This is a genomic window from Agromyces sp. Y575, from assembly GCF_059445445.1.
Genome location: NZ_JCAIUI010000002.1, coordinates 342,036 through 399,038, shown reverse-complemented (window position 1 = coordinate 399,038; position 57,003 = coordinate 342,036). Strand labels below are relative to the sequence as shown.

General features: G+C 69.0%; 51 protein-coding genes (2 of these 51 running past the window's edge). 33 read left to right on the top strand and 18 right to left on the bottom strand.

What is annotated here, in order from left to right; all coding sequences use genetic code 11:
- The 6 genes from AC1C2U_RS07975 to AC1C2U_RS07950 form a co-directional block, all read right to left on the bottom strand.
- On the bottom strand, nt 1–2,349 hold the 5' portion of the coding sequence (locus AC1C2U_RS07975) for an ATP-binding protein (RefSeq protein ID WP_495361208.1). Its footprint begins 144 nt before the window's first position; 2,349 of the gene's 2,493 nt are visible here — the first part of the coding sequence; the start codon lies at nt 2,347–2,349; its stop codon lies beyond the left edge, outside the window.
- Nucleotides 2,350–2,363: 14 nt separating this feature from the next.
- Nucleotides 2,364–2,969 (bottom strand): potassium-transporting ATPase subunit KdpC, encoded by a 606-nt coding sequence (gene kdpC / locus AC1C2U_RS07970; protein ID WP_495361207.1) that lies wholly within the window; start codon nt 2,967–2,969, stop codon nt 2,364–2,366.
- Nucleotides 2,970–3,095: 126 nt separating this feature from the next.
- Entirely contained in the window at nt 3,096–5,354 is a 2,259-nt protein-coding gene (gene kdpB, locus AC1C2U_RS07965; protein ID WP_495361206.1) for a potassium-transporting ATPase subunit KdpB, read from the bottom strand.
- Between the two features lies 1 nt (nt 5,355).
- On the bottom strand, nt 5,356–7,029 hold the full coding sequence (kdpA, locus tag AC1C2U_RS07960) for a potassium-transporting ATPase subunit KdpA (RefSeq protein ID WP_495361205.1): 1,674 nt from the start codon (nt 7,027–7,029) through the stop codon (nt 5,356–5,358).
- Nucleotides 7,029–7,118, bottom strand: a complete 90-nt coding sequence (locus AC1C2U_RS07955) for a potassium-transporting ATPase subunit F (RefSeq protein WP_022891167.1) — start codon at nt 7,116–7,118, stop codon at nt 7,029–7,031. Before AC1C2U_RS07955 ends, kdpA begins: the two co-directional genes overlap by 1 nt.
- A 442-nt stretch (nt 7,119–7,560) precedes the next feature.
- Entirely contained in the window at nt 7,561–7,842 is a 282-nt protein-coding gene (locus AC1C2U_RS07950; protein ID WP_495361204.1) for a GIY-YIG nuclease family protein, read from the bottom strand.
- A 453-nt stretch (nt 7,843–8,295) separates the two neighbouring features.
- Here AC1C2U_RS07950 and AC1C2U_RS07945 point away from each other — a divergent pair, with 453 nt between their 5' ends.
- Nucleotides 8,296–8,691 (top strand): hypothetical protein, encoded by a 396-nt coding sequence (locus AC1C2U_RS07945; protein ID WP_495361203.1) that lies wholly within the window; start codon nt 8,296–8,298, stop codon nt 8,689–8,691.
- A gap of 40 nt (nt 8,692–8,731) precedes the next feature.
- Here AC1C2U_RS07945 and AC1C2U_RS07940 read toward each other — a convergent pair whose 3' ends face one another.
- Together AC1C2U_RS07940 and AC1C2U_RS07935 are read right to left on the bottom strand one after the other, a co-directional pair.
- Nucleotides 8,732–9,400, bottom strand: coding sequence for a potassium channel family protein (locus AC1C2U_RS07940; protein WP_495361202.1), 669 nt, complete (start codon nt 9,398–9,400; stop codon nt 8,732–8,734).
- Entirely contained in the window at nt 9,393–10,835 is a 1,443-nt protein-coding gene (locus AC1C2U_RS07935) for a TrkH family potassium uptake protein (RefSeq protein ID WP_495361201.1), read from the bottom strand. The genes AC1C2U_RS07940 and AC1C2U_RS07935 overlap by 8 nt, the downstream gene beginning before the upstream one ends.
- 72 nt (nt 10,836–10,907) lie before the next feature.
- Between AC1C2U_RS07935 and AC1C2U_RS07930 the strand changes: the two genes are divergently transcribed.
- A complete protein-coding gene (locus AC1C2U_RS07930; protein ID WP_495361200.1) occupies nt 10,908–11,348 on the top strand; it encodes an ArsR/SmtB family transcription factor in 441 nt (146 codons plus the stop codon).
- Between the two features lie 39 nt (nt 11,349–11,387).
- On the top strand, nt 11,388–11,525 hold the full coding sequence (locus AC1C2U_RS07925) for a hypothetical protein (protein ID WP_495361199.1): 138 nt from the start codon (nt 11,388–11,390) through the stop codon (nt 11,523–11,525).
- Here AC1C2U_RS07925 and AC1C2U_RS07920 read toward each other — a convergent pair.
- Together AC1C2U_RS07920 and AC1C2U_RS07915 are read right to left on the bottom strand one after the other, a co-directional pair.
- Complete coding sequence (locus AC1C2U_RS07920; protein WP_495361198.1) at nt 11,509–11,994, bottom strand: anthrone oxygenase family protein; 486 nt, start codon at nt 11,992–11,994, stop codon at nt 11,509–11,511. The two genes, AC1C2U_RS07925 and AC1C2U_RS07920, sit on opposite strands and share 17 nt — an antisense overlap.
- 51 nt (nt 11,995–12,045) lie before the next feature.
- Nucleotides 12,046–12,555, bottom strand: a complete 510-nt coding sequence (locus AC1C2U_RS07915; protein ID WP_495361197.1) for a GNAT family N-acetyltransferase — start codon at nt 12,553–12,555, stop codon at nt 12,046–12,048.
- A 119-nt stretch (nt 12,556–12,674) separates the two neighbouring features.
- Between AC1C2U_RS07915 and AC1C2U_RS07910 the strand changes: the two genes are divergently transcribed.
- The 5 genes from AC1C2U_RS07910 (at nt 12,675) to AC1C2U_RS07890 (ending at nt 16,843) form a co-directional block, all read left to right on the top strand.
- Nucleotides 12,675–12,773 carry a 30S ribosomal protein bS22 gene (locus AC1C2U_RS07910; protein ID WP_003792170.1) on the top strand — a complete coding sequence of 33 codons (99 nt, stop codon included), beginning with the start codon at nt 12,675–12,677 and terminating at the stop codon, nt 12,771–12,773.
- A gap of 173 nt (nt 12,774–12,946) precedes the next feature.
- Entirely contained in the window at nt 12,947–13,216 is a 270-nt protein-coding gene (locus tag AC1C2U_RS07905; RefSeq protein WP_495361196.1) for a glutaredoxin family protein, read from the top strand.
- A gap of 72 nt (nt 13,217–13,288) precedes the next feature.
- Nucleotides 13,289–14,839, top strand: a complete 1,551-nt coding sequence (locus tag AC1C2U_RS07900; RefSeq protein ID WP_495361195.1) for an FAD-dependent oxidoreductase — start codon at nt 13,289–13,291, stop codon at nt 14,837–14,839.
- Nucleotides 14,840–15,011: 172 nt separating this feature from the next.
- Nucleotides 15,012–15,209 carry a hypothetical protein gene (locus AC1C2U_RS07895; RefSeq protein WP_495361194.1) on the top strand — a complete coding sequence of 66 codons (198 nt, stop codon included), beginning with the start codon at nt 15,012–15,014 and terminating at the stop codon, nt 15,207–15,209.
- On the top strand, nt 15,206–16,843 hold the full coding sequence (locus AC1C2U_RS07890; protein WP_495361193.1) for a SulP family inorganic anion transporter: 1,638 nt from the start codon (nt 15,206–15,208) through the stop codon (nt 16,841–16,843). Before AC1C2U_RS07895 ends, AC1C2U_RS07890 begins: the two co-directional genes overlap by 4 nt.
- Before the next feature lie 85 nt (nt 16,844–16,928).
- Here the strand turns inward: AC1C2U_RS07890 and AC1C2U_RS07885 are convergent, their stop codons facing one another.
- Together AC1C2U_RS07885 and aspS are read right to left on the bottom strand one after the other, a co-directional pair.
- A complete protein-coding gene (locus tag AC1C2U_RS07885) occupies nt 16,929–17,921 on the bottom strand; it encodes a formylglycine-generating enzyme family protein (protein WP_495361192.1) in 993 nt (330 codons plus the stop codon).
- 125 nt (nt 17,922–18,046) lie between these two features.
- On the bottom strand, nt 18,047–19,405 hold the full coding sequence (gene aspS, locus AC1C2U_RS07880; protein WP_495361191.1) for an aspartate--tRNA(Asn) ligase: 1,359 nt from the start codon (nt 19,403–19,405) through the stop codon (nt 18,047–18,049).
- 267 nt (nt 19,406–19,672) lie between these two features.
- On the opposite strand from aspS, the gene AC1C2U_RS07875 reads away from it, so the two are divergent.
- The 9 genes from AC1C2U_RS07875 (at nt 19,673) to AC1C2U_RS07835 (ending at nt 35,118) form a co-directional block, all read left to right on the top strand.
- Nucleotides 19,673–20,317 (top strand): histidine phosphatase family protein, encoded by a 645-nt coding sequence (locus tag AC1C2U_RS07875; RefSeq protein WP_495361190.1) that lies wholly within the window; start codon nt 19,673–19,675, stop codon nt 20,315–20,317.
- Nucleotides 20,317–20,910 carry a TlpA family protein disulfide reductase gene (locus AC1C2U_RS07870; protein WP_495361189.1) on the top strand — a complete coding sequence of 198 codons (594 nt, stop codon included), beginning with the start codon at nt 20,317–20,319 and terminating at the stop codon, nt 20,908–20,910. The genes AC1C2U_RS07875 and AC1C2U_RS07870 overlap by 1 nt, the downstream gene beginning before the upstream one ends.
- A gap of 3 nt (nt 20,911–20,913) precedes the next feature.
- Nucleotides 20,914–21,666: a cytochrome c biogenesis CcdA family protein gene (locus tag AC1C2U_RS07865; protein ID WP_495361188.1), complete on the top strand. Its 753-nt coding sequence runs from the start codon at nt 20,914–20,916 to the stop codon at nt 21,664–21,666.
- Complete coding sequence (gene resB, locus AC1C2U_RS07860; protein ID WP_495361187.1) at nt 21,650–23,590, top strand: cytochrome c biogenesis protein ResB; 1,941 nt, start codon at nt 21,650–21,652, stop codon at nt 23,588–23,590. The genes AC1C2U_RS07865 and resB overlap by 17 nt, the downstream gene beginning before the upstream one ends.
- A gap of 216 nt (nt 23,591–23,806) precedes the next feature.
- Nucleotides 23,807–24,754, top strand: a complete 948-nt coding sequence (ccsB, locus tag AC1C2U_RS07855) for a c-type cytochrome biogenesis protein CcsB (RefSeq protein ID WP_495361961.1) — start codon at nt 23,807–23,809, stop codon at nt 24,752–24,754.
- Between the two features lie 62 nt (nt 24,755–24,816).
- Nucleotides 24,817–27,399, top strand: a complete 2,583-nt coding sequence (locus AC1C2U_RS07850) for an ATP-binding protein (RefSeq protein WP_495361185.1) — start codon at nt 24,817–24,819, stop codon at nt 27,397–27,399.
- Nucleotides 27,400–27,516: 117 nt separating this feature from the next.
- Nucleotides 27,517–27,747 (top strand): hypothetical protein, encoded by a 231-nt coding sequence (locus tag AC1C2U_RS07845; protein WP_495361183.1) that lies wholly within the window; start codon nt 27,517–27,519, stop codon nt 27,745–27,747.
- A 242-nt stretch (nt 27,748–27,989) separates the two neighbouring features.
- Complete coding sequence (pulA, locus tag AC1C2U_RS07840) at nt 27,990–34,064, top strand: pullulanase-type alpha-1,6-glucosidase (RefSeq protein ID WP_495361181.1); 6,075 nt, start codon at nt 27,990–27,992, stop codon at nt 34,062–34,064.
- A gap of 196 nt (nt 34,065–34,260) precedes the next feature.
- Nucleotides 34,261–35,118 carry a CPBP family intramembrane glutamic endopeptidase gene (locus AC1C2U_RS07835; RefSeq protein WP_495361180.1) on the top strand — a complete coding sequence of 286 codons (858 nt, stop codon included), beginning with the start codon at nt 34,261–34,263 and terminating at the stop codon, nt 35,116–35,118.
- Nucleotides 35,119–35,128: 10 nt separating this feature from the next.
- Here AC1C2U_RS07835 and AC1C2U_RS07830 read toward each other — a convergent pair whose 3' ends face one another.
- On the bottom strand, nt 35,129–36,142 hold the full coding sequence (locus AC1C2U_RS07830; protein ID WP_495361179.1) for an o-succinylbenzoate synthase: 1,014 nt from the start codon (nt 36,140–36,142) through the stop codon (nt 35,129–35,131).
- 79 nt (nt 36,143–36,221) lie between these two features.
- Here AC1C2U_RS07830 and AC1C2U_RS07825 point away from each other — a divergent pair, with 79 nt between their 5' ends.
- The 4 genes from AC1C2U_RS07825 (at nt 36,222) to AC1C2U_RS07810 (ending at nt 39,006) form a co-directional block, all read left to right on the top strand.
- Nucleotides 36,222–36,404, top strand: coding sequence for a hypothetical protein (locus tag AC1C2U_RS07825; RefSeq protein ID WP_495361178.1), 183 nt, complete (start codon nt 36,222–36,224; stop codon nt 36,402–36,404).
- Nucleotides 36,405–36,440: 36 nt separating this feature from the next.
- Nucleotides 36,441–36,584 carry a hypothetical protein gene (locus AC1C2U_RS07820; RefSeq protein ID WP_495361177.1) on the top strand — a complete coding sequence of 48 codons (144 nt, stop codon included), beginning with the start codon at nt 36,441–36,443 and terminating at the stop codon, nt 36,582–36,584.
- Between the two features lie 9 nt (nt 36,585–36,593).
- Complete coding sequence (locus AC1C2U_RS07815) at nt 36,594–37,547, top strand: 1,4-dihydroxy-2-naphthoyl-CoA synthase (RefSeq protein WP_495361176.1); 954 nt, start codon at nt 36,594–36,596, stop codon at nt 37,545–37,547.
- A 166-nt stretch (nt 37,548–37,713) separates the two neighbouring features.
- Nucleotides 37,714–39,006, top strand: coding sequence for an AMP-binding protein (locus tag AC1C2U_RS07810; protein WP_495361175.1), 1,293 nt, complete (start codon nt 37,714–37,716; stop codon nt 39,004–39,006).
- Nucleotides 39,007–39,030: 24 nt separating this feature from the next.
- On the opposite strand, the gene qcrB is transcribed toward AC1C2U_RS07810, so the two are convergent.
- Nucleotides 39,031–40,683, bottom strand: a complete 1,653-nt coding sequence (gene qcrB / locus AC1C2U_RS07805) for a cytochrome bc1 complex cytochrome b subunit (protein WP_495361174.1) — start codon at nt 40,681–40,683, stop codon at nt 39,031–39,033.
- Between the two features lie 150 nt (nt 40,684–40,833).
- Between qcrB and AC1C2U_RS07800 the strand changes: the two genes are divergently transcribed.
- Nucleotides 40,834–41,850, top strand: coding sequence for a 1,4-dihydroxy-2-naphthoate polyprenyltransferase (locus tag AC1C2U_RS07800; protein ID WP_495361960.1), 1,017 nt, complete (start codon nt 40,834–40,836; stop codon nt 41,848–41,850).
- A gap of 102 nt (nt 41,851–41,952) precedes the next feature.
- Here AC1C2U_RS07800 and AC1C2U_RS07795 read toward each other — a convergent pair whose 3' ends face one another.
- On the bottom strand, nt 41,953–42,228 hold the full coding sequence (locus tag AC1C2U_RS07795; protein ID WP_495361173.1) for a DUF4229 domain-containing protein: 276 nt from the start codon (nt 42,226–42,228) through the stop codon (nt 41,953–41,955).
- Between the two features lie 73 nt (nt 42,229–42,301).
- On the opposite strand from AC1C2U_RS07795, the gene AC1C2U_RS07790 reads away from it, so the two are divergent.
- The 3 genes from AC1C2U_RS07790 to AC1C2U_RS07780 all read left to right on the top strand — a co-directional run bounded on the left by AC1C2U_RS07790 (nt 42,302) and on the right by AC1C2U_RS07780 (nt 45,710).
- Nucleotides 42,302–42,745 (top strand): PLD nuclease N-terminal domain-containing protein, encoded by a 444-nt coding sequence (locus AC1C2U_RS07790; protein WP_495361172.1) that lies wholly within the window; start codon nt 42,302–42,304, stop codon nt 42,743–42,745.
- Nucleotides 42,738–44,663: a 2-succinyl-5-enolpyruvyl-6-hydroxy-3-cyclohexene-1-carboxylic-acid synthase gene (gene menD, locus AC1C2U_RS07785; RefSeq protein ID WP_495361171.1), complete on the top strand. Its 1,926-nt coding sequence runs from the start codon at nt 42,738–42,740 to the stop codon at nt 44,661–44,663. Before AC1C2U_RS07790 ends, menD begins: the two co-directional genes overlap by 8 nt.
- A 192-nt stretch (nt 44,664–44,855) precedes the next feature.
- Nucleotides 44,856–45,710: a PPK2 family polyphosphate kinase gene (locus tag AC1C2U_RS07780; RefSeq protein ID WP_495361170.1), complete on the top strand. Its 855-nt coding sequence runs from the start codon at nt 44,856–44,858 to the stop codon at nt 45,708–45,710.
- 96 nt (nt 45,711–45,806) lie between these two features.
- Here AC1C2U_RS07780 and AC1C2U_RS07775 read toward each other — a convergent pair whose 3' ends face one another.
- Entirely contained in the window at nt 45,807–47,105 is a 1,299-nt protein-coding gene (locus tag AC1C2U_RS07775) for an isochorismate synthase (RefSeq protein ID WP_495361169.1), read from the bottom strand.
- A 466-nt stretch (nt 47,106–47,571) separates the two neighbouring features.
- On the opposite strand from AC1C2U_RS07775, the gene AC1C2U_RS07770 reads away from it, so the two are divergent.
- From AC1C2U_RS07770 to AC1C2U_RS07745, 6 genes are all read left to right on the top strand, one after another.
- Nucleotides 47,572–48,303 (top strand): class I SAM-dependent methyltransferase, encoded by a 732-nt coding sequence (locus AC1C2U_RS07770; protein ID WP_495361168.1) that lies wholly within the window; start codon nt 47,572–47,574, stop codon nt 48,301–48,303.
- A 99-nt stretch (nt 48,304–48,402) separates the two neighbouring features.
- Nucleotides 48,403–49,527, top strand: coding sequence for a polyprenyl synthetase family protein (locus AC1C2U_RS07765; RefSeq protein WP_495361167.1), 1,125 nt, complete (start codon nt 48,403–48,405; stop codon nt 49,525–49,527).
- Nucleotides 49,528–49,535: 8 nt separating this feature from the next.
- Nucleotides 49,536–50,954, top strand: a complete 1,419-nt coding sequence (locus tag AC1C2U_RS07760; RefSeq protein WP_495361166.1) for an FAD-dependent oxidoreductase — start codon at nt 49,536–49,538, stop codon at nt 50,952–50,954.
- A gap of 258 nt (nt 50,955–51,212) precedes the next feature.
- Complete coding sequence (locus AC1C2U_RS07755) at nt 51,213–51,869, top strand: prepilin peptidase (RefSeq protein ID WP_495361165.1); 657 nt, start codon at nt 51,213–51,215, stop codon at nt 51,867–51,869.
- 91 nt (nt 51,870–51,960) lie between these two features.
- Complete coding sequence (locus tag AC1C2U_RS07750) at nt 51,961–53,007, top strand: alpha/beta hydrolase (RefSeq protein ID WP_495361164.1); 1,047 nt, start codon at nt 51,961–51,963, stop codon at nt 53,005–53,007.
- 346 nt (nt 53,008–53,353) lie between these two features.
- Entirely contained in the window at nt 53,354–54,331 is a 978-nt protein-coding gene (locus AC1C2U_RS07745; RefSeq protein ID WP_495361163.1) for a type IV toxin-antitoxin system AbiEi family antitoxin domain-containing protein, read from the top strand.
- Nucleotides 54,332–54,424: 93 nt separating this feature from the next.
- Here the strand turns inward: AC1C2U_RS07745 and AC1C2U_RS07740 are convergent, their stop codons facing one another.
- Both AC1C2U_RS07740 and AC1C2U_RS07735 read right to left on the bottom strand, forming a co-directional pair.
- Nucleotides 54,425–54,913 (bottom strand): YajQ family cyclic di-GMP-binding protein, encoded by a 489-nt coding sequence (locus AC1C2U_RS07740; RefSeq protein WP_495361162.1) that lies wholly within the window; start codon nt 54,911–54,913, stop codon nt 54,425–54,427.
- Nucleotides 54,914–54,985: 72 nt separating this feature from the next.
- Nucleotides 54,986–56,005: a LacI family DNA-binding transcriptional regulator gene (locus tag AC1C2U_RS07735; RefSeq protein WP_495361161.1), complete on the bottom strand. Its 1,020-nt coding sequence runs from the start codon at nt 56,003–56,005 to the stop codon at nt 54,986–54,988.
- A gap of 257 nt (nt 56,006–56,262) precedes the next feature.
- Between AC1C2U_RS07735 and AC1C2U_RS07730 the strand changes: the two genes are divergently transcribed.
- On the top strand, nt 56,263–56,427 hold the full coding sequence (locus AC1C2U_RS07730; protein ID WP_022891221.1) for a hypothetical protein: 165 nt from the start codon (nt 56,263–56,265) through the stop codon (nt 56,425–56,427).
- 4 nt (nt 56,428–56,431) lie between these two features.
- Nucleotides 56,432–57,003, top strand: partial view of a PH domain-containing protein gene (locus tag AC1C2U_RS07725; protein ID WP_495361160.1) — the 5' portion only. 82 nt of this gene lie beyond the right edge of the window; 572 of the gene's 654 nt are visible here — the first part of the coding sequence; it begins with the start codon at nt 56,432–56,434; the stop codon falls past the right edge of the window.

The window sequence follows — 57,003 nt, the reverse complement described above, 5'->3', positions numbered from 1 at the left end:
GTCGTTGTCGGTGTCGCCGAGCCGTTGGAACGGCGTGAACACCTCGTCGCGGCGTTCGGTCGGGATGCCCGGTCCGCGGTCGACGACCCGCAGTTCGGTGCGGCCCTGGAACGAGCTCGCCGCGACGCGCACACGCTCGCCGGGCGGACTGTGCCGCACGGCGTTCGCGAGCAGGTTCACGACGACCCGCTGCAGCAGCACGCCGTCGGCGAGCACCGGTTCGAGCCCGTCGGCGAGATCGAGTTCAACCTCGCCGGGGCCGAGTGCGAGCTCATCGAGCGCCGGGAAGACGACATCGGCGACCTCGGTCGGGGCGAGCATGACGGCGAGCGCGCCGGCCTGCACGCGGCTCACGTCGAGCAGGTTCGTGACGAGTTCGGCGAGGGCGTCGAGGCTCTCGGACGCGGTCGCGAGCAGCTCGTCGCGCTCGGCGGCCGGCAGATCGACCTCCCTCGAGTGCAGGGCGCTCACCGCGGCCGACGCCGAGGTGAGCGGTCGCCGCAGGTCGTGGCCGACCGCGGCGAGGAGCGCCGAGCGCACCCTGTCGGTCTCGGCGAGCGCCGTCGCCGCCGACGCCGCGGTAGACAGCGCGCCGTGCTCGATCGCGGCGTCGATCTGCGAGGCGATGACCTGCAGCAGGCGGCGTTCGGATGCCTCGAGGTCCTGGCCATGCAGTTCGAGCACGCCGCGTGTGCCGACCGGCACGTTCGTGACCCGGTCGTCGCGGGCCGGCTCGCCATCGGCGACCCTCGTCTCACCGTCGACGAGCAGGCGCACTCCGGTGAGGCCGAACGCCTCGCGGGTGCGAGTGACCATGGCCTGCAGGGCGTCTTCACCGCGCAGCACGCTGCCGGCGATGGAGGCGAGCAGCTGCGACTCGGCGGCTGCTCGCCGGGCGATGCGCGTTCGTCTCGCAGCCTGGTCGACGACGTAGCTCACCAGCAGGGCGTTCGCGACGTAGAAGAGTAGGGCGAGCAACTGCCGCGGGTCGTGGATCGTCAGGGTGAACCGCGGCTCGACGAACAGCGCGTTCAGGGTGATTCCCGACAGCACCGCCGCGAACAGCCCCGGCCAGATGCCACCGATGAGGGCGACGACGATGACGAGCAGTTGGAAGGCGAGCACGTCGCTCGTGATGGACGTCTCGGTGTGGAAGGTCGCGAGCAGCCAGCTGAGCAGCGGGCCGGCGACGAGCGCCACGACGAAGCCGACGACGAGCCGCTTGCGGCTGAGCGCGCCGCCGAGCTTCGGCAGCGAGATGCCGGAGCCGGCAGCCGCGTGGGTGACGATGTGCACATCGATGTCACCCGACTCTCGGATGACCGTCGCACCGATGCCCGGACTCGAGAAGGCGGCGGCGAGCCGAGACCTGCGGCTGACGCCGATCACCAGCTGCGTGGCATCCGCTGATCTCGCGAACTCGACGAGCGCTTGCGGCACATCTTCGCCGACGACCTGATGGAAGGTGCCGCCGAGCTGTTCGACGAGCGTGCGCTGCGCATCGAGGGCGCCCGGATGCCGCGCCCGCATGCCGTCCGGATTCGTGACGTGCACGGCGATGAGCACCCCGCCCGATGAGCGCGAGGCGATGCGGGCACCGCGCCGCAGGAGCGTCTCACCCTCGGGGCCGCCGGTGAGGGCGACGACGACGCGCTCGCGCGCCTCCCACTTGCGGTCGATGCCATGCTCGGCGCGGTAGGCCTTCAGCGCGGAGTCGACCTCGTCGGCGAGCCAAAGCAGCGCGAGCTCCCGCAGCGCGGTCAGATTACCGAGCCGGAAGTAGTTGGAGAGTGCCGCATCGATGCGCTCGGCTGGGTAGACGAGGCCGCTCGAGAGGCGGTCGCGAAGCGCTTGCGGAGCGAGGTCGACGACTTCGATCTGGTCGGCGCCGCGCAGCACCTGGTCGGGGATCGTCTCGCGCTGCGGTACGCCGGTGATCTGCAGCACGACGTCGCCGAGCGATTCGATGTGCTGCGTGTTGACGGTCGAGATGACGTCGATGCCGGCGTCGAGCAGCTCATCGACGTCTTGCCAGCGTTTCGCGTGGCGCGAGCCGGGGGCGTTGGTGTGGGCGAACTCGTCGACGAGCGCGATCCCGGGCTTGCGCGCGAGCACGGCGTCGAGGTCCATCTCGGTGAGTGCCATGCCGCGGTGCGTCACGGTGTGGCGGGGGACGACCTCGAGTCCCTCGACCATCGAAGCCGTCGCGCGGCGCCCGTGGGTCTCCACGAACGCCACGACGACGTCGTTGCCCTCGGCGGCGAGACGCTTGCCCTCTTCGAGCATCGTGTACGTCTTGCCGACGCCGGGAGCGGCGCCGAGGAGCACTCGCAACCGCCCCCGTCTCATGCGTTCAGCCCTCCTCAGCCGAGCTCGGCTAGCGCGAGGTTCAGCTGCAGCACGTTCACGGTCGGTTCGCCCAGGTAACCGAGGTCCCGTGCCTGAATCCTAGACTCCACGAGCGCCTCGACGTCGGCTTCGGTGAGGTCGCGCGCCTCGGCCACGCGCGCCACCTGGAGGCGGGCGTACTCCGGGCTGATGTGCGGGTCGAGACCCGAGGCCGAGGCGGTCACCGCGTCGGCAGGGACATCCGCTTCGGAGACTCCGTTGAACGCGGCGATCTGGGCCTTTCGGTCGCCGATCGCGGCGATCAGGTCGGCGTTCTCGGGTCCCCAGTTGCTGCCGCTCGAGGCGCCACCGTCGTAGCCGTCACCGGCGGCCGACGGACGCGACTGGAACCATTCGGGCAGAGGCTCGCCGTCGGCATCCGCGAAGGACTGGCCGATCAGGCTCGAGCCGACGACTTCACCGTCGACTGTGACTTGCGAGCCGTTCGCCTGTGCCGGCAGTACGAGCTGGCCGATGCCCGTGACGACGAGCGTGTAGGCCACGCCGAGCACGGCGGTGAAGATGAGCATCGCGCGAACCGCCACCCAGTGGGTGCGGACCGTGGTGCGAGTGGAGCTCATGGTGTTGTCCTTTCGAAGTTCTCGCTGGTCGAGTGGGCCCGCCAGGGCCGTATCGAGACCGAGTGCCGGGCCTCGATACGCTCGCTGCGCTCGCTACTCGACCAGCGGATGGGTTGGAACCCGGGCCTAGAACCCGGGAATGAGGCTGACGACGAGATCGATCAGCTTGATGCCGATGAAGGGGGCGATGATGCCGCCGAGGCCGTAGACGAGCAAGTTGCGGCTCAGGATCGCGGAGGCTCCGCCCGGCTTGTACTTCACGCCGCGCAGCGCGAGTGGGATGAGCACGACGATCACGAGGGCGTTGAAGATGATCGCCGACAGGATGGCCGAGGCGGGGGAGTGCAGCTGCATGATGTTCAGCACCGCGAGCCCCGGGAAGATCCCGGCGAACATCGCCGGGATGATCGCGAAGTACTTCGCGAGGTCGTTGGCGATCGAGAACGTCGTGAGTGCGCCGCGGGTGATGAGCAATTGCTTGCCGATGCGCACGATCTCGATGAGCTTCGTCGGGTCGGAGTCGAGGTCGACCATGTTGCCGGCCTCTTTCGCGGCCGACGTGCCCGTGTTCATCGCCACACCGACGTCGGCCTGCGCGAGCGCAGGGGCGTCGTTCGTGCCGTCGCCGGTCATCGCGACGAGGTTGCCGCCCGCTTGCTCCCGCTTGATGAGCGCCATCTTGTCTTCGGGGGTGGCTTCTGCGAGGTAGTCGTCGACGCCGGCCTCGGCCGCGATGGCCTTCGCGGTGAGCGGGTTGTCACCCGTGATCATCACGGTGCGGATGCCCATCGCACGGAGCTCGGCGAACCGTTCGGTGAGCCCGTCCTTGACGATGTCCTTGAGGTGCACGACGCCCAGGATGCGCGCCTCGCCGTCTTCTCCGTTCGGTCCCTGAGCCTGTCGAAGGGCGACGACGAGCGGGGTACCGCCACTGTTCGAGATCGCCTCGACCCGCTGCTCCAGCTCATCGAGGGTTGTCAAGGGAATGCGACCGGATGCCTCGACCCAGGCGATCACCGCGGAGCCGGCACCTTTGCGGATGCTCGACCCGTCGGGCAGGTCGAGCCCCGACATGCGGGTCTGCGCCGTGAACGGCACGACCTCGCCTGCTGTGTTCCCTGCGCCTGTCGAAGGGTCGAAGCGGATGCCGCGCTCCGCCGCGAGCTCGACGATCGACGAACCCTCGGGGGTCGGGTCGGCGAGCGACGACAGCGCCGCCGAACGCTCCAGTTCGGAGATCGGCACGCCCGGCATCGGCACGAACTCGCTGGCACGACGGTTGCCGTACGTGATCGTGCCGGTCTTGTCGAGCAGGAGCGTCGTCACGTCGCCGGCCGCTTCGACGGCACGGCCCGACATCGCGAGCACGTTGCGCTGCACGAGCCGGTCCATGCCGGCGATGCCGATCGCCGAGAGCAGTGCGCCGATCGTCGTCGGGATCAGGCAGACGAGCAGGGCGACGAGCACCGGGATCGAGGCCGTGGTCGCCGCGTACGAGGCGATCGGGTTGAGCGTGAGCGTGACGACCACGAAGATGATCGACAGGCTCGCGAGCAGGATGTTCAGCGCGATCTCGTTCGGCGTCTTCTGGCGTGAGGCGCCCTCGACGAGCGCGATCATGCGGTCGACGAAGGTCTCGCCCGGCTTCGAGGTGATGCGCACGACGATGCGGTCTGAGAGCACCCGGGTGCCACCCGTGACGGCCGAGCGGTCCCCTCCTGATTCACGCACGACCGGCGCCGACTCACCCGTGATGGCGGACTCGTCGACGGAGGCGATGCCCCAGACGATGTCGCCGTCGCCCGGGATCAGCTCGCCCGCCGTCACGACGACCGTGTCGCCGAGCGTGAGGTCGGCCGAGGAGACGTCGCTGATCGAGGCGCGCTCTGCCGAGGCATCCGTCGCCGCGTCGTAGTTCGAGATGAGTCGCGCGGTCGTCGACGTGCGGGTCTGCCGCAGTGTGTCGGCCTGCGCCTTGCCGCGGCCCTCGGCGACCGACTCCGCGAGATTCGCGAAGAGCACGGTGAGCCAGAGCCAGACGGCGATGCCCCAGGTGAAGGTGAGCGGCACGGCGGTGCCGCCCGAAGATCCCGGCCCGCCGAGCAGCGGCTCGGCGATCGCGAGCACCGTGGTGAGGGCGGCGCCCACCTCGACGATGAACATGACGGGGTTCCGCCACATCTGACGAGGGTCCAGCTTGCGGAACGCGCCGGGCACGGCGGCGAGCAACTGGGCCGCACTGAACGCGCCCTTCGGCTTGTCGCTCGCTGAGCTCGTCACGTGTGCTGAGCTGGTATCGCTCGCTGAGCTTGCCGAAGCGGTTCCATCGACGGGCTCAGGCCCTTCGACGGGCTCAGGGAACGTCGGGGAGGTGATGGTGGACATGTCAGTTCAGCCCTTCCGCCAGGGGACCCAGCGTGAGAACGGGGAAGAAGGTGAGGGCGGTCACGATGACCGTCACACCGACCAGGAGGCCGACGAACTGCGGCCGGTGGGTGGGGAGGGTGCCGGCGGTCGCGGGCACCTTGTCCTGTGCCGCGAGGGATCCGGCGAGTGCGAGCACGAATACGATCGGGATGAACCGGCCGAGCAGCATCGCGACACCGAGCGCCGTGTTGAACCAGGGCGTGTTCGCCGTGAGTCCGGCGAAGGCCGAGCCGTTGTTGTTCGAGGCGCTCGTGAAGGCGTAGAGCACTTCGCTCATGCCGTGGATGCCCGGGTTCCAGATCGACGTCGCTTCGACGTCGGCCCGGATCGCGGGGATCGCGAACGAGAGTGCGGTGCCCACGAGCACGAGCGTCGGCGTGACGAGGATGTAGAGACTCGCGAGCTTGATCTCGCGCGGGCCGATCTTCTTGCCGAGATACTCGGGTGTGCGGCCGACGAGCAAGCCCGCGATGAACACGGTGATGACCGCGAGCATGAGCATGCCGTAGAGACCCGAACCGACGCCGCCGGGGGCGACCTCGCCGAGCATCATGTTGAGCATCGGCATCATGCCGCCGATCGCGGTGAACGAGTCGTGCATCGAGTTGACGGCGCCCGTCGAGGTGAGTGTCGAGGTCGAACCGAACAGCGTGGAACCGAAGATGCCGAAGCGTGCTTCCTTACCCTCGAGTGCGCCGCCGGCGAGTTCGGGGGCAGTGCCGTTACCGGCCGCCTCGAGCGCGCTGAGTGCGGTGAGCGAGACCACGAAGAGCGTCGCCATGACCGCGAGGATCGCGTAGCCCTGCTTGTTCGAGCCGACCATCCTGCCGAAGGTGCGCGGCAGCGCGAATGGGATCGCGAGCATGAGCACGTTCTGGAAGAGGCTCGTCCAGGCGGTCGGGTTCTCGAACGGGTGGGCGGAGTTCACGTTGAAGAAGCCGCCGCCGTTGGTGCCGAGCAGCTTGATGACCTCTTGCGAGGCGACCGGGCCACCGGGCAGGTTCTGCGGGTTGCCGGCGAGCGTCGTGATCTCGGTGAAGCCGTTGAAGTTCGCCGCGACGCCGCCGATGACGAGCACGATCGCGCCGACCACCGAGAGCGGTAGCAGCAAGCGGAACGAGCCACGGAACAGGTCGACCCAGAAGTTGCCGATCGTGCCCGAGCCGCGACGGGCGAAGCCCCGTACTAGGGCGATCGCCACGGCGATGCCGACGGCGGCCGAAACGAAGTTCTGCACCGCGAGGCCGGCGAGCTGCACGGTGTAGCCCATCGTGAGCTCGGGAGAGTACGACTGCCAGTTCGTGTTCGCGACGAACGACGCCGCGGTGTTGAACGACAGGCCCTCGGGAACGGCTGGCAGGCCGAGCGAGTACGGCAGCACGGCCTGGGCGCGCTGCAGCACGTAGACGAACAACAGTCCGATGACCGAGAACGCGAGCACGCCGCGGAGGTATGCGGGCCACGACTGCTCGGCGCGCGGATCGATGCCGATGAGGCGGTAGAGGCCTCGTTCGACCTTCCAGTCGCGGTCGCTCGAGTAGAGGCGCGCCATGTAGTCGCCGAGTGGGCGGTAGATGAGCGCGAGGATCAGGGCGAGGGTGGCCGCCTGCAGCACGGCGAACAGCACGGCCATCAGAACCGCTCAGGTTTCACGAGGGCGTACACGAGGTACACCACAGCGGCGACACCCAACGCGGCAGCGAGGAGTTCGAAGAAGATCACAGCTTCTCGACCCCCCTGGCGATGAGGCCGACGAGTACGAACACGGCGATGATGCCGAGAAGGTAGACGACGTCGAGCACGAAGACTCCAGGTTCGGGAGTTCCGCGTGCCGCGGGCGCGGCGTGCGGGCAGGTTTCGACCCGCTCAACCGGCAGAGACGATGCAACACCCGAGCGGATGCCGCGGGGCCGATCCTCATGGATCCCTAACGCCCGCCCGCGGCATCCCTACACTCCCCTCACGCCCGTCGTGCGGGTTGAGCCTGTCGAAACCCTCGTCGTGCGGGTTGAGCCTGTCGAAACCCATGTTCTGTGGGTTGAGCCTGTCGAAACCCATGTTCTGCGGGTTGAGCCTGTCGAAACCTGACGTTGTGTTCTGCGGGTTGAGCCTGTCGAAACCTGACGTTGTGTTCTGCGGGTTGAGCCTGTCGAAACCCAGACCCTCAGCCCTCTCGCCGACGACTCAACCCAGGCAGATCGTCCATCCGTCCGTCGATGAGCGCACGTCGCTTCGCCCGGCTCCACCCTTGCACCTGCTTCTCACGCGCATAGGCCTCGTGCATGTGCGCCCATTCTTCGACGTAGGCCAATCGCACGGGAAGGCGCGTGCTCGTGTACGACGGCACTACGCCGGCGGTGTGCTGCTCGAGCCGGTGCTCGAGACCACGAGTGCTGCCGACGTAGTAGCTGGCGTCGGCGCACTCGAGGATGTACATGAAAGGCATGCCCCGATGGTGTCATCCGAGGCGGGTCGATTCGATCGGCGAGTGCGCACCGGTGGGGGACGCGCCGTCGAATACTGGTGTTGAGGCGTGATGGGTTTCGGCAGGCTCAACCCGCAGACTGTGGTTTCGGCAGGCTCAACCCGCAGAGTGTGGTTTCGGCAGGCTCAACCCGCAGAGTGTGGTTTCGGCAGGCTCAACCCGCAGAGTGTGGTTTCGGCAGGCTCAACCCGCAGGCTGTGGTTTCGGCAGGCTCAACCCGCAGAGTGTGGTTTCGGCGGGCTCGACCCGCAGACTGTGGTTTCGGCAGGCTCAACCCGCAGACTGTGGTTTCGGCAGGCTCGACCCGCAGACTGTGGTTTCGGCAGGCTCGACCCGCAGACTGTGGTTTCGGCAGGCTCAACCCGCAGAACCGAGCTGCGGGATCAGCCTGCTCCGGAGCAGTAGCGTTGCCTCATGAGTGCTGCAGAAGTCGTCTCGCTCATCGTCGAGGTGATCGGATGGTTCGCGCTCGCCGCGGGGCTCGTCTTCTTGCTGCTCGCCCTGCTCATCCGCCTCGCCGATGGGCGCTGGCTGCGCACCGAGGCGGTCGTCGTCGACGGCGATGAGGGCAGTGTCGTACGGTGGTTCACCGACGACGGCTTCCAGTCGCGGACGCTCAGCGCCGAGGAGCGGGCGCACGTGACCCGCCCAGACGAGGAGCCGGCCTACTACAAGGAGCGGGAGCCGTATCGGCTGCGACTCCACGAGCCGCCGATGGGTCGCCGGGTGCTCCGCATCGTCGGCATCGTGCTCATCGGCATCGCCGCGCTCGCCGCGGTCATCGGCCTCGTGCTGATGTTCGTCGGCTGACGAGCGTCCCGAGGCGGGGCATCCCGGTCGTCGCCTCGAGCTATTCCAGCGCTGCGAACCGCTCGATGTCGCCTTCGGTACCCGACACGATGATGAGGTCGTGGTTGGAGACCACGGTGTTCTCGGTCGCGTACGTGAACGGCTTTCCGGGGCTCTTCACGCCGACGACCGTCACCCGGTGCTTCGAACGCACACCAGACTCGGTGAGGTTCTTGCCGCGGATCGGTTTCGGCGGGTACATCTTCACGAGCGCGAAGTCGTCGTCGAACTCGATGAAGTCGAGCATGCGCCCGCTCACGAGATGCGCCGTGCGTTCGCCCGCTTCGCGCTCGGGATAGATCACATGATTCGCGCCGATGCGCTGCAGGATCTTGCCGTGCGAGGCCGAGATCGCCTTCGCCCAGATCTGCGGGATCTTCAGGTCGACGAGGTTCGCCGTGATGAGCACGGATGCCTCGATCGACGACCCGACCGCGCACACCGCGATCGAGAAGTCCTGCGCGCCGATCTGCTTCAGCGCATCGATCGACCTCGCATCGGCGACGACGGCGTGCGTCACCCGCTCCGACCACTTCTGCACGAGCGCTTCGCTCTCGTCGACGGCGAGCACCTCGCGGCCGAGCCGGTCGAGCTGGCCCGCGGTGGCGGCTCCGAACCGGCCGAGGCCGATCACGAGCACTGGGGCGTCGTGCCTGATTCGATCAACCAACGATGGGCCTCTCTTCCGGACGCTTGAACAACTGCCGGCGCTGGCTCGCCGCCAGGGCTGCGGCGAGTGTCACTGTACCAACCCGCCCCATGAACATCGTGGCCGCCATGACGTAAACGCCCTCTGGCGGCAGCTCGGCCGTGAGCCCGGTCGACAGGCCGCACGTGGCGAACGCCGAGATGACGTCGAACAGCACGTAGTCGAACGGCTGCTTCGTGATCTGCAGGATCGCGATCGAGGAGACGGCCACGATCGTCGCACCCCAGAGCACGACGCTGACCGACAATCGCAGCATGTCGCGCGGGATGCGCCGGCCGAACGCCTCCATCGAGGGCGCGCCCCTCGCCTCGGCGAATGCGGCGAGGAAGAGCACGGCGAGCGTCGTGACCTTGATGCCGCCGGCGGTCGATGCCGATCCGCCACCGATGAACATGAGCATGTCGGAGACGAGCAGGCTCGACCCGTTGAGGTCGTGCATGTTGATCGTCGAGAATCCGCCCGATCTCGTCATCATCGACATGAAGAACGATTGGAAGACCGTCGGTCCGGCGTCGAGCTGCCCGTAGGTCTTGGGATTGCCGTATTCGAGCAGTAGGAACATCGCTGCGCCCAGCACGAAGAGGATCGTGGTCGTCGTGAGCGTGAGCTTGACGTGCACGCTCCAGCGATGCGGATGCCGCCAGGCCCGGGCCAGCGCGAAGATCACGGGGAACCCGAGGCTGCCGAGGAAGACGCCCAGCATCAGGAGCGATTGGAACCAGTAGTCGCCGATGAGCGGATCGAGACCGCCGGGGTTCGGGTTGAACCCCGTGTTCGTGAACGCCATGGCCGAGTAGTAGAGGCTGTACCAGAACGAGTGCCAGGCGTCGTATCCCGCAGCGAGCATGCTCGGGATCATGCCGATTGCGATCATCACTTCGATGACGAAGGCGCTGATGGCGACCGTCGCGAGCAGCCCGCCGACCTCGCCGAGGCGCACGGCCTGCCGTTCGGAGACCGGGCCGACGTGGATGCGCGACGGGTTCGAGTCGCTCGCGGCGATGAGCTTGGCCCGGAGGCCCAGCCGCCGAGAGATGACGAGGCCAAGGATCGACGCGAGGGTCAGCACGCCGACGCCGCCGATGTTGACGCCGATGAACACGAGTGCGTTGCCGAACGGCGACCAGTGCGTGGCCATGTCGACGGTCGTGAGGCCCGTGACGCAGATGACCGACACCGCGGTGAACACGGCATCGTGCAACGGCGTGATCTGGCGGTCGGCGCTCGCGATCGGGAGCGAGAACAACACGGTGAACACGACGATGAGGGCCGCGAAGATGAGAATCGCGAATCGCGACGGGGAGTGCTTCATGAGCCCGTCGACCGCGTCGCGTACCTTGCCGAGAGCAGACCGGCGGTCGACACGACCAAGACGGCCTATCGGCTGTGCGCGCATCAAGCCCCCTCTGTGCCGTCACCGAACGCGTGAGTCATGGTACTCCCCGCCGTGAGTGACTAGCCTTGGGGCATGGCGGACATCTTCGACGTGGTGGCGGACTCGACGCGGCGCGACATCCTCGCCGTTCTCCTCGAGCGCGAAGGCGCGGTGCCATCTTCGGGCGGCGAGATCAGTGTGTCCGAGATCGTGACCGCGCTCGGCGCGAGTCAGCCGACGGTTTCCAAGCACCTGAAGGTGCTGCGCGAGTCGGGTCTCGTGGCGGTGCGCGAAGAGGGCCAGCACCGGTACTACAAGCTCGACCGCACGCCGCTGGAGGCACTCGAAGACTGGCTGATTCCATTCGTGTCGACGGATGCCGCGGCTGACGCTGCCACACTCGCGGGCGTCGGGGCGCACGACGACGAGCCGCTGAACACCGAGCAGTTCGCGTTCGCGGCCGCCATCGGCAAGGCGTTCGCCGAGACCGCTCATCAGGTCACCGCGGTCGTCGGCCCGAAGAAGCGCCGCTGAGGCGCACGCGGGTTGAGCTCGTCGAAACCCGCCTGCTGAGTGGGTTTCGACAAGCTCAACCCGCAGAAGCTCAACCCGCAGAAGCTCGACCCGCAGAAGCTCGACCCGCAGAAGCTCGACCCGCAGAAGCTCAACCCGCAGAAGCTCGACCCGCAGAAGCTCATCCTGCGGGGGTGAGGGCCAGCACGAACGCGAGGCATGCGGCAGTCGCGGTGAACGTGCGCACGTGATTCCACGCGAGCCACCCGGGGCGGAACGCCTGCCATGCCGCCGCGAGCGCCGCGGCATCCGACTCGGATGGCGCAGCAAGCCGGTTGTTGCGCGGCACGTTCGCGCCGCCCGTGACGCCCACGACGCCGACGAGGTAGAGGGCAGCGCCGGCGATCGACCACCACGCGGTGCCCTCGGGCTCGCTGAGGAAGGCGAGCACGGCGAGCACCGCCGCGACGAGGGCTGTGCCGAAGATCGCGAGCATGAGCGGGGCCCGCACCGCGGTCACGTTGATCTCGCGCATGGCCCTCGCGGCATCTGCAGCTGGCAGGCGGTCGATGCCCTGCGTGACGAAACCCGAGAACGCGAAGAAGACGCCGGCGACGAGGCCGGTGCCGACGATCGCGATGATGAGCAAGATGTCGACGAATTCCATGTCGTCAGTCTGGCGTAGTGGGTTTCGGCAGGCTCAACCTGCAGGCGGGCGTCATCGCAGCGGCTTGATCATCTCGAGCTCGAGACCGCCGGGCTCCAGATCGTATTCGCGGCTGCGGCCGGTACGAGTGAACCCGAGCTTCTCGTAGAACCGGATCGCCCTGGGGTTGTCTTCGTGCACCTCGAGCCGAAGGGTGTCGCTGAAGCCGCGCGCCCAGTCCTCGACCGCGTCGAGGAGCTGGCGTGAGACGCCCGCGGCGTCGCCCCGGTGGTCGGGAGCGACGTACACGCCGACGAGCAACGGACCCGATGTGGCATCCGGAATGTAGCCGCCCATGTGCCCGATCCAGCGCTCGCCGTCGATCGCGACGATCGAAGTCTGGCCCGCCGTCGTGCCTCGGGCAGCGCGAAGCCGCCAGACCGACTCCTCGACGTCGAGGGCCGACGCGAGCGTCTCGCCGTAGGCCAACGGGTAGTCGCGCAGCATCTCGAGACGCAGCGCTCGCACGGCCTGCCAGTCGGATTCCCGGGTGGTGCGAATGACGATGTCGTGGTGCGGCATCCCTCGACGCTAACTCATCGGGCGAGGGCGGCCGCGCGGATCCGGTAGACTACCCCCGAGGCTTTCTGGCCACCGGCCGCGGCACGCGCGACCGAATTGATCTTTTCTGTGAGGTTCTGATGGGTTCCGTCATCAAGAAGCGCCGCAAGCGCATGGCGAAGAAGAAGCACCGCAAACTGCTTCGCAAGACGCGTCACCAGCGTCGCAACAAGAAGTAGTCCTTCGCAATACAGGCTGAGCGTCAGGCCCGAGGCCTGGCGCTTTTCGCTGTACCCGGAGGGAGCTCGCTGAGCTTGTCGTTCGCTGAGCTTGTCGTTCGCTGAGCTTGTCGAAGCGCACGCTCCCTTCGACAAGCTCAGGGAACAGAGTCGGGTGGCCATACGATCGAAGCATGGCTCGCGACATCCAACTCACGCTCATCGGCAAGCCCGGCTGCCACCTGTGCGACGACGCACGAGTGGTCGTGCAGGGCGTGATGGCCGAGATCGAGCCAATGGATGCCGCGTCCCGCATCAACCTCGATGAGCTTTCCATTCTCGACGACGAGGGGTTGCGGGCCCGGTACGCCGAGGACATCCCGGTGCTGCTCATCGACGGCGTCGTGCACAACTACTGGCACATCGACCCGGTGCGACTGAAGACGGCGCTGCTCGCGGACTGAACAGCCCCTACCGTCATTCGGGGATCAGTCAAGCCCGTTGCGGGGCCACCCCACCGGGACTTGACTGGCAGCATGACCTCCTACTGGAAGGCCGCGGCGCACGCAGGCGCAGACGCCGAGCCGACGGCGCTCACATCCGGCCGGTCGATTCCAGCCGGGACCGTCGACGTGGCGGTCGTCGGCGCCGGCATCACGGGCCTCTCGACCGCGCTCATGCTCCAGCGCACCGGCCGAACCGTGGTGGTCGTCGAGGCGACGGAGGTCGCGGCGCTCGCGTCGGGTGCCAACACGGGCAAGGCCAGCGTGCTGCAGGGCGCGAGGCTGCAGCGCATCCGCCGTTCGCACTCGGCGATGGTCACGCGGGCGTACGTCCAGGCGAACCTCGATGGGCAGGCTTGGATCGCCGAATTCGTCGGAGAACGTGACCTGCCGTTCGCCACCGAACCGGCTTACAGCTATGCGCAGTCGGAGCGTGGTCTGAAGACGGTGCTCGCCGAGTTCGATGCGGCGCGCGAAGCCGGGCTGCCGGTCGAGATGATCGAACGGATGCCGGTGCAGTTCCCGTTCGCCGGGGCGGTCGCCCTCGAGGGGCAGCTCGCCTTGGACCCGTACCGGCTCGTGCTCGAGCTGGCTCGCGCGTTCGTCGAGGCCGGAGGCGTGCTCATGACCGGTGTGCGGGTGCGTGACGTGCACGCGTCGGATCCCGTCGTACTCGAGACCGACGACGGCGCGCTGCGGGCTCGCGACGTCGTCGTCGCCACCGCGACGCCCATCCTCGACCGAGGACTCTACTTCGCGAAGACGCGGCACTCGCGCTCGTACATCGCCTCGTTCCGCGTCGGGGATCCGCCGCCGCCCGGGCTGTTCCTCTCCGTCGATGCGCCGACACGCTCGGTGCGAACAGCGCCGACGCATCCGGAGTCCGGCGCCGCGGGGCTGCAGCTCATCGTCAGCGGCAACGAGCACCCGGTCGGGCGCGTCGAGTCGGCGGCCGCACGCGTCGACGATCTGGTGCAGTGGACGCAGCGCCACTTTCCCGGTGCCGAGCTCACCCACCGCTGGTCGGCGCAGGACTACGAATCGCTGAATCTCATTCCCTTCGCCGGGTGGATGCCTCGCGGTCGCGGTCGCGTCTGGCTCGCGACGGGCTACGCGAAGTGGGGGCTGACGAACGGAGTGGCGGCTGCGCTGCGCATCTCCGCCGAGATCCTCGGCGAGCCGTGGCACGAGCATCGGCCGTGGATTCGCACGCTCGGCAGCCGGCCGACCATGCCCGCCGATCTCGGACGGGGGATCTCGGAGAACGCGAAGGTCGCGCGCGAACTCGCCGCCGGATGGGCGCATGCGGAGGCGCACGCGTCACCGGTGCGGCGGCCGCCCGAAGGCGCGGGGGTCGTGGCCTCGCGCGGCGGAGTGCCCGTCGGGGTGTCGACGGTCGATGGGCAGACGTGCGCGGTGCGGGCCATCTGCACGCACCTCGGCGGCGTCGTGCGGTGGAACGACGCCGAGCACACGTGGGACTGCCCCTTGCACGGCTCGCGCTTCGAAGCATCCGGCCGGCTCATCGAGGGTCCAGCCACTCGGGACCTGCGTTCGACCGTGCGGCCCGACGGCCAGCTCTGACCGTCGTGTCATCCACGTGGCGCCGATGGTTCACTGTCTCGCCATTGTCTTGTAGCGCCCGCTGTGACACGGTGGAGGCGAAGCCGCCGGGGGGCGACGGCTTCTGAGCGGGAAGGGTGATCGAGGGGGCATCCGCTGCTCGCCGTCGCCCGACCAGACGGAGGGGCTGTCTGTGAGCAAGAAGTCCGATGTGCAGCGTTCGTCACTGCCGACTCCCGACCTGGCCTACGACGGCCCGGTCGAGCCCGTGCGCATCTGGACCCGCATCGGGCGACGTCCGATGCTCGCCGCGGCATCCGATCATGGCTTCACGGTCGTGAGCGTGAAGCGCGACTGGTCGAGGGTCTTCCCCGAGCCGGCCGGCGGATGACCCGCGCGACCGCGACCGCGGCCCGTCGGCGATGGTGGTTCCCCACGCTGCAGGGCTATCAGCGAGGATGGCTCGGGGCCGACGTTCTCGCGGGGCTCTCCGCCGGAGCCGTCGTCATCCCGCAGGCGATGGCGTACGCGACGATCGCGAACCTGCCCGTGCAGGTCGGGCTCTACTCATGCATGGTGCCACTGTTCGTCTACGCGATGCTCGGCGGTTCACGGGCGATGAGCGTGTCGACGACGTCGACGATTGCGACGCTGTCGGCCACGACGCTCGTCTCGGCCGGCGTGGCCGCGGGCTCCAGCGACCCCGTGCCTGACCTCATGGCGCTGACGCTGCTCGTCGGCGTCATCCTCCTGATCGCTCGGCTCTTCAAGCTCGGCTCCCTCGTCGAGAACATCTCGAAGGCGACGATCGTCGGCATCCAGATCGGCGTCGGGGCGACCGTCGCCGCAGGGCAATTGCCGAAACTGCTCGGTGAGACGACGGATGTCTCGGCGCACGGGTTCATCCCATCGCTCATCGCCGTCGGCGAATCGGTCGGCGCGGCCAACGGGCCGACGATCGCATTGTCGCTCGGGTCGATCGCGACCCTGCTGCTGTTGAAGCGTTTCGCACCGCGGGTGCCGGGGCCGCTGATTGTGGTTGCGGCGGGCATCCTCCTCATGGCGTTCACCGGTCTTCACGACGCCGGGGTCGAACGCATCGCGACGGTCCCACAGGGGTTTCCGGCACCAGAGTTGCCATCGTTCGCGAACCTCGGTGCGCTGCTGCCGGGTGCATTGGGCATCGCCGTCATGGCGTTCCTCGAGTCCGCGGCGGTCGCCCGAACCATCCGCAAGCCCGGCGAAGCGCAGGTCGACAGCAACCAGGAGCTCTTCGCAACCGGCGCGGCCAACGCCATCGGTTCCTTCTTCCAGGTGCTGCCCGCCGCCGGCGGCTTCTCGCAGAGCGCGGTCAACCAGGGCGCGGGGGCGAAGAGCCAGCTCTCCTCGATCGTGACGGTGCTGCTCGCGCTGCTCGTCGCCCTGTTCCTTGCACCCGTGTTGAGCCTCTTACCGCAGGCGACGCTCGCGGCGATCGTGTTCGTCGCCGTGGCCGGGCTCATCGACATCCGCTCGCTCGTGCGCTTCTGGCGCATCAGTCGATCCGACTTCTGGATCGCAGTGTCGACCGCCGTCGTCGGGATCACCGCCGGGCTGCTCATCGCGGTCGCGGTCGGCGTCGTCGCGACCCTCACGGTGGTGCTGCGCGAACTCAACAGGCTGCGCGTCGACGTCGAGGAGCCGGTCGATGGGGTGCTGCCCGTGCGACTCATGGGCCCTCTGTACACGGCGAACGTGCTCGCGAACGAGAACGCGGTGCTCGCCGCGGTGGCCGATCGCGAAGGGATCCGCGTCGTCGCCCTCGAACTCGCACGGCTCGTGATCGTCTCGATCACGGTGCTCGACACCCTCGCCGACCTCGAACGTGAGCTCGCCGACCAAGGGGTGGAGCTCAGGGTCGCGGCCGTGCCTGAGGCCGCGGCCGACCTCGCGCGGCGCGGGGATTGGTTCGCGAACCTCGAGCGCGAGGGCCGCGCCTACCCGACGCTCGACGACGCAGTCGCCGGGAGGCACCAGATCGGTTGAGCGCAGGGACCGCGCGCGCCTGTTCGTCCAATCCGTGCGCGCCCGTTCGCTGGTGCGATCCGGCGCGGTCGCGGTGCAAGTCGGCTCAGACCGCGTCGCGCGCGCAGCGGAACCCGATGTGGGTCGTCGCCGTGTCGTCTGCCTGCGGCGACCGCGCCGACGGGCGATAGCGCAGGCAGTAGTCGGGCGAGCACAGGTGCGAGCCGCCCTTCAGCACCCGGCGCGGGATGCGCGAGCCCGGTTCGACGGATGCCGCGGCGAGCAGGTTCGGCCGCCGTTCGGCGTCGACCGCCTCGACGCCGGGCGGGTTGTGGCGGGCGGTGTAGAAATCGGTGGTCCACTCCCACACGTTGCCGGTCACGTCGAAGAGGCCGTACCCGTTCGCCGGGAACGTCATCACGGGAGAGGTGCCCACCCAGCCCTCGGCGCCGGTGTTGCGGTAGGGGAAGGAGCCCTGCCAGCGGTTGACCATGAGCTTGCCGTCGGGGAACTCCTCGTCGCCCCACGCGAAGCGCGCACCCTCGAGCCCGCCGCGGGCGGCGAACTCGAACTCGGCCTCGGTGGGCAGTCGCTTGCCGGCCCATTCCGCGTACGCCGAGGCATCCGCGAAACTCACCTGCACGACCGGGTGGGTGGGCCGGTCGTTGACGGCGTTGTTCTGAGCTTGTCGAAGGGGGTTGTTCTGAGCTTGTCGAAGGGGGTTGTTCTGAGCTTGTCGAAGGGATGACTCGGGGCCGAACGGATGCCGCCAGCTCACGCCCTCACCCCACCGCCACCACTGCCGCCATTCGCGCAGGTCGACCGGCCCCTCGGTCGGCGTGAATACGAGCCCGCCGGGCACGAGGTCGGCGGGGTCGGCACCCGGGAAGTCGGCCGGGTCGAGCGGCCGCTCGGCGACGGTGACGTAGCCCGTCGCCTCGACGAACGCGGCGAACTGCTCGTTCGTGACAGGGTGCAACTCGATCTCGAACGACTCGACCGCGCGCTCGTGCACGGGCGTCTCGTCGGCGTAGAACTCATCGGAGCCCATGCGGAACGTGCCGCCCTCGATGCGGATCATGGCTGTCGTCTCGGTCACCCTCCGAGCCTACGACTCGCGATTGCGGGCGAGTGCTCGCCCGGTGTTTCCGTTTGCGCTCGATGTTCCCGCTCGAGTGGAAACACGACGCCCCAACGGAAACATCCGCGGGCGCACGGCGCGGGTCAGGGGAGCAGGCGCGTCGGGCCGCGGAAGAGGTACGTCGTCTCGCGGATCGACTGCTCGCCGAGCATGAGCATCAGCACGCGCGCGAGGCCCATGCCGAACCCGCCGTGCGGTGGTACGCCGTAGCGGAAGAAGTCGAGGTAGAACTCGAGCTCTTCAGGGTCCATGCCCTTGTCGACGGCCTGGGCGGTGAGCACGTCGATGCGGTGCTCGCGCTGGGCACCCGTCGAGATCTCGACGCCGTTGTAGATGAGGTCGTACGAGTTGGTGAGGCTCGGTTCGCCAACGCGCCGCATGTGGTAGAACGGCCGGATGCTCGACGCGTAGTCGGTGAGGAAGACGAAGTCGTGCCCGAACGTCTCTTTCACGTAGGCCGAGATCTGGCGTTCGCCCTCGGGGTCCATGTCGTCGTCGGCGCGGGGGATCACGTAGCCGCGGTCGGCCACGATCTGCTTCGCCTCTGCGAGCGGGATGCGCGGGAACGGACGTGACGGCACCTGCAGCTCGATGCCGAAGAGCTCGGCGATCTCGGCGCCGTGCTTGGCGACGACGGCCTCGAAGCCCGCGACCATGAGCTCCTCATGCAGCGCCATGACGTCTTCGTGCGAGTCGATCCAGCTGATCTCGGTGTCGATCGAGGTGAACTCGGTCGCGTGCCGCGAGGTGAACGACGGGTCGGCGCGGAACGCGGGCCCGACCTCGAAGACGCCGCCGAAGCCGGCCGCCTGCGCCATCTGCTTGAAGAACTGGGGGCTCTGCGCGAGGTACGCCTTGGTCTCGAAGTACTCGACCTCGAAGAGCTCTGCACGTGACTCCGACGCCGAGGCCATGAGCTTCGGCGTGTGGATCTCGATGAGACCCTTCTCGACCCAGACGCCGCGAAGCGCGTGCAGGAACGTCGTCTGGATGCGGAAGATGAGCGCCTGCTTCGGGTGACGCAGGTCGAGGAAGCGCCAGTCCATGCGCTTGTCGAGGCTCGAATCGGGCGCGATCGGCGTCTCGGGGTTGGCTTCGGTGATGACCTCGAGCGCGGCGATCTTCACCTCGAGGCCGCCGAGCTTGACGCGCTCGTCGTGCTTCAGCTCGCCCGTCACGCTGATGAACGAGCCGTGTGAGAGCGCCGAGATGGCCTCGGTCGTCGCGAGGCGAGCGGATGCCGCGGACACTTCGACAGGCTCAGTGAGCGAGGGGTCGAGCTCCCGCGTCGCGGGGTTCACGAGCTGCACCGCACCCGATTCGTCGCGAAGGATGACGAACTGCACCTTCTTCTGATCTCGCACGGTCTCGACCCATCCGGACACGGTGACAGGGCCGTCGGGGAGGGCGGCGAGATTCTTGACGAGGGTGCGGGTGTTCACGATCGACCATCCTACCTGTGGGCTTCTGCGGGTTGAGCTTGTCGAAACCTGCTTCGGGGGTTGGGTTTCGGCAGGCTCAACCCGCAGGGTGCCCGGCTTGTCTTCGGGGGTTGGGTTCGGCAGGCTCAACCCGCAGGGTGCCCGGCTTGTCGAAACCTGCTTCGGGGGTTTGGGTTTCGGCAGGCTCAACCCGCGGGGTGCCCGGCTTGTCGATACCTGCAGGACGCTCGGCGGATTCAAAGGGAACGCCTCTCTAGACTGGAAGCCGTGCCGGCCGAGCAGATCCATCTCGTGCGCCATGGCGAGGTGTTCAACCCGCAGGGCGTGCTCTACGGTCGACTTCCCGGCTACGGACTCTCCGATCTCGGTCGCCGCATGGCGCAGGCCGCCGCCGACGACCTCCTCGCACGCGATCGCCCGGTCAGCACCCTCGTCTCCTCGCCGCTGCAGCGTACGCAGCAGTCGGCCGAACCCGTCGCCGCAGCGTTCGGCCTCGAACCGACGCTCGACGAGCGGGTGATCGAACCCGAGAACCGCTTCGAGGGCAAGCGCATGCGCGGCCCAGACGGCGCGCTCCGCGACATCCGCAACTGGCCGCTGCTCGTGAACCCATGGGAGCCCAGCTGGGGCGAGCCGTTCCGTTCGATCGCCGACCGCATGCTCGCCGCGATCGGCGACGCCTGGCAGGCCGCCGACGGCGGAGACGTCGTGATCGTCAGCCACCAGCTGCCGATCTGGATGGTGCACCGACGGCTCGCCGGACTCTCGCTCTCGCACGACCCCCGTCGCCGACGCTGTGCGCTCTCGAGCATCACGACGCTCGAACGCCGCGGCGACCGGTTCGTCGAGGTCGGATACGCAGACCCCGCGGCGGGGCTCTCCGCCGAGGCCACGGATGTAGGAGCAGTGTGATGCGCAAGCGTTGGTCGATGACGGCGGTGGTCGTGGCATCCGCCCTGCTGCTGACGGGGTGCACGAGCGACCCGCTCGCCGACCAGTTCCGCGAGGGCAGCGGCAAGAACTACATCGCGGGCGACGGCACGATCACCGTGTACGACGCCGACGGTCGCGGCGAGCCCATCGAGTTCACCGGCGAGACCGTCGAGGGCGAGAGCTTCGACTCGGCGGATGCCGCGGGCAAGGTGCAGGTCGTCAACTTCTGGTACGCGGGCTGTGCGCCGTGCCGCGTCGAGGCGCCGATCCTGCAGGAGGTCTACGAGAGCATCGACGCCGATGCCGTGAGCTTCGCCGGCGTGAACGTGCGCGACCAGGCCGCGAACGCGACAGCGTTCGAGAAGGACTACGGCATCACCTACCCGTCGGTGCTCGACGTTGAGAGCGGCGAGGCACAGCTCGCCTTCGCCGGCCGCGTGCCCCCGGCCGCAGTGCCAACCACGATCGTGCTCGACCAAGACGGCAAGGTCGCCGCGCGCGTGCTCGGCCAGCTGAAAGACGCGTCGATCCTCGAGACGATCATCGACGACCTCCTCGCCGAGCAGGCCTAGCGCATGGGCGCGGGCGAGATCGTGCTGAACGGGCAGTTGCTCGCAGCCATGCCGATCGCACTCGCCGCGGGTCTCGTCTCGTTCCTCTCGCCGTGCGTTCTGCCGCTCGTGCCGGGATACCTCGGCTATCTGGGCGGGTTCACGGATGCCTCGGCGGACGCCGCCACCGAGCGCAAGAACCGTCGCCGCCTGCTGCTCGGGGTGCTGCTCTTCATCGCGGGCTTCACCGTGGTCTTCGTGTCGTTCAACCTCGTGGCCGGTGTCGCAGGCGCGTGGCTGTTGCAGTATTCCGACGTGATCGTGCGCATCGCAGGCGTGCTGCTCATCGTCATGGGCCTCGTCTTCATCGGCCAGTTCACGTTCTTGCAGCGCACAATCAAACCGTCGTGGCGCCCGGCGACCGGGCTCGCGGGAGCACCTTTGCTCGGCATCGTCTTCGGCCTCGGCTGGACGCCCTGCATCGGCCCGACCCTCGCCGTCGTGCTCGCGCTCAGCGCCGACTCCGCGTCGGCCGGCCGCGGCGTGCTGCTCGGCCTCGCGTATTGCGTCGGCCTCGGCATCCCGTTCCTGCTCGTCGCCGCGGGCTTCGGGTGGGTCACGGGTTCGCTCACCTTCCTCCGCCGCCACATCCGCACGATCAACATCGCGGGCGGTGCGCTGCTGATCCTCATCGGCGTGCTCATGGTGTCGGGAATCTGGTCCATCTGGATGTACGAACTGCAGGCGGTGATCACGGGTTTTGTCCCCGCAATCTGACCCCGGCGCGCCCTCGCGGCCCGCCGACCACATCGACTCGGTCGAGCAGGATGCCGCCGACGCATCCCTTCGACAGGCTCAGGACGGCGCCGTCACCCAGCCGAAGCTCGGCTTCGTCGGCTGGATGCGCTTCGCGTGGCGGCAGCTCACGAGCATGCGCACCGCGCTCCTGCTCCTGCTGCTGCTCGCAATCGCCGCGGTGCCCGGCTCGCTCGTGCCGCAGCGCTCGAGCGACCCGAACGGCGTCACCCAGTACTTCAGCGACAACCCGAGGCTCGCGCCGATCCTCGACAGCGTGCAGATGTTCGACGTGTACACCTCGGCGTGGTTCTCCGCGATCTACCTGCTGCTGTTCGTCTCCCTCATCGGGTGCGTCATCCCGCGCACGAAGCATCACCTCGAGGCGCTGCGGGCGCGACCGCCGCGCACGCCCGTGCGGTTGTCGCGGCTCGCGGGGTACACCGAGCGCGAGCTGCGGGTTGAGCCTGCCGAAACCTCGGCGAGCTCGGTTTCGACGAACTCAACCAGCAGGGAGGCGATCGACGCCGCCTTGCTGCGGGTTGAGCCTGCCGAAACCTCGACAGACCCGGTTTCGGCGAGCTCGGTTTCGACGAGCTCAACCAGCAGGGAGGCGTTCGACGCCGCCTTGCTGCGGGTTGAGCCTGCCGAAACCTCGGCGAGCTCGGTTTCGACGAGCTCAACCAACGAGGCAGCGGATGCCGCGATCGACGCCGCCGCGAAGCAACTGCGCCAAGCCGGGTACCGCGTCGAGCGCTACGAGCTGCGCGGCGAGCCCTCGGTCTCGGCCGAGCGCGGGTACCTGCGCGAGACCGGCAACCTCATCTTCCACACGGCCCTGCTCGGCGTGCTCGTCGCCGTCGGGTTCGGCGGCGGGTTCGGCTTCTCGGGCCAGCGCGTGATCGTCGAAGGGCAGACCTTCGTCAACACCCTCGCGGCGTTCGACTCGTTCAACCCTGGACGCTTCTTCAACGACACCCGGCTCACGCCCTACCGGCTCTCGCTCGACGATCTCGATGCCGTGTACGAGACGCAGAACCAGAATGCGATCGGCCAGCCCATCGACTTCACCGCGAACGTCACCGTGCAGGGGCAGGGCGGCGAGGCCGAGGAACGGATCGTCAAGGTCAACGAGCCGCTCTACACGCACGGCACCGACGTGTACCTGCTCGGCAACGGCTACGCCCCGACGATCACGGTGAAGAACGCCGACGGCGAGGTCGTCTTCACCGACTCCGTGCCGTTCCTGCCGCAAGATGCGAACCTCACCTCGATCGGCGTCGTCAAGGTGCCCGACGGCATGCCCGAGCAGCTCGGCATGGTCGGCTTCTTCTACCCGACGCAGGAGCGGCTCGACTCGGGCGCCTACACGTCGAACTACCCCGACCTGATCCTGCCGGTGCTCACGCTCAACGTGTACGAGGGCGACCTCGGCATCGACGGCGGCACGCCGACCTCGGTGTACACGCTCGACCCATCGACCATGGAGCAGCTGACCGGCGGCAAGACCGGCGTCGACTCCATCGAACTGAAGCCGGGCGAGACCGCTGAGCTGCCGAACGGCCTCGGCACGGTCACCTTCGAGGACTCGTCGCCCGATGCCGAGACTGCGGATGGCGCGGAAGGCGACTATTCGCAGAGCGTGCCGCGCTTCGCGAGCTTCGACATCCACCACGACCCGACGCAGATCTGGGTGCTCATCTTCGCGTCGCTCATCCTCGGCGGACTCCTCGTCTCGCTGTTCGTGCCGAGGCGCCGCATGTGGGTCAAGGCCGTTACGAAGCCCGACGGCCGGGTCGTGCTCGAGTACGCCGCCCTCGCCCGCGGTGAGGATCCGGGTCTCGAGGAGGCCGTCACGGCCTTCGCCGACAAGCACGCTGGGCCGCGACCATCGCCGGTCGAGTAGGCCCGCCAGGGCCGTCTCGAAACCCCCTCGCGCCAGTGGGTTTCGAGACGGTCGCTTCGCTCCCTCCTCAACCCACGCAACACACTTCGACGTAAGCCGGTGGGTTTCGAGACGGTCGCTTCGCTCCCTCCTCAACCCACGCAACACACTTCGACGTAAGGTAGAACAGTGCAGTTGACGTTCGACGAGATCTCCATCCTCTGCGTGTACTCGGCCATGGTCGTGTACGCGATCGCGTTCATCGCGTTCTCGATCGACCTCGCCAAGCGCTCTGCCGCCGCCACGGCTGCGACGGATGCCTCGGCTCGAGTCGAGCTGAAGGAGACCGTCGCCGTCGGTGCGCCGGGGCGTGCGGGCGCTTCGACAAACTCAGCGAGCTCGAGCCGAGTCGCCTATGGCCGCTCGCCCGCGCTTCGCGTCGGCGTGGCGATGACCGTGCTCGCCTGGCTGCTGCACCTCACGGCCGATGTGCTGCGCGGCCTCGCCGCGGGCCGCGTGCCGTGGGCCAACATGTACGAGTTCGCGCTCACCGGCACACTCATCATCACCACCGTCTTCCTCGTCGTGCTCGTGATCTCCAAGCACGACCTGCGGTTCCTCGGCACCTTCGTCACCGGGCTGGTGCTCGTGCTGCTCGGCGTCGCGGCGCTGAACTTCTACGTGAGCCCGATTCCGCTGCCGCCGGCGCTGCAGTCGGTGTGGCTCGTCATCCACGTGTTCGTGGCGAGTGCGTCGGTCGGCCTCTTCGCGCTCGGCTTCGCGCTCTCGGTCGTGCAGCTCATGCAGTCGCGTCGCGAGTCGCTCCTCGCGACGGCGAAGGCCGCGAAACTCACGTTCCTCGCGACGCTGCCCGATTCCGTCACCCTCGAGAATCTCGCGTACCGCATCAACATCATCGGCTTCATCCTCTGGACGTTCACCCTCATGGCCGGTTCGATCTGGGCCGAGAAGGCCTGGGGCCGGTACTGGGGCTGGGACACCAAGGAGGTGTGGACCTTCATCATCTGGGTGGTCTACGCCGGCTACATCCACGCGCGCGCGACGCGCGGGTGGCGCGGCTCCCGCTCGGCGTGGCTCGCGATCATCGGCTTCTCGACGGTGCTGTTCAACTTCACTATCGTGAACCTCTTCTTCAAAGGACTGCACGCCTACTCCGGGCTCTGATCGGCCGCTGACTCAGGGTCCGCCCGGTTGCGGCGCGGACTCGCCGCGGGCACCATCGGTCTATGAGCAGGGCCCTGCTCGAGCGCGATTCCGAACTCGACGAGCTCCACGCCGCGGTGCGGGAGGCATCGGGCGGTCGCGGTCGCGTCGTGCTGCTCCACGGCGAGGCGGGCATCGGCAAGACGAGCCTCGTGAACGCCCTGCGGGCGGAACCGCCCGGCGGCGTACGGGTGCTCGTCGGATCGTGCGATGCCATGTCGACGCCGCGGCCGCTCGGGCCGTTGCGCGACCTCGCGGCGGCGGTCGAGCCGCGGCTCGGTGAGGCCCTGCGCGCGGGCGACCGCGAGGAGGTGTTCGCTGCGCTCAGAGATGAGCTCTCGGATGCCTCGGGAACGGTGCTCATCATCGAGGATGTGCACTGGGCCGACGAGGCCACACTCGATGCGTTGCGGTTCCTCGTGCGCCGTATCGATGAGCTCCCTGCCCTGCTCATCCTCACCTACCGCGACGAACTCGATCGCGACCATCCGCTGAGCCGCCTGCTCGGGGACCTCGGTCACGGCGATCGGGTCGATCGCATCGCGCCGCATCGACTCTCGTCGGCGGCGGTCGGTGCGCTGGCCGCCGCGAGCGGTCTCGACGCCGGCCGCGTCTATGCGACGACCGACGGGAATCCCTACTTCGTCAGCGAGCTCATCGCCTCGGCGGACGACGCCGGGGTTCCTCCGACGGTCGTCGACGCGGTGACCGGTCGACTGCGGCGCCTCGACGAAGCGACGCAGGTTCACGTCGAACAGCTCGCCGTCGTGCCGTCGGCGGTCGACGCCGCCCTGCTCGCGAGGTTGGTTCCGGGGGCAGCCGGCGCGTTGCGCGCAGCGGAGGAGGCGGGACTGCTGGAGGTCGGCCCCGAGGGCGTGCGGTTCCGTCACGAACTGACGCGCCGGGCGATCGTTGACGCGCTGCCCGCCTCCCGCCGCATCGAGCTCGAGCGCCGTGTGCTCGCCGAGTTGCTCGCATCGGGCGCCGTCGACCCGTCGACGCTCGTGCACCACGCGCTTGCCGCCGGTGACATCGACGCGGTCGTCGCGTGGGCCCCGCGTGCTGCCCGTGACGCCGCGGCATCCGGTGCCCATCGACAGTCGGCGGCGCATTTCCGGGCGGCGCTCGCCCACATGGACCGGTACGAGGCGGCGGAGCGCGCCGAGCTGCTCGAGGGGTACGCGATCGAGGCGTACACGGTCGGGCAGGGGCCCGAGTCGGTCGAGGCCCAGACGGAGGTCGTGCGGCTGCGTCGTGAGCAACCCCACATCACCGCGCTCGGTGCGAGCCTGCGCTGGCTCTCGCGCTTCCAGTGGCTCGCAGGGAACCGATCCGCCGCCGAGACGGCGGCCCGCGAGGCATCCGCAGTGCTCGCCGAATCGGATGACCGCGGACTCCTCGCGCTCGCGCTGAGCAATGAGGCGCAGCTCGCGATGCTCGCCCACGAACTGCCGCGGACGATCGATCTCGCGACACGCGCCGCCGCGCTCGCACGGGAGGTGGGCGAACCGAGGGCGCTCTCCCACGCGCTCAACAACCTCGGCACCGCGCACTTGCTGCAGAACCGCGACGAGGGCATCGCAGAGCTCCTCGAGGCGGCGGACATCGCGGTCGCCGCCAACCTCATGGACGACGCGGCCCGCGCCCACGTGAACCTGGTCTGGAGCCTGCTCGACCAGTACCGTCTCGACCTTGCCGAGCGCTACCTCGAGCCGGCGCTCGAACTCTCCGAGCGCACCGAGGTCGTCGGGCTCTGGTCCTACCAGCAGGCCGAACGCGGGCGCCTGCACCTCGCGCGAGCGCAGTGGGACGAGGCCGTGGCGGCAGCCGGACATCAGAGCGAATCGTTGCCGCAGCTGTATTGCGTCGCACTCATCGTCATCGGCCTGGCCGGAATCCGCCGCGGCGATCCCGGCGGCGAGTCGACGCTCGAGAAGGCCGGCCGCATGGCCGAACGCCTCGGCGAGCTGCAGCGTACGGGACCGGTCGCCGCGGCGCGTGCCGAGGCAGCACTCCTCCGCGGTGACCGCGACGAGGCTCGCGTGATCGCCCGGCCCATGTACGACGAAGCAGTGCGACGGCAGGACACGAACCTTCAGGCCGAGCTCGCGTCGCTGCTCCGCCGGGCCGGAGAGCGGGTCGAGGCACCCGCGGGCGATCACCCGTTCGCCGTGCAGGCGCGCGGTGATTGGAAGCGTGCTGCTGAGCTCTGGCGGGCGATCGGATGCCCCTACCACGAGGCATCCGCACTCGCCGAGAGCCCGAACACGGCCGACCTGCTCGCGGCGCTCGCGATCCTCGATCGCATCGGCGCGGTACCGCTCGCCCGGCAAGTCAGGGTTGGCCTCCGGGGCCGCGGCGTGCGGAGCATTCCGCGCGGGCCGTCGAGCCCGACCCGGCACAACCCCGAGGGCCTGACCGACCGGCAGGTCCATGTGCTGCGGCTCCTGGCGGAGGACCTGACGAACGCCGAGATCGCCGAGCGGCTCGTGGTGTCGGTGCGCACGGTCGACAGTCACGTCGCCGCGGTGCTCGCCAAGCTCGGGGTGGCGTCGCGACGGGAAGCGGTGCGTGCAGCCGGCGAACTCGGCCTGCTCTCGTCGTGATCTCGGTAGCTGCGGCCGGTGATCTCGGTAGTCGTCGCCGATGACCCGGAGCCCGCCCAGCGATGGGATGGATCCACAGCCCGCGATCGGCGGGTCTTGTGATCGACAGGGGTAATCATGAACACCGCATTCACTGCAGCGGGAGGCGTGACGGTTCGTCATCACCGGGATTCGACCTTCATCGAGCGGATGGCCCGCCGTGCCGGTGCGGCGCTCGTCGCGTGGAGCCGCGGCGCCCCGCAGCGCCACAGCCGCGAGGAGCTCGCCGAATTGCACGAGCGGCGTCTGGAAGCCGAGCGGCTCCGCGAGGAGCGCTTTCGCGAGGTGACGCTGGGCCGGTTGATGTGATGCGGCGCGCGTTGCCATCCAGGCGCGCTTCCGCTGCGCCGAGCCCTGACGAACGAGGGCCGGCGCGTGAGAACGCTTCCATCACGTCGGGCTCTCGTGAACGCCGTGAACGTGCGGCATTCGTTGTGTGACATCGATGAGGGGCCGCATGTCTGCAAGCGCTTGCATTTATGCGCCGCCCGCTGCTACGGTCACCAGCAGTGTTGGTGGCACGGAGTCGTGCCGGAAATCGGGAGTCAAGGATGACGCAACGCGCTCGCGCACGCAGCTGGTTCGCCCTCGTGGTTGCGGGGGGCCTCGCGGCATCCGCTCTCTCGGTGATTCCGGGCCTCGCCGCCGCGGCTGCAGACGAGCCGCGCACCTTCGCGCTCGTCGGCTCTCTGCAAGACGAGCTCGGATGTCCCGCCGACTGGGCCCCCGAGTGCGCCGAGACCGAGCTCACCGCGACCGGCACGCCCGGCGTCTTCGCGGCAGAGTTCACGATCCCCGCCGGCACCTGGGAGTACAAGGTCGCCGTCAACGACACGTGGGACGAGGCGTACGGCCTGAACGGCGGCGGCGACAACATTCCGCTCACGGTCGCCGGCGACACCCCAGTGCGCATGGTGTTCGACGACACCCTGAAGCGCGTGGGCCTCGAGGCGACAGAGGCCACGCTGCGCGGCGCCTACGACGAGACATCCGATGCCGACCTCGTCGCCGACCCCGTGCGCCAGCCGGGCAGCGACGAGACCTTCTACTTCGTCATGACCGACCGCTTCGAGAACGGCGACACCTCGAACGACGAGGGCGGGCTCACGGGCGACGCGCTCACGACCGGTTACGACCCGACCCACAAGGGCTTCTACAACGGCGGCGACCTCGCGGGCCTGCGCGACCAGCTCGACTACATCGATGGGCTCGGTACGACGGCGATCTGGCTCACTCCGAGCTTCAAGAACCGCGCAGTGCAGGGCGAGGGCGCTGATGCGAGCGCCGGCTACCACGGCTACTGGATCACCGACTTCACCCAGATCGACCCGCACCTCGGCACCAACGCCGAGCTCGAGGCGCTCATCGGCGAGGCGCACGCCAAGGGCATCAAGGTCTACTTCGACATCATCACCAACCACACGGCCGACGTCATCGACTACGCCGAGGGCGAGCACGCCTACATCGACCAGGCGACTGCGCCGTACCTCGACGCAGGCGGCACCGCTTTCGACCCGGCCGACTTCGCCGATGCCGACACGGGCGCCGACTTCCCGGTCCTCGACGCGGCGACGAGCTTCCCCTACACACCGACCCTCACGCCCGAAGATGCAGAGCTCAAGGTGCCCGCCTGGCTCAACGATTCGACGCTGTACCACAACCGCGGCGACTCGACGTGGGAGGGCGAGTCGGTCAACTTCGGCGATTTCGTCGGCCTCGACGACCTCATGACCGAGCACCCCACTGTCGTCAACGGCTTCGTCGACGTCTACGAGGACTGGATCGACCTCGGCATCGACGGCTTCCGAATCGATACCGCCAAGCACGTGAACTTCGAGTTCTGGGAGCAGTGGTCGACGCAGGTGCTCGACTACGCGCACGCCGCCGGCAAGCCCGACTTCTTCATGTTCGGCGAGGTCTACGACGCCGACCCCGTGAAGCTCTCGCCCTACGTGCGCAAGACCGACATGAACTCGGTGCTCGACTTCACGTTCCAGTCGCAGGCCGTGGCATTCTCGGCCGGCAATTCGGCGAAGAACCTGCAGGCCCTCTTCGCGGGCGACGACTACTACACGACGCCCGACTCGTCGGCCACTGCGTTGCCGACCTTCCTCGGCAACCACGACATGGGTCGCGTCGGCTACTTCCTGCAGTCGACGGAGGCTCCGCTCGAGCGTGACGAGCTCGCCCACGAGCTGCTGTTCCTCACCCGAGGCCAGCCCGTCGTCTACTACGGCGACGAGCAGGGCTTCGCGGGCACGGGCGGTGACCAGAGCGCCCGGCAGACCCTGTTCCCGAGCCAGGTGGCCGAGTTCCAGAACCAACCGCTCGTCACGGGCGAGACGTTCGGCACCGGTGAGCACTTCGGCACGGATGCCCCGCTCTACGAGCACATCGCCGCGCTCTCGGCGCTGCGCGCTGGGCACCCCGCCCTTTCGACCGGCGCCCAGATCGAGCGCTACGTCGACAACGGCGCCGGCGTCTACGCATTCTCACGCGTCGATCGGGCGGAGAAGACCGAGTACCTCGTTGCCGCGAACAACTCGAACGCGCCGAAGACCGTCGAAGTGCCCACGCTCACGAAGGACGGCGTGTTCTCGCCGCTCTACGGCACCGACGGCGCGCCGATCGTGGCGAACGCCGAAGGCGTGGCATCCGTCACCGTGCCGGCGCTCGGCACCGTAGTGCTCCAGGCTGACCGTGCGGTGAGCGCGCCCGACGCGGCATCCGCCATCAGCGTCTCGACGCCCGCCGCGGGCGCCGGCGTCACCGGAATCACCCCGGTCGCGGCCGACGTCGACGACGCCACCTGGCAGGAGACGAGCTTCGCCTGGCGGGTTGCCGGCGCGACGGGCGACGATGCCTGGCACGAGCTCGGCACTGCCGAAGACACGAGCCCGCGGGTCTTCCACGACACGGCCGGCCTCGCCGGTGGCACGCTCCTCGAGTACCGCGCGGTGTCGACGGATGCCGCTGGGCACCGCTCGGCGGCGAGCACCTACGCGAGCGTCGGCAACGCCGTGAACCTCGTCGAGGAGGAGGAGCCAGAGCAGCCGATCGACCTCGTCACAGTGCCCGGCTCGCACAACGCCGCGATGGGTTGCGCCGGCGACTGGGCGCCCGGCTGCGAGGCCGCGAAGCTCACGCTGCGCGCCGACGGCATCTACGCCGGTACCTTCGATGTGCCAGCTGGCGACTACGAGTACAAGGTCGCGATCAACGGCAGCTGGGACGTCAACTACGGCGCCAACGGCGAGCTGAACGGCGGCAACGTCACCTACTCGCACGCGGGCGGGCCGATCACGTTCTTCTGGAACCCGAACACGAAGGTCGTCTCCTCGACCGCGGAGGGCCCCGTCGTGACGTTGCCCGGCAGCTTCCAGTCGGAGGTGGGATGCCCCGGCGACTGGCAGCCCGAATGCCTCGCCTCGCTCATGCAGGACGGCGACAAGGACGGCGTCTACACGTGGTCGACCTCGTCCATCCCCGAGGGTGCACACGAGACGAAGGTCGCGCACGGGCAAGGCTGGGACGAGAACTACGGCGTCGGTGGGGCGCCGGGCGGTGCGAACTACACGTTCACCGCGACCACGGGCAAGCTCGTCGAGTTCCGCTACACGCTCGCGACCCACGTGCTCGAGATCATCGTGACCGACCCGCCGCTCGCGGGCACTGGCGAGTCGCGCGCGCACTGGGTGAGCGAAGACACGCTCGCCTGGCCGGCCGAACTGCTCGGCGGCGCAGAGGCGACGGATGCCGCGTGGACGCTCGAGCACTCGCCCGACGCGTCGCTCGCGGTGGCCGACGGCGGCGTCACGGGCGGCGGCGACCCGGTCGCGCTCGAGCTCGACCCGGCCGGCCTCTCGGACGAGCAGCTCGCTGCGTTCCCGGCGCTCGAGGGCTACCTCGCCCTGCGTCCGGTCGGGCTCGACCGCGACGATGTGCAAGGGCTCCTCACCGAGCAGCTCGCGGTCGCGCAGCGCGTTTCGACAGGCTCAACGAACGAACAGGAGCTGAGCGCCTTCACCGGCGTGCAGCTGCCCGGCGTGCTCGACGAGCTCTACGGCGACGCCGTGGCATCCGTGCCGCTCGGTGCCAGCTGGCAGGCAGGCCAGGCGACGCTCTCCCTCTGGGCGCCGACCGCGCGATCGGTCTCGCTCGAGCGGTGGGATGCCGGGGCATCCGGTGATGCCGAGGTGATCGCCGCCGAATTCGACGACGCCGACGGCACGTGGGCGGTCTCGGGCGACGTCGCGTCGGGCGACGAGTACCGCTGGTCGGTCGAGGTGTACGCCCCGACGACGGGCGCGATCGAGACGAACTCGGTCACCGACCCGTACTCCGTGGCCCTCACGACGAACTCGGTGCGCTCGGTCGTCGTCGACCTCGACGACGAGTCGCTTCGCCCGTCGCAGTGGGAGCAGACGGCCGCTCCCGTCGTCGAGCGCCCGGTCGACCGTGCCATCTACGAGTTGCACGTGCGCGACTTCTCGATCGGCGACGAGACGGTCCCGGCCGAAGAGCGCGGCACGTACCGCGCCTTCACTCGCGACTCGGCCGGCACAGCACAGCTGAAGCAGCTCGCCGAGGCGGGCATCAACACCGTGCACCTGCTGCCGACATTCGACATCGCCACGATCGAGGAGAACCGCGCCGCACAGGCGACTCCCGCGTGCGACCTGACGAGCTTCGGCCCGGCATCCGCCGAGCAGCAGGCGTGCCTCGAGTCGATCCGCGACCTCGACGGCTTCAACTGGGGGTACGACCCGTTCCACTTCCAGGCGCCAGAGGGCTCCTACGCGGTCGACCCCGACGGCGGCGCACGCGTGAGCGAGTTCCGCGAGATGGTCGGCGCGCTGCACGCGACGGGCCTGCAGGTCGTGCTCGACGAGGTGTACAACCACACCGCGGCATCCGGACAGGGGGAGAAGTCGGTGCTCGATCGGATCGTGCCCGGCTATTACCAGCGTCTGAACGCCGTCGGCAACGTCGAGACCTCGACGTGCTGCCAGAACATCGCCACCGAGCACGACGTCGCCCAGAAGCTCATGGTCGACTCAGTGGTGCTGTGGGCCGAGGAGTACAAGGTCGACGGCTTCCGCTTCGACCTCATGGGTCACCACTCGAAGGCGAACATGCTGGCGGTGCGCGCGGCACTCGACGAGCTCACCCTGGAGGAGGACGGCGTCGACGGCTCGGCGGTGTACCTCTACGGCGAGGGCTGGAACTTCGGCGAGGTCGCGAACAACGCCCTCTTCGAGCAGGCCACGCAGGGCCAGCTCGGCGGCACGGGCATCGGAACGTTCAACGACCGGCTGCGTGACGGCGTGCACGGCGGCAGCCCGGTCGACGGGGCGTCGACGTTCGAGCAGGGCTTCGGCACCGGCCTCGGCACCGACCCGAACGGATCGGCCGTCGACCCGGCGGACCGCACCCTCGGGCAGCAGACCGACCTCGTCAAGCTCGGACTCGCGGGCAACCTGCGCGAATTCGAGTTCACCGGGTCCGACGGCGTCGTGAAGCGCGGCGACCAGTTCGACTACAACGGGTCGCCGGCCGGCTACGCCGACCAGCCCGACGAGGTCATCAACTACGTCGACGCTCACGACAACGAGACGCTCTACGACCTCTCGGTGTTCAAGCTCCCGGCCGGCACCGCGATGGCCGACCGCGTGCGCATGAACACGCTGTCGCTCGCGACCGTGACCCTCTCGCAGTCGCCCTCGTTCTGGCACGCCGGTACGGAGCTGCTGCGGTCGAAGTCGCTCGACCGGAACAGCTACAACTCGGGCGACTGGTTCAACCGCATCGACTGGACCGGCCAGGAGTCGACGTTCGGCTCCGGCCTGCCGCCCGCGGCCGACAACGAGGACAAGTGGCCGATCATGGCGCCGCTGCTCGCGGACCCCGCGCTGAAGCCTGCTGCGGCGGACATCGCGGTGGCCGAGGCATCCGCCCTCGACCTGCTGCGGGTGCGGGGTCAGGTCGACCTGCTGCAGCTCGGCTCGGCCGAGCTCATCGATGAGAAGGTGTCGTTCCCGAACAGTGGACCGGATGCCACGCCCGGCGTCATCGCGATGCAGATCGACGACCTCGTGGGCGACGACGCCGACCCAGAGCTCGACGGGGCGCTCGTCATCTTCAATGCGTCAACCGAGCCGGTCACGGAGACGATCGGCGGACTCGCCGGGCGCGACTTCGCGCTCGCCGAGGCGCAGGCGAACGGTGCCGACGCCGTCGTGAAGACGACCACCTGGGATGCAGCGACCGGCGCGGTCACCGTGCCGGCCCGCAGCGTCGCCGTGCTCGTCGACGAGCAGGCGCCGCCCGCCGTCGCGACGTTCACCATCGCGGCACCGAACAAGCTGCTCGCGAAGGCCGGCTCGGCCGTGAAGCTGCAGGGCAAGGTGTTCGCCCTCGACGGCAGTGCTGCGGTCGGCACCGTACGGGTGCTCGACGGCGGCAGGGTCATCGCCGAGGTCGAGCTCACGGTCGCCGATCGAGGCCGCATCGACGTCAAGCTGCCGAAGCTGACGCGCGGCCTGCACCTGGTGCGGGCCGAGTTCGACGGCGGCGAAGGGTTCGCCGACTCGCGCTCGTTCCCGGTGCCGCTGATCCTCTGGTGACCCTGTTGATCGAGTAGCCGACGAAGGAGGCGTATCGAGATCCCGCACCGGGTCTCGATACGCGTCCTCCTTCGTCGGGCGCTACTCGACCGGCGGGGTTGTCGTTGATCGAGTAGGGAGCGAAGCGAGCGTATCGAGATCCGGTGCGGGGGTTAGCCCGATGGCGGCGATGCGAACCGTTTGGCAGGGTGAACGCGTGACCACCACAACGACGCCGCACACCCGGGTTCGCACCGACCTGCTCCTGTTCGCCCTCATCACCGTGCTCATCAGCGGGTCGCTGTGGCTTCTCCTGGCCTGGCAGGGCGGGAATGTGCGCGAGGGCGGCGCGCTCTGGATCTTCGGCATCGCGACGTCGGGTCCGTCGCTCGCGGCGCTGATCCTCTACCTGACCCGCACCCGCCGCGCGCCGGATCGCGGCGGCAGCTCTCGGGTCGCGCCCCCGTGGCTGTGGCTGCCTGCCGCACTGGTACTCGGCGCCGCCCCGACCGTGATCGCGAACCTGTTGCTCGCACCGCAGGAGTTCAGTGCGCGCCTCGCGGAAGCACCCGCCGTCGTTGCCGACTTCGGAGGCCCGCTGCTCTTCATCCTGCTGTTCATGATCACGGGCCCCATCGCCGAGGAGTTCGGGTGGCGCGGCTACGCCCAGCCGCGCCTCCGCCGCTCGCTCGGCCTCATCGCCACTTCCGTCGTGCTCGGACTCGCGTGGGCGATCTGGCACATCCCCCTGTTCTTCCTGCCGGGAACCGGGCAGGCCGCCATGGGCCTCTTCACCGTCGACGGGCTGCTCTTCGGCCTCTCCTTCATCCCGCTCTCGCTGATCTACCTGTTCGTCAGCGAACGTCTCGGCGGCCGGGTGTGGGCGGCGATCCTGATCCATTTCTCGGGCAATGCGATCGGCAGCTTCTTCCCCGATGCATCCGTGCCGGTCGCCGTGGTGCAGCTGCTGATCACGTGCCTGTTGGCTGCGGGTCTCTACTTCGCTTGGCGGCCTGACGCGCGACGTCCGCTCGGCGTGACGGTTCGCGAACCCGTGCGGTCGGTCGGCGGCTGAGCCCGCCGGCTCAGGCGGTGGACGGTGTGCCGGCCCCGGCCCCGGCGTCGGCGAGCACCGCGTGACACCGGACGATGCGCTCGAGCCACCACTCCGTGCGCTCGGGCGACGCGGAGTATCGCTCGAGCAACGCCGGGTCGGGCAGCACGCGGCCCACCGGGATCGACCCGTTCTCGGGAATCAACGGCGCCCGCGTGACATCCGCCGCCAGCAATGAGGCGGTGCCGAGTCCGCAGTCGAAGTCGAGCACGGGCACGGATGCTGCGAGCTGCGCGCCCATCGCAAGGCCCACGCTCGTGTCGAGGGCGCTCGAGACGACGATGGGCAGGCCCGTGCGCCCGATGAGCTCGAGTGCGCGGTGGATGCCGCCGAGCGGTTGCGCCTTGATGACGAGCAGGTCTGCGGCGCCCGCCTCGGCGACGGCGAGCGGGTCGTCGGCCCGTCTCACGCTCTCGTCGGCCGCGATCGGCACCCCCATGTACTTCGTGCGGCGGCGGATCTCGACAAGCTCCTCGACGCTCTCGCACGGCTGCTCGACGTACTCGAGGTCGAACGGTGCGAGGGCGTGGATCGCGTGCTCGGCCTCGTCGACGTTCCAGCCGCCGTTGGCATCGACGCGGATGCGGCCTTCGGGGCCGAGCGCCTCGCGAACGGCGCGAACCCGTGCGACATCCTGTTCGAGCGTCTGGTCGGTGCCTGCGACCTTGACCTTCGCCGTACGGCATCCGGGGAATCGTGCGAGCACCGCGGCGACGCTGTCGGGATCGACGGCCGGCACCGTCGCATTGACGGCGATGCGGTCGCGCAGAGTAGGTGGCGGCGCGTTCCAGCCGTAGTCGACGGCAGCGGCCAGCCATGCGGATGCCTCGTGGTCGTCGTACTCGACGAACGGGGAGAACTCGGTCCACCCCTCCGGCCCCTCGAAGAGCACGGCCTCCCGCACGTCGATGCCGCGGAACCGCGTCACGAGGGGGAGGGCCACGACTCTTGCGGTGGGGAGCAGTTCATTCGGCTCGGGCAGCATGTGCCCAGTCTCGCATCCCGGGTCGCGCTGCGCCCTGTGTCGCGCCAGCCTGTAGTGTGAGCGCCCACAGGGGGAGCAGATGAACGGATTGCAGCAGCTCGGTGTCGAGGCGACCGACGACCCGGTGGCGCGCAACGTGCTGATCGGCGTCGGCGGTGTCGCACTCGTCATCGCCGTCTTCATCCCCATCGCCGCCGCGGTCGTCACCTTCGTGGTGGTCGTCACCACGTATGGCGGCTTCCTGCTCGGCGTCACCCGCTGACCGAGGCGGCCTCCGAGAGGCGCTAGCGTCGATCGGATGACCTCACACGCGAGTGGAATCTACGTCGGCCATCTGATCGGCGCATCCTTCGGAGTGGTGTTCGTGATGCGCAACGGCAGCCTGCTCGGCGAGCCGGTGCAGCTGATCGCCGCCTCGGAGCGCGCGCTCAACGCGGAATAGGCTGGGGGCATGAGCGCCATGGTGTCCGAACTGTTCGATGCGAGCGAGTGGGTCGACGCGGCATCCGCGGTCAGTGGGACTTCGGGCCTCACTGACATCACCTATCACCACTCGCTCGACGGCCGCATCGCGCGTGTCGCGTTCGACCGGCCCGAAGTGCGCAACGCCTTCCGCCCGCACACCGTCGACGAGCTGTACCGGGCGCTCGAAGACGCGCGCACGAACCCGCGCATCGGCGTGGTACTCCTCACCGGCAACGGGCCGAGCGCGAAAGACGGCGGCTGGGCGTTCTGCTCGGGCGGCGACCAGCGCATCCGCGGACGCGACGGCTACAAGTACTCGGATGCCGAGACGGCCATCGTCGATGGTGCGGGCGGCGACGCCGACGCACCGGGAAGTCATGCCGCCGTCGGGCGCTTGCACATACTCGAGGTGCAGCGGCTCATCCGCTTCATGCCGAAGGTCGTCGTCGCCGTCGTGCCCGGTTGGGCGGCCGGTGGCGGGCACTCGCTGCACGTCGTCTGCGACCTCACGATCGCGAGCCGCGAGCACGGTCGCTTCAAGCAGACCGACGCCGATGTGGGCAGCTTCGACGCGGGCTACGGCAGCGCGTACTTCGCTCGTCAGATCGGGCAGAAGTTCGCCCGCGAGGTGTTCTTCCTCGCCGAGGAGTACTCGGCCGACCGCGCCTACGAGATGGGTGCGGTCAACCGCGTCGTGCCGCACGCCGAGCTCGAGCGCGAAGCCATCGCGATGGCCCGCACCATTCTCACGAAATCGCCCACGGCGATCCGCATGCTGAAGTTCGCGTTCAACGCGGTCGACGACGGCATGGTCGGCCAGCAGGTCTTCGCGGGCGAGGCGACACGCCTCGCCTACGGCACCGACGAGGCCGTCGAGGGGCGCGATGCCTTCCTCGAGAAGCGCGAGCCCGACTGGGGCCCATACCCGTGGCACTACTGACGCGATGGCGTTCGCGGGGCGGAGTGCCGGCCGCCTTTGTAGGACGATCGCCGAAATGTAGGACACTCACGGCCCAGCCCGTCCTACACAACGCCGAACGTCCTACGAAGCGAACGAAGCGAACGAAGCGAACGGTGCGAACGGTGCGAACGGTGCGAGCGGTGCGATGCGGATGAAACCCCTCGTACAGGTTTCGGCGACGGATGTCCCGGCGCTGACCGAGGCGCTGCGCGACGCGCTCGCCGGCGGCCCTGCCGTGTGGCCGATTCCGGACGGTCGAGCGGCGACCGTCCCTTCGACAGGCTCAGGAACCGGAGGACGCGGAACGAGACCAGCTGACGGGCGAGTGGGTCTCGATACGCTGGCTGGCGCTCGCGACTCGACCGACCCGGTCGCCGTCCCCGATGACATCGCACTCGTTGTCGAGACGAGCGGATCGACGGATGCCCCGAAGCGCGTGATGCTCTCGGCTGAGGCCCTCATCGCGAGTGCCGACGCGACGGCCGACCGGCTCGGCGGGCCGGGTCGCTGGCTGCTCGCGCTGCCGGGGCACTACATCGCGGGCGCGCAGGTGCTCGTGCGATCGATCGTGGCGGGCACGACGCCGGTGGTGCTGGGCGAGGGGCCGTTCACAGCCGAGGGGTTCGCCGAGGCATCCGCTCGTCTCGCCACGGATGCGCCGCGCTACACCTCGCTCGTGCCGGTGCAGCTCGCCCGCATCATCGAGCGGGCGCAGCGCGACGCATTCGTGGCGGCGGCGCTCACCGGATACGACGCGGTGCTCGTCGGCGGGCAGGCGCTCGCGCCCGCGGTGGCAGAGCGGGCGGCGGAGCTCGGCGCCAACATCGTGCGCACCTATGGCTCGAGCGAGACCGCGGGCGGATGCGTCTACGACGGCATGCCGCTCGAGGGCGTCGGCGTGCGGGTGGTCGACCCTTCGACAGGCTCAGGGCAGCGCCCTTCGACGGGCTCAGGGCGGCGCGGCCTGGTCGAGCTCACCGGTCCCATGCTCGCGCACGGATACCTCGACGATCCGACCCGCACTGCCGCCGCGTTCACGGTCGATGCCCGCGGCACCCGCTGGTATCGCACCGGCGACCTCGGCGAACTCGACCGCGACGGCCGGCTCCGCATTCGCGGCCGCGCCGACGACGTCATCATCTCGGGCGGGGTGAAGGTCGCACTCGGCGAGATCGAGCGGGCGGTGCGCGGCGTCCCCGGATTCGGCGAGGCCGTGGTGCTCGCCGTCGTAGACGCAGAGTGGGGCCAGCGGGCCGTGGTGGTCGCACCGCAAACGGATGCCGCGGCATCCGCTGCCCTCTCGACCCTCGCCGCGGCGACCGACGAAGCCGGGCTCGCACCCGCTGCCCGGCCCGTGAGCCTCGTGGTCGTCGAGCACCTGCCGATGCTCGCCTCGGGCAAGCCCGATCGACGAGCGATCGCTGCGCTCCTCGCCTGACGATCGACCCCCACCCGCAGTGAATCACGTGTGCCGGTCTCGCGTGCCGCTCCCGACGAGCTCCGCCTGTTCCGCCTGACCCTGCGGCGGCGACTCCCGTTCAGGCAGCACGATGCGCTCCTCGAGGAACCAACGAGCGATTGCAGCACGGGTCCGGCGGCGGAGGGTCGGAGGCCCGCCTGCGAAAGGTGAAGGGATTGCCTGCGCGGTCGAGTGGTGGGCGACCAATCGCCACCGGTCGTAGACGTCGACCTGCTCATGCACTTCGACGTACTCGCCCGACGGCAATCGAACGATGCGGCCCGTCTCGTACCCGTGGAGCGCGATCTCCAAGTCCTTCTTCTGGAGGGCGATGCAGACGCGTCGGGTGATGGAGAAGGCGATGATGGGCGCGGCGAGGAGGGCGATCTGCAGGGTCAGGATGATGCCTTCGATGCTGAGTGAGAAGTGGGTGGCCACCAGATCCGCGCTCGCCGCACCCCAGAGGACGCCGTAGAACGTGACCCCTGCGACTCCGATCGAGGTGCGAGTCGCGGCATTTCGCGGCCGGTCGAGGATGTGGTGCTCGCGCCGGTCGCCGGTGATCCACGACTCGAGGAACGGGAAGAGCGCCGCCGTGCCGAGGAACACGCCGATGACGGCAAGCGGAACCAGGACGGCGAGGGTCCAGGTGCGATCGAGCCAGACGATCTCCCAGCCCCGCGGGACGAGACGGAGCGCGCCATCGAGGAAGCCCGTGTACCAGTCGGGCTGACTGCCCGCCGACGCATCACCGGGCGACGCCGGACCGAACAGCCAGATGGGATTGATCGTGACCGTGGCGGCGATGAGCACGAGGATTCCGCTGACGATGAAGAACAGTCCAGCAGCGCGGGCTGCCGCGTTCGGCAGCATCGGGATGCCCACCACATTGTCCGGGGTTCGTCCAGGGCCGGCGAACTGCGGCGGTTTGTGCACGTACGACGAGCGGACCCGCGCGGCGATGAGCACGACCATGAGTACCGGCACCACCGCAACGTGGATCGGGTACAGGTTCTCGATGATCCGGCCGGGAAACTCCCCGCCGAAGATCAGCATCGCCAGCTGGCTTCCGACGAACGGAATGCCGAGGACGATGCCCTCGACGATGCGAAGGCCCGTGCCCGAAAGCATGTCGTCCGGGAGCGCGTAGCCGCTCCAGCCGCCGAGCAGCGCGACGATGAACAGCAGGAACAGCATCACCCAGCTCGCCTGCCGTGGCCTCCGGAACGCGCCCGTGAAGAACATCGCCAGGAGCTGCACCGACAGGGACACCGGCAGCAGGAGAGCCGCCCAGTGGTGAGCCTGCCGCAGGAGCAGCCCGCCTCGTACTTCGAGTGAGACGTGCATCGTCGATGCGAACGCCTTCGACACCTCCGCACCGTGCAGCGGGATGAACGCGCCGTCGTACCGCACCAGCTCACTCGATGGCGTGTAGAAGAACATCAGCACGAGTCCCGTCAGGAAGAGCACGGCCGCGCTCGCAAGCGAGACCACCCCGAACAGGCTGGTCCAGTGGAGCGGAACCGCTCGACCGCGCAACTCGACGGTCATCGTCGAGAGTCGACGGCCGAGCGCTGTACGCGTCCGAAGATGGAGCGAGAGGCGGTCGGTGATCGGCGACCGACGCGGCCGGCCGGCGGTCAGGGTCTGGTGCATGCGAACCTCCAATGGGCTTTCAATAACAGGACCCCGTCGCGGCCCAGTTTGTGACATCCCATGCCTGTGAATCGGATGTGCGCTCCCGGATCGAGCCGGCGGGCCCGGCGAACTAGCATTGACTCCGTGGCGCGCCCGAAACCCCAGAAGATGAACCCCGGCGACGAGATCGCGAAGCGGGAGGCCGCGCGCGATCGACGCCGTGGCGACGCCGAATCGAACGGCAACGCCAAATCGAACGGCAACGCCCAGTCGAAGGGTGCGGCGAAGTCGAAGCGCGCTCCTGAGCGCGCGTCGGCCGCCGACTGGGTATCGGGTGCACGGCTCCGCACCCTGCCGCTCGCCATCGCGCCAGTCGCCCTCGGCACCGGCGCCGGTATCGTCGCGATCCCCGACGGGCCGTGGCACGTCGCCAGGGCGTTGCTCGCCCTCGTCGTCGCCCTCGCCCTGCAGATCGGAGTGAACTACGCCAACGACTACTCCGACGGTGTGCGCGGAACCGACGAGCACCGGGTGGGCCCGGCGCGACTCACGGGCTCGGGGGTTGCGAAGCCCAAGCAGGTGCTCGCCGTCGCCGTGAGCTTCTTCGCGCTCGCCGCGATTGCCGGGCTCGCCCTCACGGTCGTGACCGGGCAGTGGTGGATGCTCGCCGTCGGCGCGGTCGCGATCGTCGCCGCCTGGTTCTACACCGGGGGCAAGCACCCCTACGGCTACTACGGGCTCGGCGAGCTCTTCGTGTTCGTCTTCTTCGGCATCGTCGCCACAGCAGGGTCCGCCTACGTGCAGGCGCTCATGGTGAACTTCGAGGCGTGGCTCGGCGGCGTCGGCGTCGGACTCCTCGCCTGCGCCGTGCTCATGGCCAACAACCTGCGCGACGTCACGCAAGACAAGATCGCCGGCAAGCGCACCCTCGCGGTGCTCGTCGGGCCGCTCGCCGGGCGCATCCTGTTCGTGGTCTTCATGCTCGTGCCGTTCGCCATCGTCGCGTTCTTCGCGTTGCTCTACCCGACGGCGTGGCTCGTGATGTTCGCCCTGCTCGCGGCGCTGCCTGCATGTGCGATCGTGCTCACGGCGAAGACACCGCGCGAACTCATCATCGCGCTGCAGCTCACAAGCCTCACAGCCCTCGTGTACGGAGTCGGGCTCGGGCTGGCGGTCGCGCTCTGAAGCTTCCGTTGGTCGAGTAGCAAGCGTCAGCGAGCGTATCGAGACCTGGTGCCGGGTCTTGATACGGCACTGGCGGGCCTACTCTCCCAGCGGATGGCGGGGCTATTCGGCGGGCGGGCGCCGCTCGACGCCTGCGTCTTCGGCTTCGTCGTCTTCGTTCACGAGCGGCGTTTCGCGATGGCGCGCGGCGTAGAGATCGCTCGACATCGACTCACGCGGCCGGCGCAGGAAGAGCAGCGACGCGCTGAGACCGAAGACCGCGGCGATCGCAGCCGAGATCCACGGTTCGACCTCGGCAATGAGCAGCACCGCGAGCGGAACGGCGAACAACAGCACCCGCAGCACGGTGTACCAGATCCAGACGGGCACGGACTTCACCCTCACAGTGTAGGTCGCCGCGGCTGGGCGCACTCACAGCCGCGGCGCGCGCTGGCGCGCCTAGACTGAGGTCATGGCCCGGCTGCTCTTCGGACTCGGCGTCGCCGCCGTGATCTTCACGATCTACGCCGTCGCCGACTGCGCGTTCTTCGACCGAACGCGTGTTCGTGGTCTCCGACGCGGCTGGTGGATCGTCATCATCCTCTTCGTGCCGATCATCGGCGCCCTGCTCTGGTTCATCATCGGTCGTGGTCGCGCCGAGCGACTGCCCGGCGGGCGGGCACGCACCGTCGCCCCCGACGACGATGCCGACTTCCTTCGTCAGCTGGGCAGCGATGCCGCGCAAGATGAGCGGATCCGGCGGCTCGAGCAGGAGCTCGCCGACTTCGACTCCGGCGCCGAGAATGGCGCGAACGACGACGGTGAGACAGGCGGCTCGCGCGGCACCGACCGCAAACGACCCGACTCCCCTGAGACGCCGGGCGAGGCCGGTCCGTCCGGCCGCCCGAATGGCTGAGCCGACGCCCCACCGAACGCCCGGCAGCAGTCCAGCGAGCGTCGCTTCGCTGGCATTGCTCGCGGCGTTCGTGCGCGCGGGCGTCGTCGATCTCGTCGTCGCTCCGGGGTCTCGCTCCCAGGCGCTCGCTCTTGCTGCCGCTGAACTCGAACGCGTCGGAGCGGTGCGCCTGCACGTGCGCATCGACGAGCGCGGTGCAGCGTTTCTCGCGCTCGGCCTCGCCGTCGAGTCGGGGCGGCCGGTCGCGGTCATCACGACGTCGGGCACGGCAGTCGCGAACCTGCACCCGGCCGTGCTCGAGGCGCACCATTCGGGGGTGCCACTGATCGTGCTGTCCGCCGATCGGCCGGCAGAGCTCCGCGGCATCCGTTCGAACCAGACCACGATGCAGCCGGGCATATTCGCCGGTGCGGTGCGTCTCGAGCGCGACGTCGCGCCGCCAGAGGGTGCGGCGGGTGAAGCGGATGCCGCCGCACACCTCGCTCGCGAGGCCGTCGCAGCCGCGCTCGGGCGCGATGCCGACGGCTGGCCGGTGCCCCATCCCGGCCCGGGACCGGTGCACCTGAACCTGCAGTTGCGCGAGCCGTTGTCGGCCGCCATCCCGGCCGATTCGGTGCCGACGTTCGCTGAGCGCGACCCGTTCGCTGAGCGCGACCCGTTCGCCGAGCGTGACCTGTTCGCTGAGCGTGACCCGTTCGCTGAGCCTGTCGAGGTGAACCGCCCCGCGAGTGTCGGGCTCCCTTCGACGAGCTCAGGGGACGGTGTGACCCCTGTCGCGCTCATCGCGTCTGGGCCGCGAACGGTCGTCGTCGCCGGGGCGGGTGCCGGGCCGGTTGCCGAGCGTTTCGCCCGCGATGGCGGTTGGCCGCTGCTCGCCGAGGTGACGAGTGGCGCCCATTTCGGGCCCAACCTCGTCGTCGCCTACCGCGAGCTGCTGCGCGAGCCCGGATTCGGCAATGAGATCGAACGGGTCGTCGTCTTCGGGCATCCGACGCTCGCGCGGGAGGTGGTGGCGCTCGTGCAGCGAGAGGGCGTCGAGACGATCGACGTCGCGCCGTGGGGCATCGAGTGGTTCAACCCCGGACGTCGGGTCGCACGGTTCGAGCGTGCCGTTCGCGCGGAGCCGCACCCGCCGACGGTGGAGGAGCGCGCCTGGGTCGGTCGCTGGGTGCACGCGAGCCGTATCCTCGTCGAGTCGGGCCTGCCCACTGCGCCGGCGCAGCGCAGCGGCATCGACGAGACCGGGCACGTCTCGGACTTCGAGGCTCAGCGGGAGTACATGAAGGCGCAGCTCGCCGCCGTGCGTGCGCCCATCACGCGGCGCATGCTGGTCGAAGCCGTCTGGTCGGCGACCTGGCCGCACGACCGGCTGGTGTTCGGAGCGTCCCGCCTGATTCGCGACGCCGATCGAGTAGTGCCGGGGCGCCGCATCCGGGTGCATGCCAACCGAGGGCTCGCCGGCATCGACGGCACCGTCGCAACCGCGGTGGGCATCGCGATCGCGAGTCAGTCAGCGCTTCCAGATGCGACCGGTAGGGCGGCGGATGTCGCGGCGCCCTCGCCGGGGGTCGCCCATGCTGCCCGGGCGGGGGTCACTCGCGCGATCATCGGTGATCTGACGCTGCTGCACGACGTCGGCTCGATGCTCATCGGCGAAGGCGAATCACGGCCCCGAGTGCAGCTGATCGTCGGCAATGACGGCGGCGGTTCGATCTTCGACTCACTCGAGGTCGCGGCATCCGCCCCCGCCGAAGCGTTCGACCGGGTGCAGTTCACACCGCAGAGCGTCGATCTGGCAGCCCTCGCCGCAGCCTACGGCTGGGCCTACGTTCGGGCGACCACGCGCGGCGAGCTCGACGAAGCGCTCGGCACCCGCATCGAGGGGCCGTCGATCCTCGAGGTGCCGCTGCCGCGCTGAGGCGCTTTCGTCGGCCCGGTTCCACCCGACCCGGCTCCGCCTGGCCCGGTTCCGCCCGGCCAGGCCGGCCCCGCCACGCTGCCCGGCGCGGCTCCGAATCGGCGTCGTGGCGGCTGTCGGCACTTGCCGCGGCATCCGTTCGCTCGGCAGGATGGAACCTGTGCGACGCCGCGTCGCGCGAGGGAGCGTGACATGAGCCGCGAGTCATACTGGACCGCAGACCCCGCCGAGCTGCTGCGGGTGGGTGCGGGGTTCGAGTTGTCGAAGACCGATTCGCACGCGCACCCGGGCTTCGACGGCGACAAGGAGGCTGGACAGGCGGCGCTCGCCGAGGGTGCCGAGATCCTCGCCGAGCTGCAGGAGCAGCTCTTCGCGATGAGCCGCTTGGGAGATGAGCGGCGCATCCTGCTGGTGCTGCAGGCGATGGACACGGCGGGCAAGGGCGGCATCGTGAAGCACGTGATGGGCGCGGTCGACCCGCAAGGCGTGCAGTTCGCCGCATTCAAGAAGCCGACCGCTGAAGAGCTCGAGCACGACTTCCTGTGGCGCATCCACAAGCAGGTGCCGGGCGCCGGAATGATCGGCGTGTTCGACCGCTCGCATTACGAAGACGTGCTCATCGGCCGGGTGCGCGAGCTCGCACCGCCCGCCGAGATCGAGCGGCGGTACGGGGCGATCAACGAGTTCGAGGCCGAGCTCGCAGCGGCGGGGACGACGATCATCAAGGTCATGCTGCACATCTCGCGCGACGAGCAGAAGGCCCGCCTGACCGAGCGACTCGTCCGCCCAGAGAAGCACTGGAAGTTCAACCCCGGCGACGTCGACGAACGACTCCTCTGGGAGAATTACGCCGAGGCGTACCAGCTCGTCTTCGAGCGTACGGCGGCAGCGGATGCCCCGTGGTTCGTCATTCCCGCCGACCGCAAGTGGTACGCGCGGCTGGCCGTGCAGCACTTGTTGATCGATGCGCTCGAGGCGATGCATCTCGAGTGGCCGAAGGCCGACTACGACGTGGCAGAGCAGCAGGCGCGGCTCGCCGCGAGTTGATCCTCGCCGCGAGTTGATCGAGGAGCCACTGCACTTTGAGGCCGTCCATGAGCGCGACGAGGTCGGCGAGGATCGTGACCGCGTCGAGCGTCGAGCTCAGCCGCCGAAGGCCTCGACGATCGGCCGGAACTTCATGACCGTCTCGGCGAGTTCGTCGGTCGGCACCGAGTCGTGCACTATGCCGCAGCCGGCATATGCGGTGACCGTACCGTCGGGGTCGACCTGGGCGCACCGCAGTGCGATCGCCCACTCGCCGTCGCCGTTGCCGTCGATCCACCCCACGGGGCCGGCGTAGCGGCCACGGTCGAAGCCCTCGAGTTCGGCGATCACAGGCAGCGCGAGACGGCGCGGCGTGCCGGCGACCGCCGCGGTCGGATGCACCGCCTGCACGAGGTCGAGCGAGCTCGAGCCGTCGCCGAGCGTGCCCTTGAGGTCGGTCGCGAGGTGCCAGAGGTTCGGCAACTGGAGGGTGAAGGGCTCGGGGCTCGTGTCGAGCCGCGCGGTGTGCGGCGCGAGCCGTTGCACGGCACTCTGCACGGCGAGCGCGTGCTCGGCGCGGTCCTTCTCCGAGGCGGTGAGGGCGACGGCGCGTTCGCGATCCGACGCTTCGCCGGCCCCGCGCGACGTGGTGCCGGCGAGCACCCGCGCCGAGACGGTGCCATGGTCGACGCGCACGAGCGTCTCGGGGCTCGCCCCGATGAGCCCGTCGACGGCGAAGACCCAGGTGTCGGGGTAGTCCTCGGCGAGACGGTTGATCGTGGCGCGAAGGCCCGCGTCTTCGTGGAGTTCGCCGACGAGTTGCCGGGCGAGCACGACCTTCTCGAACTCCCCGGCGTCGATACGCCGCACAGCCTCGGCGACGGCCGCTTCATATGCCTCGGGCGGCACGGATCCGGGTGCGAAGGCGACGCGCGGCACCTGCCGTTTCGGCGCGGGTTCGGGCAGGGCGACCTCGGCGGATCCGGCGGAGCCCGCGGCATCCGCTGCCTCGTCGTCGCCCGTGTCGAGCGTGATGCGCGTGACCCACGCGCGGCCGTCGCGCCGGCCCATCACGAGTTCGGGCACGAGGAGCACGCTCGTCGAGGCGGACTCGTCGGCGAACGCGAACGCGCCGAAGGCGACGAGCCCGGTGCCCGGCAGTCCGACGCGGTCGTCGATCTCGGCGAGTGCGGCGAGTTCGGTCCATGCCGCGGCTGCGTCTTCGACGCGGCTCGGCCCGCTGGTCTCGATACGCAGCGTCTCGCCGAGGCCCACGATGCCCTCGCCGCGGCGCATCCAGACGAGCGGATGCCGCGGATCGGCGCGTGGGATGAGCGGTTCGGTCTCCTCGACCGCCACCGTGCGAACGCGGAGGCGTACGCTCGCAGCCTGCCCCGCGCCATCCTTCTGACTCACCGCCTCAGCCTACGCCGCGCTTTCGGGTCGCTCGCCGTCGCGTGAACCATCGCTGCGGACTGCGTCGTGCTGGGTTTCGATTCGAAGCCGGCGTCGTGCTCGTCGCGGCTTTCGATTCATGTTGCGGATTTCGATATGCCAGTTCCGCCTCATCGATGAGGCGGAACTGGCAGACGCCAGATTTCACTTCTTCTCAGGCGGAGCGAGCACCAGGCGGGATGTGAGCGGATGCTGCAGGGGGCAAAGGGGGTGGCCGTTGGCGCGGGCCGAGGATGACGCGGGTCGGGATGGCGCGGGTCGGGGATGGCGCGGGTCGCGGATCACGCGGGTGGCGGATGACTGCGGGGGCGGATCGCCGGGTGTGGTGGTGGTTGGGGTGGGTGCCGAGCGGGTGGACCGATTGGCACGTTGCCGATGGGTGCGGAGGGGTCGAACGGCGCGGGCGGCTCCGCCGTAGAATCGAGGGATGACCCGCGCAGACCTCGGCAAGCAGCCCGAACAGGTGTCGGCGATGTTCGATCGCGTCGCCGCGAACTACGACCGCACGAACAACGTGCTCTCGGTGGGCAACGCGCCGCTGTGGCGGGTCGCAACCACGCGTGCGGTCGACCCGAAGCCCGGGCAGCGCATCCTCGACGTCGCGGCGGGCACCGGTACGTCGAGTGCGAGCCTCGCGAAGTCAGGGGCATCCGTCGTCGCCGCCGATTTCTCGCCGGGCATGATCGAGGTCGGCCGTCAGCGGCAGGCCGGCGTGCAGAACCTCGTGTTCGTCGAAGCCGACGCCACGAAGCTGCCCTTCGGCGACGACGAGTTCGACGCCGTGACGATCTCGTTCGGCCTGCGCAACGTCAACGAGCCGAAACAGGCCATCGCCGAGTTCTTCCGCGTGACGAAGCCCGGTGGGCGTCTCGTGATCTGCGAGTTCTCGACCCCGCCCGCCGGCCTCGTGCGCACCGGTTACGGCATCTACCAGCGTTACGTCATGCCGCCGCTCGTGAAGCTCTCGAGCTCGAACGACACGGCATACGACTACCTCAACGAGTCCATCGGCGCGTGGCCCGACCAGGCGACGCTCGCCGGCTGGATCCGCGAAGCCGGGTACACGGATGTCGCGTGGCGCAACCTCACCCTCGGCGTCGTCGCTCTGCACCGCGCCGTGAAGCCACGCACGTCGCCGGTCGAGCGCAGGATCGAGTAGGCGCGCCAGCACCGTATCGAGACCCATTGGCCAGTCTCGATACGCGCCCTCCTTCGTCGGGCGCTACTCGACCACCGGACCCCCGGTAGGCTAGGCAACGTGAAACCGAGTCACCCGGTCGCCCGTCGAGGCTCATCGCTCGCCGCGAATCTCGGCCTCAGCGAACGCGTCTTCGCCTCCTCCGCCGACAAGGCCATGGCCAAGGCGATCGACGACGGACTCAACCGTGTCGAAGCCGGCCTCCTCGACGAGGTGCGATTCGCCGACACGATCGCGGATGTCTCGACGCGCTACCTGCTCGAAGCGGGCGGCAAGCGCGTGCGACCGATGCTCACGCTGTTGACCGCGCAGCTCGGCGCGGGCGTCACTGACGACGTGGTCACCGCGGCGCAGGCGATCGAGATCACGCACCTCGCCAGCCTGTACCACGACGACGTCATGGACGACGCCGACCGGCGCCGAGGTGTGCCGAGCGCGCAGGCGGTGTGGGGCAACTCGGTAGCCATCCTCACAGGCGACCTGCTCTTCGCCCGAGCCAGCCAGCTCATGGCCGGGCTCGGCGAGGAAGCCATCCGCATGCAGGCCACCACGTTCGAGCGACTCGTGCTCGGCCAGCTGCACGAGACGGTCGGCCCGCAGCCGGGCGACGACCCCATCGCGCACTACATCCAGGTGCTCGCCGACAAGACCGGTTCGCTCATCGCAGCTGCAGCCCAGTCGGGCATCATCTTCTCGGGCGCCGATCTGGGATTCGAGGCTCCGATCATCGAGTTCGGCGAGAAGATCGGCGTTGCGTTCCAGCTCGTCGACGATGTCATCGATCTCTCGCCGCAGTCCGCAGAGACCGGCAAGGTGCCCGGCACCGATCTGCGTGCCGGCGTCGTGACGCTGCCGATGCTCTGGCTCGCCGAGCAGGCGAAGACCGATGCGACATCCGCTGCCCTGCTTGAACGCATCGAGCGCGACGTGGTCACGATAACCGACCCCGATGCACTCGGCGACCCGCTCGACACGAACACGCTCGCGTCTCGAATCGTGCCGTCGCGGGCGACCGTCGATGCGATCGTCGCCGAATTGCGGCAACACGAAGCCACGCGCGCTACGCTCGCTGAGGCCCACCGTTGGGCACGCGAGGCCGTTGCGGCCCTGGCGCCGCTGCCCGAGGGCAGCGTGAAGAAGGCGCTCACGCGATTCGCCGAGACGGTCGTAGAGCGCGAGAGCTGATGGAGCTGATGGAGACCACGTACGTGACGAGGAACAAGCTGAGACTGGCGATCGTCGGGGCCGGCCCTGCGGGCATCTACGCCGCGGACATCCTGCTGAAGGCCGAACGCAACTTCGACGTCTCGATCGACCTCTTCGATCATCTGCCCGCGCCCTACGGGCTCGTGCGCTACGGCGTCGCCCCCGACCACCCGCGCATCAAGGGCATCATCACCGCGCTTCGCGAGGTGCTCGACCGCGGCGATATCCGCATTTTCGGCAATGTGCGTTTCGGTGAAGACATCACACTCGATGACCTGAAGAAGCACTACAACGCGGTCATCTTCGCGACGGGTGCGGTGACGGATGCCTCGCTCAACGTGCCCGGCGCCGAGCTCGAGGGTTCGTACGGGGCCGCCGAGTTCGTGAGCTGGTTCGACGGGCACCCCGATTTCCCGCGCACCTGGCCGCTCGGCGCCCGCGAGGTCGCCGTCATCGGCAACGGCAACGTCGCACTCGACGTGTCGCGCATCCTCGCGAAGCACGTCGAAGACCTGATGCCCACCGAGATTCCGTCGAACGTCGCCGCAGGCCTTGCAGCGTCGCCGGTGACGGATGTGCACGTGTTCGGGCGTCGCGGCCCGACCTCGGTGAAGTTCACTCCGCTCGAGCTGCGTGAACTCGGCGAGCTGCGCGACGTCGACATGATCCTCCACGACGAGGACTTCGACTACGACGACGCGGCTCGCGCAGCGGTGTCGGGCAACAAGCAGGTCTTCGTCATCGACAAGGTGCTGAACCAGTGGCGCCAGCGCGCCCTTCGACAGACTCAGGATCCGGATGCCACAAAGGCCTCCCGCCGCCTGCACCTGCACTTCTTCGCGAAGCCGCTCGAGATCGTCGACGATGGCACCGGCCGGGTCGGCGCGATCCGCTGGGAGCGCACCGCTCCCGACGGCGAGGGCGGCGTCGTCGGCACCGGCGAGATCCGCGAGCTGCCCGTGCAGGCCGTGTACCGCGCCGTCGGCTACTTCGGCTCGCCGCTGCCCGGCATACCCTTCGACAAGAAATTCGGCGTCATTCCGAACCACGAGGGCCAGGTGCTGATCCTCGACGAGGAGTCGGGCGAAGCACGCCAGATGTACGGCGTCTACGCCACCGGGTGGATCAAGCGCGGGCCGGTCGGGCTCATCGGGCACACGAAGTCCGACGCGATGGAGACGATCAAGCACGTCATCAATGATCTCGGCAATTGGTGGACCCCCGAGTCGCCGTCGGAGGAATCCGTCGTCGAGATGCTCGAGTCTCGTGGCATCCGCTACACCGACCTCGACGGCTGGCACCGCCTCGACGAGCGCGAGCAGGAACTCGGTTCGGCCGAGGGCCGCGTGCGCATCAAGGTCGTGCCCCGCGACGAGATGATCGACATCTCGCGCGACGACGCGTAGAGCCCCTCGCTGGTCGAGTAGGCCCGCCAGGGCCGAATCGAGACCCGTTCGCGTAGGCCCGTCAGGGCCGTATCGAGACCCGTCGCGTAGGCCCGTCAGGGCCGTATCGAGACCCGTCGCGTAGGCCCGCCAGGGCCGTATCGAGACCCGTCGCGTAGGCCCGCCAGGGCCGAATCGAGACCCGTCGCGTGCAGCGGGCGCCTCGACCCTGTTGACAACCGGGAGGCCGCCCCGTCGCCGGCCAGTACGCTGCTCACCATGTCTTTCGAGTGGTCGACCGTGTCGACGGCGGCCGGCTCGGCCCTCGTCGGCTTCGCCCTCGGCTGGTGGCCGCTGGCGCACTGGGCGAGACGGTCGATGCAGAGCGAGCGGATGTCGCAGCAGACGGTGCGCCTGAGCGCCGCCGTCGTGACCGCCGCCGTCTTCGGCGCGCTCGCCCTGAGGTTCGGTTCGTCGTGGGCGCTGCCGGCGCTGCTCGCCTTCGCCGTGTGCGCCACCGTACTGTCGATCGTCGATCTCGCCGAGAAGCGCCTGCCGAATGCCGTCGTCTTTCCGGCCTTCGCTGCCGTGGCGATTCTGCTGGTCCCGGCGACGTGGGCCGCCGGCACGTGGATGTCGCTCGCGTGGGCGATGGTCGGGGCTGCAGCGATGTTCGCCGTGTACCTGCTGCTGGCGCTGATCTCGCCATCGTCGATGGGCATGGGCGACGTGAAGCTCGCGCTCGTGATCGGCGTGCTGCTCGGCTGGTTCGGTCTCTCGGCGTGGCTCCTCGGGCTGCTCGCCGCCTTCCTGGTCGGGGGCGTGGTCGCGATCATCGCGCTCGCGCTTCGCCGCGTCACGCTGCGCGGTTCGATCCCGTTCGGGCCGTCGATGCTCGCCGGCGCGCTGCTCGCGGTGCTCTTCGTCGGCCCGTGATCGCGAGGCGTGGCGCTGCATGCCTCAGCGCCCCGCGAATCGGGGTCAGTAATCGGGGTCGGTAAGCTGAGCACGAGCGAGGGGAGGCGCCGTGGCGATCGTCGAGACGAGCACCGAACGCTGGAGTCCAGATGTGCTCGGCGAGCAGTTCGAACAGCTCACCCTCCCGCTCGGACACGACAGTGAGGGCGAGGTCGTGGCCACCCTCGTGCGGCACCGGCCGTCGTGGCGCCCACGGCTGACGCGAGGCGCGGCATCCGGAGCCGATGTGCTCTACGTGCACGGCTGGAGCGACTACTTCTTCAACCCCGAACTCGCCGAATACTGGTCGAACGCCGGCGCCCGCTTCTTCGCACTCGATCTGCGCAAGTACGGCCGCAGCCTGCGCCCCGGCCAGACCCCGGGCTTCATCACCGACCTCGCCGACTACGACGCCGACATCGGTGCCGCGCTCACCGCGATGGGCCATGGGGCGACGGATGGCTCGGAGTCGGCGGATGCCGCGGCGACTCGCAGCACCGCCCGGCCGCTGATCCTGCTCGGTCACTCGACGGGCGGCCTCACGCTCAGCCTCTGGGCCGCCCGGCATCGTGGTCGCGCCGCCGCCCTGGTGCTCAACAGCCCGTGGCTGGAGTTCCAGGCGAGCAAGGTGGGGCGGGAGGCGCTCGCGCCGGTGATCGGCTGGGGCGCGAAGGTCAACCCGCTCGCTCCGCTGCCGAACGTCGACCTCGGGTTCTACACGCGCACGGTCGCGAAGGAGCAGGACGGCGAGTGGTCGTACAACCACGACTGGCGGCCTGATCGGGGGTTCACGACGCATCCGGCGTGGCTGACTGCCGTGCTCGCCGGTCACGCCACCGTCGCCGCCCGCATCGACGTCGGCGCCCCCGTGCTCACGGTGTTGTCGAAGCGATCGACGCTTGCGGCGCGATGGGAACCTGCGATGGCCTCGAGCGACATCGTGCTCGTCGTCGACGAGATCGCCGAGCGTACCCTCCGTCTCGGGCAGACGGGTGCAGTGTCGCGCATCGACGGCGCCCTGCACGACGTGTTCCTGTCCCGCGGCCCCGTGCGAGCCGCGGCCTACGCGGCGATCACGCGGTGGCTGCGCGGCTACGCCCCGCCCCGCGCGCGCTGACGCGCCCCGCCCGCGCCCACGCACCGCCCGCTCCTACGCACTCTCTCCTCGCACTCTCGCCCGCGCGCACGCACTCTCGCCCGCTCGCCCGCTCGCCCGCTCGCACTCTCGCCCGCCCGCGCGCGCTGACGCGCCCCGCCTCCGACGATGGTTTGCGCGTGAGAGGACACATCCCGTGCAACCGCAGCGGCGCAAAACGTCGTCGGAAGCGAAGTGGGAGGGGGAGGGGTGCGGGGGAGGGAGAGGGGGAAAGAGGACTCGGCCTCCACAGGGCGGTGCGTGCGGAACTCTCCACGGGAGCGTGCCTGCGAACTTCGAGCCGGCTCCGCCGCAGCATGATCGACGGATGCCCCATGGACTGATCGTCAACGAGAACGGGTTCATACTCGCCCGCGACGCCCGCGCGGCAGGCCGTAAATCGAGTCTCGATCGAGCCCTCTCCGCCGACGAGATCGAACGGGTGAGGCGGGGCGTCTACGTGGTCCGGTCCGAGCCCGACCCCGCGATGAGCAACGCCGAGCGACGAGCAGTGACCTATCGTCAGCAGGTTCGCGCCGCAGCCCAGACGATGAACGCGCCGATCTTCGCCTCGTACTCGGCTGTGGCGTTGCACGGTCTTCCGATCTACGGTGCGTGGCCGCACACCATCTTCGTGCTCTCGCCTGATCGGCACGGCCATCGTCGCAACGGACTCACGGCGATCGCGCGGCACCACGACGCTGAAACGGAGCTCATCGACGGATGCGTCACCACCTCAGTCGAGGCGTCCCTCATTCAGCTCGCGCGCGACGCCCCGCTCGGAGCGGCGCTGACAGCGGTCGACGCGGCGATTCGAACGACGCGCCCCGCAACCCACCCGCCGAAGACCACGATCGAACGTCTACGGACTGAACACGAGCGGATGGGTCGCTATACGGGCATTCGGAAGGTCCGAGCGGTGCTCGAGCGCGCACGCCCGCTGTCGGATACGCCGCTCGAGACGTGCAGCCGTCTGGTCATCGAGGAATGGGGGTTCCCCGAGCCGGAGCTCCAGCATCGACTCTGGTTGCCCGATATCGGACGGGCGGCGTTCCTCGACTTCTACTGGGCGGAGTTCGGCATCGGTGCCGAGGCGGACGGGCGCGGAAAGTACCTCGGGAGCGGGGATGTCGCGGCATCCGCCCAGACGGTCATCGTCGAGAAGGACCGCGAGAATGCCATTCGTAGACAGTTGCGCGGCTTCGACCGATGGGACTGGCACGAGATGCGGCAACGCGCCCCCGTGCGGGCACGCCTCGGTGCGGCTGGACTCCCGATCGTGCGCCCCTCGATCCGTCTGCTCTGACGTTCCGACGACGGTTCACGCCCGAGAGGACGCGCCGCGAGCGACCGCAGCGCCGCAAACCGTCGCACGAAGCGCGAGCATCAAGCGCGAGCGTCAGCGGAAGTTCACGAACTGCAGCGCGACGTCGAGATCTTTGCCCTTGAGCAGCGCCATCGTGGCCTGCAGGTCGTCGCGGCTCTTCGACGTGACGCGGATCTCGTCGCCCTGGATCTGGCTCTTCACGCTCTTCGGCGCCTCGTCGCGGATGATCTTCGACACCTTCTTCGCGTTCTCGGAGTCGATGCCGGCCTTCATGGTCGTCTCGATGCGGAACTCCTTGCCCGAAGCGAATGGCTCGCCTGCATCGAGCGAGCGCAGGGAGATGCCTCGCTTGATGAGCTTCGCCTCGTACACCTCGAGGATCGCCTTCGCACGCTCTTCACTGTTGGCCTTGATCAGCACCTTCTCGCCGGACTGCTCGATCGACGCGCCGATGTTCTTGAAGTCGTAGCGCTGCGCGACCTCCTTCTGCGCCTGGTGGAGGGCGTTGTCGGCCTCCATCTGGTCGACCTTGGAAACGATGTCGAACGTTGCATCTGCCATGCGCGCCAGTTTAGCGATGAGCGGATGCCGCGAGCAGGGGCTTGCGGGTTCGACCCGGGTGTCGGCGGCGAGTCAGGCCGGCGGGCGGGCCGTCGAGGAGCGCACGCGCAACTCGTACGGCAACGGGGTCGCGGTGGGCGTCGCGGCATCCGTCGTGCTCGGTTCGAGCTCGTCCATCAGGATCTCGACCGCCATCTCGCCCTGCACTCGCGGGAACTGCGCGACCGTCGTGAGGCCGAAGAAGTCGGAGAGGTCGTGGTCGTCGATGCCGGCGATGGAGACGTCACGGGGCACGACGAGCCCGAGGTCGCGCGCGGCGAGCAGGGAGCCCATGGCCATCTCGTCGGAGGCGGCGAAGATCGCCGTTGGCCGGCCGTGGGGGGCCCCGAGGATCTGCTTGGCGGCGTGGTAGCCGCCGCGGATGGTGAAGTCGGCGGGTGAGAAGAGGCGCGGGTCGACGTCGATGCCCGCGTCGCGGAGCGCCGCCTCGTAGCCGATGCGGCGATTGGTGGGCAGGTGGAAGTCCATGTCGAATTCGAGGTCGCCGCCGATGTGCGCGATGCGGGTGTGACCGAGCCCGATGAGGTGCTCGGTCGCGAGCCGGGCGACCGCGACGTCGTCGATCGTGAGCGTGCGCACGCCGGGGATGGGGCCGCCGACGCCGACGAGCGGCTTGCCGAGCTCGTGCAGTCGCGTGACTTCGCGTTCGGTGAGTTCGAGCGAGACGGCGATCACCGCGTCGACACGCTGGCGAAGCAGGAAGTGCTCGAAGACGCTCGAACGCTCCTGCCCGTCGCCCGAGAGGTTGTACAGCGTGAGGTCGTAGCCGCTGCGGAGAAGCGACTGCTGCGCGCCCTCGAGCACTGAGGAGAAGAACCAACGGTTCAGGAACGGGATGACGACACCGATGTTTCGGGTGCGCCCCGACGCGAGGCTCGACGCATTCGACGAGACGACGTAGCCGAGTCGCGCGGCTGCCTCTTCGACCTTCGCCTTCGACGTGGGGGAGACGTGACCGCGGCCGCTGAGCGCGCGCGACACCGTCGCGGTGGACACGCCCGCGAGTCTCGCGACCTCTTCGATGCCGGCCATGGCTCCTCATTCCCGGCCTCGCCGAGTCGGTTCCCGGCCTCGCCGAGTCAGGTCCCCGGCCTCGCCGAGTCAGGTCCCCGGCCTCGCCGAGTCAGAGGAATCCTACCGCCCGGCCCCGTGCGGTCCTGGCGCCGGGCTCGCCCATGTACCGCGTGGCGCGTTGCCTCTGCCCACAGGGTGCGGTAGAAATGCCTGTCGGGGCCGGCTCACGGGGGTAGCGGCTTGCCCGCACTCGCCGTCTCGAAGGGAATACGCCCGTGAAGTGGCTCAAAGGCATCGCAGTGGCGTTGGTCGTGATCTTCGCCCTCTTCTACATGATCAGTCGGCCGGAAGACGCCGCGAACGTCGTGCAGGGCGCGTTCGGCGCGGTCGTCTCGGCCTCCGAAGCAGTGGGCAGGTTCTTCACCTCGCTCGCCACGTGAGGTCGTGAGCGTGTTCGGCTTCGATCCTCACGTCGAACGGCACCTCATCGCCGACGAGGGAGAGGTGGTCGTCGACGAGGTGCGCAAGCACTGGGCCGCGATCGCCGGCGCGATCCTCGAGGTGCTCGCCGCGGTGCCGGCGCTGATTCTCTTGGCCTGGGTGCCGCAGCAGTTCTACTGGTTCCCGCTCTTCCTCGCGCTCTTCCTCGTCGTTCACGGGCTGTGGCGCATTCTGCAGGCCCGAATGGACCGCTTCGTGATCACCAATATGCGGGTGTTCCGCGTGCACGGCATCCTGTCGCAGCGCATCGCCACCATGCCGATCTCGCGAATCCTCGACATCTCGGTGCACACCCCGCTCATCGGCCGCGTCTTCGGCTACGGGCACTTCGTCTTCGAGTCGGCGGCGCAAGACCAGGGTCTCCGGGAGATCCGGTTCGTCGGTTCCCCCAACCAGCGCGGGGCGACGATCCAGCGGGTCATCCAGCGCTCCGGCCTGCGGGGCCCCGCTCGCCCCATGGACCGCGACGAGCAGCATGACCATGCTCCGCGAGAGCGCCGCTACGACCCTGCGCC

Bases quoted from the DNA above. Each gene is read 5' to 3' on its own strand.
- AC1C2U_RS07900 (WP_495361195.1), top strand. From the start codon at position 13,289: ATGACCTCCTACTGGAAGGCCGCGGCGCACGCAGGCGCAGACGCCGAG.
- AC1C2U_RS07755 (WP_495361165.1), top strand. From the start codon at position 51,213: ATGTCTTTCGAGTGGTCGACCGTGTCGACGGCGGCCGGCTCGGCCCTC.
- AC1C2U_RS07870 (WP_495361189.1), top strand. From the start codon at position 20,317: ATGCGCAAGCGTTGGTCGATGACGGCGGTGGTCGTGGCATCCGCCCTG.
- AC1C2U_RS07735 (WP_495361161.1), bottom strand. From the start codon at position 56,005: ATGGCCGGCATCGAAGAGGTCGCGAGACTCGCGGGCGTGTCCACCGCG.
- AC1C2U_RS07745 (WP_495361163.1), top strand. From the start codon at position 53,354: ATGCCCCATGGACTGATCGTCAACGAGAACGGGTTCATACTCGCCCGC.
- AC1C2U_RS07800 (WP_495361960.1), top strand. From the start codon at position 40,834: ATGAACCCCGGCGACGAGATCGCGAAGCGGGAGGCCGCGCGCGATCGA.
- AC1C2U_RS07915 (WP_495361197.1), bottom strand. From the start codon at position 12,555: ATGCCGCACCACGACATCGTCATTCGCACCACCCGGGAATCCGACTGG.
- AC1C2U_RS07780 (WP_495361170.1), top strand. From the start codon at position 44,856: ATGAGCCGCGAGTCATACTGGACCGCAGACCCCGCCGAGCTGCTGCGG.
- AC1C2U_RS07930 (WP_495361200.1), top strand. From the start codon at position 10,908: ATGGCGGACATCTTCGACGTGGTGGCGGACTCGACGCGGCGCGACATC.
- pulA (WP_495361181.1), top strand. From the start codon at position 27,990: ATGACGCAACGCGCTCGCGCACGCAGCTGGTTCGCCCTCGTGGTTGCG.
- AC1C2U_RS07905 (WP_495361196.1), top strand. From the start codon at position 12,947: ATGGCTCGCGACATCCAACTCACGCTCATCGGCAAGCCCGGCTGCCAC.
- AC1C2U_RS07740 (WP_495361162.1), bottom strand. From the start codon at position 54,913: ATGGCAGATGCAACGTTCGACATCGTTTCCAAGGTCGACCAGATGGAG.
- AC1C2U_RS07920 (WP_495361198.1), bottom strand. From the start codon at position 11,994: ATGGAATTCGTCGACATCTTGCTCATCATCGCGATCGTCGGCACCGGC.
- kdpA (WP_495361205.1), bottom strand. From the start codon at position 7,029: ATGGCCGTGCTGTTCGCCGTGCTGCAGGCGGCCACCCTCGCCCTGATC.
- AC1C2U_RS07865 (WP_495361188.1), top strand. From the start codon at position 20,914: ATGGGCGCGGGCGAGATCGTGCTGAACGGGCAGTTGCTCGCAGCCATG.
- AC1C2U_RS07890 (WP_495361193.1), top strand. From the start codon at position 15,206: ATGACCCGCGCGACCGCGACCGCGGCCCGTCGGCGATGGTGGTTCCCC.
- AC1C2U_RS07810 (WP_495361175.1), top strand. From the start codon at position 37,714: ATGCGGATGAAACCCCTCGTACAGGTTTCGGCGACGGATGTCCCGGCG.
- AC1C2U_RS07910 (WP_003792170.1), top strand. From the start codon at position 12,675: ATGGGTTCCGTCATCAAGAAGCGCCGCAAGCGCATGGCGAAGAAGAAG.
- AC1C2U_RS07760 (WP_495361166.1), top strand. From the start codon at position 49,536: ATGGAGACCACGTACGTGACGAGGAACAAGCTGAGACTGGCGATCGTC.
- AC1C2U_RS07845 (WP_495361183.1), top strand. From the start codon at position 27,517: ATGAACACCGCATTCACTGCAGCGGGAGGCGTGACGGTTCGTCATCAC.
- kdpB (WP_495361206.1), bottom strand. From the start codon at position 5,354: ATGTCCACCATCACCTCCCCGACGTTCCCTGAGCCCGTCGAAGGGCCT.
- AC1C2U_RS07830 (WP_495361179.1), bottom strand. From the start codon at position 36,142: ATGCTGCCCGAGCCGAATGAACTGCTCCCCACCGCAAGAGTCGTGGCC.
- qcrB (WP_495361174.1), bottom strand. From the start codon at position 40,683: ATGCACCAGACCCTGACCGCCGGCCGGCCGCGTCGGTCGCCGATCACC.
- AC1C2U_RS07815 (WP_495361176.1), top strand. From the start codon at position 36,594: ATGAGCGCCATGGTGTCCGAACTGTTCGATGCGAGCGAGTGGGTCGAC.
- AC1C2U_RS07820 (WP_495361177.1), top strand. From the start codon at position 36,441: ATGACCTCACACGCGAGTGGAATCTACGTCGGCCATCTGATCGGCGCA.
- menD (WP_495361171.1), top strand. From the start codon at position 42,738: ATGGCTGAGCCGACGCCCCACCGAACGCCCGGCAGCAGTCCAGCGAGC.
- ccsB (WP_495361961.1), top strand. From the start codon at position 23,807: ATGGTCGTGTACGCGATCGCGTTCATCGCGTTCTCGATCGACCTCGCC.
- AC1C2U_RS07790 (WP_495361172.1), top strand. From the start codon at position 42,302: ATGGCCCGGCTGCTCTTCGGACTCGGCGTCGCCGCCGTGATCTTCACG.
- AC1C2U_RS07945 (WP_495361203.1), top strand. From the start codon at position 8,296: ATGAGTGCTGCAGAAGTCGTCTCGCTCATCGTCGAGGTGATCGGATGG.
- AC1C2U_RS07825 (WP_495361178.1), top strand. From the start codon at position 36,222: ATGAACGGATTGCAGCAGCTCGGTGTCGAGGCGACCGACGACCCGGTG.
- AC1C2U_RS07950 (WP_495361204.1), bottom strand. From the start codon at position 7,842: ATGCCTTTCATGTACATCCTCGAGTGCGCCGACGCCAGCTACTACGTC.
- AC1C2U_RS07935 (WP_495361201.1), bottom strand. From the start codon at position 10,835: ATGCGCGCACAGCCGATAGGCCGTCTTGGTCGTGTCGACCGCCGGTCT.
- AC1C2U_RS07770 (WP_495361168.1), top strand. From the start codon at position 47,572: ATGACCCGCGCAGACCTCGGCAAGCAGCCCGAACAGGTGTCGGCGATG.
- AC1C2U_RS07850 (WP_495361185.1), top strand. From the start codon at position 24,817: ATGAGCAGGGCCCTGCTCGAGCGCGATTCCGAACTCGACGAGCTCCAC.
- kdpC (WP_495361207.1), bottom strand. From the start codon at position 2,969: ATGAGCTCCACTCGCACCACGGTCCGCACCCACTGGGTGGCGGTTCGC.